Consider the following 56,292-nt stretch of genomic DNA (forward strand, 5'->3'; position numbering starts at 1 on the left):
TGCGGGCCAGCATTTCGGCGACATGTCGGTTGTCGGCAAGCGTGACGAGTTGCTCGATATCGCTCTCGCGCGGCGCGCGCATGACCAGCCGCTCGGTGGCCAGCACCGGGCAATCGATCGCGTAACTTTCGTCTTCGGTATCTTCCGCTTCGGCAACCATTTTAGTCCTCCAGGGCAAGAAAAATGAAAAAGGAGAGAGGGCAAGCCCATCTCTCCTGATCCTTTTCCTGGCCTGGCCAGACACCGGTTCCCGAGATGGGCGCCGGTGTTATGGTGCGGAACCGGCTACTCCGCTGCTTTGGTAATCGGGTTCACCGATACGTAGGTTCGGCCGTTGGCTTTCTTGTTGAAGGTGACCGCGCCGGCTTCGAGCGCAAAAAGGGTGTGGTCCGTGCCCATGCCGACATTGGTGCCCGGATGCCAGGTCGTGCCGCGTTGACGGATGATGATGTTGCCGGCGATGACGGCTTCGCCGCCGAACTTCTTCACGCCGAGACGCTTGGAGTGCGAATCGCGACCGTTGCGCGACGAACCGCCAGCTTTCTTGTGTGCCATTTGACTAACTCCGATGCGCCCTGAGGCGCTTGAATGGTCTTATGAACGCGTTCGCGTTCCGTTTCAAGTGCGCACCGGCGACGTTTGTCGCCGAGCCATCTTACTTCTTCGCCAGTTCCTTGGCCTGCTCGCGCCAGTCCTTGATCTGGTCGGCGCTGAACGGCATGTGCTCGTCGATCTTGGCGACATCCTTGTCGGTGAGCTTGGCGAGCTGCGCGAAGGTGACGATGCCCTGCTCGGCGAGATCCTTGGCCGCGACCGGGCCGATGCCCTTGATCACGGTCAGGTCGTCCGGCTCGCCCTTCGGCGCCTTGAACAGCGGCGCGGCCTTTGCCTCTTCGCCGGCGGCAGCCTCGGTCTTGGCTTCCTTCTTGGCCTTGGGCTCCTTCGGAGCCGTCTCGGCCTTCGCCTCGGCGGCGACTTCAGCCTTTGCCTCGGCCTTGGCTTCCGGCTTGGCGGCGGCCTTCTTCGACGGCTTGGCGCCACCCAGCAGGATCTCGGCGATCCGGACGGTGGTCAGAAGCTGGCGATGGCCGATCTTGCGGCGCGAATTCTGGCGGCGGCGCTTCTTGAAGGCGATGACGGTGCGGTTCTTGCCCTGCTCGACGACTTCCGCCGTGACCAGAGCGCCATCGACGAACGGTGCGCCGAAGGTGACATTCTCGCCCTCGCCATGCGCGAGCACATTGCCGATCTCGACGATATCGCCGACCTTGGCTTCGAGTTTCTCGATCTTCAGGAGATCGTTGGCGGCGACGCGATACTGCTTGCCGCCCGTTTTGATGACTGCGAACATTTTTTGCCTTTCGCTGTTCGGTCGGCCTCGATGAACCGCCTCGGGCGGTTCGGCCGTCTTTTTGTCAGTCTGCGGGTTCAAAAAACAAGCGGCGCGGAAGAGCTTCCACGCCGAATGCGGGCTGTCCCTAACCGAAGGTTGCGCCGGAGTCAAGGCAAGCGGCCTTGTCTTTGGAGAGGCTGCGAGCGGTTGCCGGCAAATATCGATCCGTCACGTCGCCGTCGCTTTTCGCGGAAGCCGGAAATCGGTCGAATAGGGCCTTGTAACCGGAGCGGTCAGCCGTTATCTAGTGCGCCGCGCCGGCAACGGCCGACCATGACCTCGCGGAGAGGTGGCAGAGTGGTCGAATGCACCGCACTCGAAATGCGGCATACTCGCAAGGGTATCGGGGGTTCGAATCCCTCCCTCTCCGCCATCCTGCTTCGCTCTCCGAGCTTCGCAGGATAAACATGATCCTTCGCCGGGATCGCTCGACTTAAAACGCCTCAGGTCCCAGACTGCGCGTCTCGATCGAACCATACTTCGGCCGTGAAGCAGCACACAGTCGCGTGACAAAAATCCGGCCATGGTCGATAGTCATATGATCTCAGGGGATCATCCTGCGGAGGGCCGTTTGACATGCGCTCTGGGTGGAACCCAACAGTGTCCGGCCGCTCTGGCGGCTTCATAACGTGTGGCAGCGTGGCCGGGCCAGCCATAGCGGCTGTCCTTGCAATTGCGTTTTCCCTTTCGCCTTCGCATGCGGAAGCTGCAAAGCATCGCCTGCCGAGCGACTACAAATGGGGCCGTTGCCTGCTTGTCGTGGAGGGCCAGACCCGCATATCCGGAAGATGCTCCTATCAAATCGAGAAGGGTGGCGATTTCAACATCCAGGGGCCCAAGCAGGTTTTTGCCGGCATCGACTATCCCGATCCGCATAGCGGGGCCGGTGAAATGTCCAAGGATTACTGGGCCGTTGTCTATAAGGACGGTGATTCCTGGGCAGGCTATTCGAACTCGGAGATCGACGAGACCCACGGCGGCGAAAGGTGGGAAGACCTTCGCCGCGAAGGCGCGTGCTACGTCGGGAAGGACGTCAAGATATGCCTTTGGCATTGACAGGGCAGAGCCCCGGGCCTTTGCCTCGCATTGGGCTGAGCCGGCGATCCGCCATCAACCCGCCACATCCGCCTCGCGGATGAAGTCGCGCAGAATTTCCATGTCCCAGGACAGCGGACGGTCGTCGCTGTAATGCGCGACGCGCTGGCGGATGGCGCGATAGATCGCATCGGTGCCCGGCGCCCGCGCGGCCTTGCCGGCCAGGAAATCATGCGCCTGCGCGGCGGCCATGAGTTCGATCGCCAGGATGTATTCGGCATTGTCGATCACGGCCAGCAGCTTGTTGGCAGCCACGGTCGGGTGGGCGAGGAAATCCTCCTGCAAGCCGGATGTGACGCCGCCATCCGTCGCCGCCGGCGCGGCAAGGCGCCGGTTGACGTTGCTGAGCGACGTGGCGGTGTACTGGGCGATCATGAAACCCGAATTGCAGCCGCCTTCGGCAGCTAGAAAGGCCGGCAGGTTGTTGACCAGCGGATTGACCAGGCGGTCGATGCGGCGTTCGCTCATGGCCGCGACCTGCGCGAGCGCAATCGTCAGGCCGTCGGCGATCTGCCCGAGCGCGGCCGCGACCGGATGCGCCTGCGAAAACACCTGAGGCTCCTCTGGCGTACCCGCCACCGCGGGATTGTCGGTGACCGAAGCCAGTTCGCGGTCAACCAGAAGAGCTGAACGCTCCAGCACCTCGCGCGCCGCGCCATGTACATGCGGCACCGCGCGCAGGCTGAGCGCGTCCTGCGTGCGGCTGCCCTGCGCGGCCGCGATCAGGCCACTGCCGTCGAGCAGGCGCCGCAGTGCGGCACCCACCGCCTGAATGCCGGGCGACGGCTTCATGGCCAGCACCGTTGCGTCGAAGGCCGCCATCTGCCCGCCGGCGGCTTCCAGCGTCAGCGCCGCCGCGGCATCGGCCCAATTGAGCAGACGCTCGGCGCGAACCAGCGCGATGCTTGTCAGGCCGGTGGCGCATGCCGTGCCGTTGACGAGGCTCAAGCCTTCCTTGGCGCCCAGCACCAGCGGCTCGAGGCCGATCTCGGCCAGCGCCTGACGGCCGCTCATCCTGCGCCCGGCAACAGTCGCCCTGCCCTCACCGATAAGCACCAGCGCGATATGGGCGTTGTGCGTCAGATATCCGGCCGACCCGCGGGACGGAACATCCGGAACGCAACCGCGCTCGAGGAAGGTGAGCAGGTTGCGCACGATCTGAGGCCGCACGCCCGAATGGCCATGCGCGAAATTCGCCACCTGCACCGCAATGACGGCGCGGATGCCGCGCTCGGGCACCGGTTCGCCGACGCCGCAGGCGTGACTGAGAATGATGTTGCGCGACAGCTTTTCCTGCAGTGCCGGCGCCACCACCTGGCTCGCCAGCGCGCCGACCCCGGTATTCACGCCATAGGCTCGAATGCCCTTTTCGACGAGGCTTGTCACGATGCGGCTCGCGTGCGCGATGCGATCCCAGGCGGCGTCGGTCAGCGCCAGGTTTTCGCCGTCGCCGACGCGCACGATGTCGCGCCAGCTTGCGGCATTGTCGAAGATTATTGTCATTCGCAGATCCCAACATGCGCAGGGTCTCCACACCCCGCGGCGTCTCGCTTAAAGCGTCCCGATCGCGCCTTCTGTCGGAATTTCGCCGTGGACGGCGCCAGAACGGCGGAAATTTGGCGTAACCCGATTACCCACCACCGTGGCGGTTCGCGGGCGGACAAGAATTGCCGGCAAAGGCCTTGAGGATCGGTCGTAGCCGCGTTTGGCGACGACGGTGGAATTTGAGCGTGTCTACCCCAGCGGCGTCAGTCGTTCGATGAAGCGGCCCTTGCCGGCATGGCGCTCGCGAATGGATTGAAGTCGGACGCGGAATGCCTCGACACTGCCCTGTCGTTCGGCAAGCGCCTGGAGTTGGCCAGATAGAGATGAAGATCGAACCAGCGTTCCATGAACTCGTCCGGATCGCCTTTGAAGTCTCCCCACTCGTAGAAATTGGTGAAGCTGGTGGCGGTGATGCGCGCCCGTGTCGAGAAATTGCGCAACACGCGGCGGTCCGCCTGACTGAGCGGCCGGTCGATCGCCTGGAACTCGTAATACTGATATTCGCTCATTGTCGCTCTCAGGGTTGACACAAGGTGCGGCTAGACGATCGATAGCACACCGCAGGAACGGCCCTCCATCGAGGCGAGTGATGAAAAAAGAAGAGCTGGAAAAACTCCTCAGCACTGACAGCGAAGACTTCGAGCTGTATCCGATAAACCGCTACCTGCATGCCCTGGCGACCGAGCGGCGGATGCCGGATATTGCAATCGGCGTTTGCACCATCAGGATCGAGGAAGCTGCCCCTGCGTTGCGGGCGATTCTCGCAAGGGCCGCCGATGGGGAGGTGCTGTCGTTGGACGACGAAAGGCTTCTTTTCCGGGGCTTGCATATTCTGGGTGGCGCGCGCGACACCGAGGCCTGTCAATCCTTGCTGCGCCTGCTCCGTCGTCCAGGCCGTGAGGTCGACGATCTACTCGGCGACGCCCTCACGGAAACGCTGCCGCGCATCTTCGCGGGCATGTTCGACGGCGACGCCCAAGCTCTCTTCAACACCATCGGCGACCGCGAGGTCGATGAATTCACGCGCGACGTGCTGATGAGCGCCGCTGCCTTTCTCACTTGGGAAGGGCGTATCGAGCGGGACCGGATGCGGCTCTTTCTCGAACGGTTCCATGCCGAGAAGATGGCCGACGACGAGGAGCAGGTCTGGGTTGCCTGGCTCGAGGCGATCGCCATGCTGGGATGGCGCGATCTCACGCCGTTGGTCGATAGCGCATGGAATGAAGGGCGCGTTCCAGCGGACATGCTGGAGCGACGCGATTTCGAGGAGGACCTTCGAGCAGCCGAAGAGGCGCCGGACGACATCGAACGATTCAAGAGCAACAATCTCGGCTACATCGACGATGTGATTGAAACGCTGGATTGGTTCCGCCATTGGGAAAGCGACGATGGCAATGAGGAGGAAGACTGGCAGTCGTCCTCGCCGTTGCCGTGGACGAGCCCGGAGGAACCGGTGATAAACCCCTTGCGGCACGTCGGTCGCAACGATCCATGTCCTTGTGGCAGCGGCAAGAAATTCAAGAAATGCTGCCTCACAGACCTGGAATAATGGCGCGCGGAATGAGGCCCCTCCCTTAGCTCGACCCGCTCGCCCCATGGGCCGCGATCGCGCTCAGGAAAATCTCGCCGAACTCCTTGAGCTTGGCGGCGCCGACGCCGTTCACTTCGGCAAAGTCGTCGAGGTCTTGCGGGCGGCGCTCGGCCATGTCGATCAGGGTGCGGTCGGAAAACACCACATAGGCCGGCACCTGGCGCTCCTTGGCGAGCCGCAGCCGCAACGTCTTGAGCGTCGCCAGAAGCGATGCATCGACGCCCTCACCCTCCATGGCGGAGCCCTGCGCGGCGCGCTTCCTGCCGCGCGCGAGACGATCCCGGCCCTCGACACGATATTCGAACGCAACCTCGCCACGGCCGAGCGAGCGGCCGCTTTCCGAGATGGCGAGACCGCCATGGCCGTCGGGATCCGGCACCAGGAAGCCGCCGGCGACGAGTTGCCGGACGAGCGACAGCCAGACCGGCTTCCTGTGCACGATGCCGGCCTTGAAGCTGGTAAGCTTCTGATGGCCCCTGGCCAGCACCTTTTCGGTTTCATGGCCGAGCAGGATGTCGATGACATGGGCGGCGCCGAAGCGCTCGCCGCTCTGCGCGACGGCCGAAAGGATGATGCGCGCCTCGGCGCTGCCATCGGCGCGCGGTGCCTGGTCGAGGCAGTTGTCGCAATTGCCGCAGGCCTGCGCCTCCTCGCCGAAATAGCCGAGCAGCACCTGGCGCCGGCACTGCGCCGTCTCGCAATAGCCGATCAGCGTGTCGAGCCGGCGATGCGCCCGCCTTTTGTGCTCGGGTGCGGTATCCTCGTCGTCGATGAACATCCGGCGCGTACGGATGTCGCCGGCACCGTAGAGCATATGCGCTTCCGCCGACCGGCCGTCGCGTCCGGCGCGGCCGATCTCCTGGTAATACGCCTCCAGGCTGCCGGGCAGGTCGGTGTGGAAGACATAGGCGACATCGGGCTTGTCGATGCCCATGCCGAAAGCGATGGTCGCCACCATGACGACACCCGACAGGCTCATGAACGCGTTCTGGTTGGCCTCGCGCGCCTCCTTGCTCATGCCGGCATGATAGGCGAGCGCGTGCACGCCGTTCTTCTCCAGGAAGGCCGCCATTTCCTCCGTCTTGCGGCGCGACAGGCAATAGATGATGCCACTCTTGCCCTGGTGACGCTCGATGAAACGCAGCAGCTGGCGCTTGCTGTCCTGCTTGGGCTCTATCGCCAGCTTGATGTTGGGCCGGTCGAAGCCCAGCACCAGGGTTTCGGCGCGCCCGGCGAACAGCCGCGCTTCGATGTCGGCCCGCGTGGCCTCGTCCGCCGTCGCCGTCAGCGCGATGATGGGGACTTGCGGAAACAACCCGCGCAACCGCGACAGGTCCTCATATTCGCGTCGGAAGGCCGGGCCCCATTGCGAGATGCAATGCGCCTCGTCGATGGCGATCAGGCCGACATCGAGCCGCGACAAGGCTTCGAGCATCCGCTCCGTCATCAGCCGCTCCGGCGCCATGTAGAGCAGCCGCGTCTGCCCGGACGCGACGCGGCGCCAGGCCGCGACATTGGCGTCGCGGTCGAGCGAGGAATTGATCGTGTCGGCGGCCACGCCGGCAAGACGCAAGGCGGCGACCTGGTCCTGCATGAGCGCCACCAGCGGCGAGACCACGATGGTGAGCCCACCCTTGACCAGCGCCGGAACCTGATAGCAGAGCGACTTGCCGGCACCCGTCGGCATGACCGCCAGCACATGGCGCCCGGCGAGCAACGCCTCGATCACGCTCGCCTGCCCGGGGCGGAAATCGTCGAAGCCGAACACATCCTTCAGGACGCGCCGCTTGTGATCCTCGGCCCGCAGGCCGGCTGCCTGTGCCGGCATCAGGCAGGCACCTGACGGATAGTGGTTTTCGGGAGGATATGAAGACCGGTCAATGATTCACCATGTGATGCTTTGAAGTAGCGCAGCCGTCATCCGGCCACAACCGCGCTTTGCGGAATGCTCTCGCCTCGCGCCGATGTCGTCATCGAAAAGCCGTCGCTGGCACACCGGCTGGAGAGTTCCAGGTGCTATGGTTCCATGCAGCCCGCTGCTGGTGGCGGGCGCGCTCCGAAGGAACCCTCGCATGATCGACCCCGCCACGCTCGTCACCTACATTGCGGTGGTGCTCGGCTTCGTCTTCATCCCGGGGCCGGCCACACTGCTCACGGTCGCTCGGGCGACGAGCTCGGGCACGAAGGTCGGCATTGCCACCGGCGCAGGCGTCGCCGCGGGCGACGTGATCCATACCATCATGGCCATCATCGGCATCTCGGCCATCATCGCCGCCTCGGCGATGCTGTTCAGCATCGTCAAATATATCGGCGCGGCCTATCTCGTTTACCTCGGCATCCGCGCCATTGTCGAAAAGGCGCCGGCCGACCTGGCAGGCAGGACGCTGCCCATTTCCGCGGGCCGAGCCTTCCGGCAGGCGATCCTGACCGAAGTGCTCAATCCGAAGACGGCTCTGTTCTTCCTGGCCTTCCTGCCGCAATTCGTGCACCCGCAAGAGGGTTTCGTGGCGCTGCAGCTGATGACGCTCGGCATCATCTTTGTCCTGCTCGGGCTCTTCAGCACCGTCGTCTTCGCCGTCAGCGCGGGCGGCCTGGGTTCCTTCCTGCGCCGCAATCCGGCGGTGCTGAAATGGCAGGGCAAGGTGGTCGGCGGCATCTATTGCGCGCTCGGCATACGCCTGGCGCTGCAGCAGCGCTGAGACGTTTCAGCTAGTGCAATTCACCGTTTCCCGGAACCCGGCGAAATGCCCTAAAGGAAATCGGCCCGGCAAGGCGCAAAACTGTCGACCAGCCGCCCTGCCTCCAGCGCCTTGACGCCATGCACGAGATTGGCCGGCACGATGAAGCCGCTTCCCGTTTCGAGGACCTCCGATCGACCGTCGATGGTGACCTCGAAGCGGCCCTCGGCGACATAGCTTGCCTGGACATGCCGATGCGAATGCAGCGCGCCGACGCCGCCCTTGTCGAAGGCGAACTCGACCATCATCAATTCATCGGTGTGCACCAGCACCCGCCGCCTGTTGCCGTCCGGCGTCGGCTCCCAGGCTTTTTCGCCCGCATGGGAAAAGATATCGCTCATTGCAGTAACTTTCGTTCGACATTGGCAGGAAACGGTCATCGCGCCAGCCAGCCGCCATCGACCGGCACCACCGCGCCATGCATATAGTCCGACGCCGGCGCCAGCAGGAACACGGCCGCGTCGCCTATATCCGTGGGCTGGCCCCAGCGCCCGGCCGGGATGCGCCCGAGGATGGCGGCGCTGCGATCGGGGTCGGCACGCAAGGCTTCGGTGTTGTTGGTCTCGATATAGCCCGGCGCGATGCCGTTGACGTTGATGCCTTTTGCCGCCCATTCGCAGGCAAGCAGCCTTGTGAGGCCGAGCACGCCGTGCTTCGAGGCCGTGTAGGAGGCGACACGGATGCCGCCCTGGAAGCTCAGCACCGAGCCTATGTTGACGATCTTGCCGCGCCGTCCCGGCTCCGCCAGCACCCGCCTTGCGAAACCCTGGCAGAGGCGAAAGACCGTCTTAAGATTGACGTCCATCACCTCGTCCCAGTCGGCTTCGCTGAGCTCGACCGCATCGGCGCGCCGGATGATGCCGGCATTGTTGACGAGCCCGTCGAGCGGGCCGCTCTCGTCCCAGACCCGGTCGAGCATGGCGGCTGCCTCGGCGGGATCGCCGAGATCGGCCTTGACCACCTCGAAGCCACCTCCCTCCGCCGCGACCTTCCCAGCCGTGTCATCCATGGCCGAACGACCGACGCCGACGACCAGGCCGCCGGCGCGCGCGACCGACACGGCGATACCTTGCCCGATGCCGGTGTTGGCGCCGGTGACCAGGATGCGCTTGCCCGCGAGGCTGAAGGCGGAAAGATCGTTCAAGCTCGCCCTGCCCTTCGCCCGCTGCCGATCCAGGGATCGGCCGTTCCGCGCATGTGGCGGCGCCCCTTCACAGGCGATAGGCCTTCTTGGCAAGCGCGTAGGCCAACTCCCCGGCCAGTTCATGCGCCTCGTCCTCGCGCAGCCGATGCTCGCCCACCAGCCGCGCCAGGAAGGCGCAGTCGACGCGGCGGGCGACGTCGTGGCGCGCCGGAATCGAGGGAAAGGCCCGCGTGTCGTCGTTGAAGCCGACGGTGTTGTAGAAACCGGCCGTCTCCGTGGTCATCTCACGGAAGCGGCGCATGCCTTCCGGGCTGTCGTGGAACCACCAGGCCGGACCGAGCCTGAGCGCCGGATAGACGCCGGCGAGCGGCGCCAGCTCGCGCGCATAGCTCGCCTCATCCAGCGTGAAGAGGATAACGGTGAGGTCGCGCTCCAGCCCAACGCAGTCGAGCAGCGGCTTCAGCGCCGTCACATAGTCGGTGCGGGTCGGGATATCGAAGCCCTTGTCGCGGCCGAACCGCTGGAAGACCGCAGGCGAATGATTGCGCCAGGAGCCCGGATGAATCTGCATCACCAGGCCGTCGTCGCGGCTCATCTTGGCCATCTCGGTCAGCATCTGGGCGCGAAACAGCCGCCGTTCGCGCTCGTCGCCGGAGCCGTGCCGGATGCGGTTGAACAGCTCCTGCGCCGCCGCGTCGGAGAGATTGGCGGTCTCGGCGGTCGGATGGCCGTGATCGGATGAGGTCGCCCCGAATTCCTTGAAATAGGCGCGGCGCTTGCGATGCGCATCGAGATAACCGGCCCATGCGCCGGTGTCGCATCCGGTGATCTCTCCCAGCCGATCCAGATTGGCCGAGAACCCTTCGAAGTCGGGATCGACCACGGCGTCCGGACGGTAAGTGGTGACGACGCGACCCTTCCAGCCGCTGTCCCCGATCATCCGGTGCCATTTGAGGTCGTCGAGCGCGCCTTCGGTCGTCGCGATCACCTCGATGTTGAAACGCTCGAACAGCGCCCGCGGACGATAGTCGTCGCGCTGCAGCAGCGCGGCGATCGTGTCGTAGGCGCGGTCGGCGCTGGCGACGGTCAGCGGTTCGCCGATGCCGAACAGATGCGCGAGCACATGGTCGAGCCAAAGCCGCGTCGGCGTGCCACGGAAGAGGTAGTAATGCTCGGCGAAGCGCCGCCAGATCGCGCGGCCGTCGGTCTCGACGGGCGAACCGTCCAGCGTCGCCACGCCGAGCTCCTCCAGCGGCACGCCCTGGCTGAACAGCATGCGGAAAATGTAATGGTCCGGCACGATGAGCAGTTGTGCGGGATCCGGAAACGGCTCGTTGAGCGCGTACCAGCGCGGGTCGGTGTGACCATGCGGGCTGACGATGGGCAGGTCTTTCACGCCGGCATAAAGGGCACGGGCCAATGCGCGCGAATTCGCCTCGGGCGGAAACAGCAGATCGGGATCGGTCGGCGCGATCATCGAAAAGGCGGCTCCTCCAATGCACGTCGCCGGAGGTGCGCGGCGGTTCGAGCAACGACCTGCATCAGCAAAAAGACCTGAAGCGCCTCGCCGAGGTCCGTTTCAGCGCGACGCGCTTTAGGGTCGGTATCGGTACGGTCGGCCAACGATGATGTCAACGCGGTAGGCAAGCCGCCGCCTCTTGCGGTCGTCCAGCCGCCGCCTCTTGCGGTCGTCCAGCCGCCGCCTCTTGCGGTCGGCAGGCCTCGGCCTTCTTGCGGCGGTGGGGAACAGGTGATACGCCGCGTGTGCTCCACCGCAAGGGACATCGACATGCCGCTCCACCGAAGCCCCTCAGCCGTTTTGGTGCCATGACCCGCGGCCGCCTTTCCGACAGCGCGCTGCCGTCCTTGCCAAGCGAGGTTTTAGTCCCGGCCTATGATCGGGCCAGCATCACCCCCGGCATCGTGCATCTTGGCGTCGGCGCCTTTCACCGTGCCCATCAGGCCGCCTATGTCGATGCCTGCCTGGCAGACGGCGAGAGCGATTGGGGCATCACCGGCGTCTCGCTGCGCAGCCCCGACACGCGCGATGCGCTCGCGCCGCAGGACGGGCTATACACGCTGGCGATCAGGGACAGCGCCGGCGAGCAGCTTGAGGTCGTCGGCTCGATCCTGTCCTTGCTCGTCGCTCCGGAGAACCCTGACGCGGTGCTCGCCGCGCTGACCGACCCGCGTACCCGCATCGTTACGCTGACCATCACCGAAAAAGCCTATCTCAGGGCGGCCGACGGCACGCTCGACGGCGCGCACCCCGATATCGTCCACGATCTCGCCAACCCCGGATCGCCGAAGACGGCGCATGGATTTCTCGCCGAGGCGCTGGCGCGCAGGCGGGCGGCCGGCACGCCGGCCTTCACCGTGCTCTGCTGCGACAACCTGCCGGCCAACGGCGCCACGCTGCACCGGCTGCTGATCGAATTCGCCAAGCTGCGCGCCTCGCGTGGCAACGCGGACGGTCGGCCATTAGCCGGCTATATCGCCGACGAAGTGGCCTTCCCGTCGAGCATGGTCGACCGCATCGTTCCGGCGACGACGGACGCGGACCGGACGCGTATTGCGCAGCAACTGAGCCTTGAGGACGCCTGGCCGGTGATGACCGAGCCGTTCCGGCAATGGGTGATCGAGGACCGCTTCCCCGCAGGACGCCCGGCCTGGGAGAAGTTCGGCGTCACCATGGTCGAGGATGTCGGCCCGTTCGAGGACATGAAGCTGAGGCTGCTCAACGGCGCGCATTCGGGCATCGCCTATCTCGGCCTGCTCAGCGGCCACGCCACAGTCGACCGCGCCTTTGCCGATCCGTCGATCCGGCAGTTCGTGGACTTGCTGTGGGCCGAGGCCATTCCGACGCTGCCGCAGGATGCCGGGCTCGATCCGATCCCCTACATGGCTGAGCTTGCCGACCGCTTTTCCAACACCGCGCTCGCCCACCGCACCGCGCAGATCGCCAATGACGGCAGCCAGAAACTGCCGCAGCGCATCATCGCCTCCGCTCTTGCGAGGCTGGAAGCCGGGCTGCTTCCCGAACATTTGTCGCTGGTTGTCGCGGCCTGGATCGCCGCCGGCGCCGCGCGCGGCAAGACTTTGCCCGAGGGCCACTTCACCGATCCGCTCGATGCCGCCCTGGCCGACCTGTTCGGCCGCAACCTGTCGACAGCAGAGATAGCGGCGGCCGTGTTCGATCTCGCGGGCTTTGCCAAGGGCCATCCGGAACGCCGGAAATTGATCGAGCTTGTCGCCACCCATCTCGTCCATTTCAAGCAAGGCGGTCCGAAGCTGGCCTTTGCCGCCCTCGGCATCGGCAACGAGCCGCCCAGGCCGGCTGAGTAGCTAGTTCCTTAACACAGAAGTTTCGACCGGTTGGCTATGTGTGCGTTGGCACATTCCATGCCTTGGCGATTGGCCGGGACACCTATCGCGGTCGTCATCCACGGGCGGAGCAAGGAGCGTAGCGACGCGCGCAGACCCGAGGATCCATGCCGTGACTTGGAAGCGTTGCGGCGGTCCAGAATTCTGCACCGTTGCACACCTCGGTCCAGGTAACGGCATGGATTCCAGGGGCTGCGCGCGTCGCTTCGCTCCTTGCTCCGCCCTGGAATGACGAGGTTCAGGAGCCTCCAGTTCGTCACCAGCGTTTGCGCTGAATGCTCCGAGCGGACGTTGATAGCCTTGCCCGACAAGCCTGCAATCTTCAAAATCACTGTGTTGAGGAACTAGTCGCGCGAACCGTTCACGACCTGGCGCGCGGCATAGTCGACCGCGTTCGAATTCCAGAACAGGCGCACCGCTTTGCCGACCACGTTTGCGTAGGGGACCGTGCCCACGGTGAAGCGGCTGTCGGGCAGGCGGACTGTCCCCCAAACGAAAAAGCGGGGCAAGGCCCCGCTTTCAATATCACGCCCGAGACGGCTCGACTTGCCGCCTTAAGCAAACGTCAGGCTGGCAGCAGCGCGCCTTCCAGCGTGGTGAGCTGGCTGAGGAACTGCTCGGCGCGGCTGCGCGCCACGTCGTCCTTGGCGTCGGCGGCGTCTTCCTTGGCGTCCTGGATGCGACGGGCAAGGTCAGCACGGTCGATGTCGTTCACATGCACTGCCGATTCGGCAAGCAGCGTGCAGCCCGACGGCAGGATGTCGGCGAAACCGCCGAACACGACAAAGCGGTCTTCCTTGCCGGACGCGGCCTTGATCGTGACGACGCCGGGCTTGATCGTCGTCATGACCGGCGCGTGCTGCGCCATCACCGTCATTTCGCCTTCGGCGCCCGGGATGACGACGGACTCGACCTGCTCGGAAACGAGCAGCCGCTCCGGCGAGACCAGTTCGAACTTGAAAGCTTCAGCCATGATCAAATTAGTGAGTAGGGAATAGTGAGTAGGGAGTAGGGCTAGGACATCTGTCCTGATCACCCAGCTGCTATTCACTACTGACTACTGACTACTCCCTATTGCCTCAATTACGCTGCTTCAGCCGCCAGGCGCTGCGCCTTCTCGACCGCTTCGTCGATGCCGCCGACCATGTAGAAGGCGGCTTCCGGCAGGTGATCATAGTCACCGGCGCAGAGGCCCTTGAAGCCCTTGATGGTGTCGGCGAGGTCGACCAGCTTGCCCGGCGCGCCCGTGAACACTTCGGCGACGAAGAACGGCTGCGACAGGAAGCGCTCGATCTTGCGGGCGCGGGCCACCGTCTGCTTGTCCTCTTCCGACAGCTCGTCCATGCCAAGGATGGCGATGATGTCCTGCAGCGACTTGTAGCGCTGCAGGATCGACTGCACCTGGCGGGCGACCTGGTAGTGCTCTTCGCCGACGACCATCGGGTCGAGCATGCGCGAGGTGGAATCCAGCGGATCGACGGCCGGATAGATGCCCTTTTCCGAGATCGCGCGGTTCAGCACGGTCGTGGCGTCGAGGTGGGCGAACGAGGTTGCCGGCGCCGGATCGGTCAAGTCGTCGGCCGGAACGTAGATGGCCTGCACCGAGGTGATCGAACCCTTGGTCGTGGTCGTGATGCGTTCCTGCAGCGCGCCCATGTCGGTGGCCAGCGTCGGCTGGTAACCCACGGCGGAAGGAATACGGCCGAGCAGCGCCGACACTTCCGAGCCCGCCTGCGTGAAGCGGAAGATGTTATCGACGAAGAACAGCACGTCCTGGCCCTGGTCGCGGAAATATTCGGCGACCGTCAGGCCGGTCAGACCGACGCGGGCGCGCGCGCCCGGCGGCTCGTTCATCTGGCCGTAGACCAGCGCGGCCTTCGAGCCGGCGCCGCCACCCTTCTTGTTGACGCCCGATTCGATGAACTCGTGATAGAGGTCGTTGCCCTCGCGGGTGCGCTCGCCGACGCCGGCGAACACCGAGAAGCCGCCGTGAGCCTTGGCGACGTTGTTGATCAGCTCCTGGATCAGCACGGTCTTGCCGACGCCGGCGCCGCCGAACAGGCCGATCTTGCCGCCACGGGCGTAAGGCGCGAGCAGGTCGAGAACCTTGATGCCGGTGACCAGGATCTGCGCTTCAGTCGACTGATCGACATAGGCCGGAGCGGGCTGGTGGATGGCGCGCATCTCGACGCCGTCGACCGGGCCTTCCTCGTCGACCGGCTCGCCGATGACGTTGATGATGCGGCCGAGCATGCCCGGACCGACCGGAACCGAGATCGGCGCGCCGGTGTCGTAGACATTCTGGCCGCGGACCAGGCCTTCGGTCGAGTCCATGGCGATGCAGCGCACGGTGTTCTCGCCGAGATGCTGGGCGACCTCGAGCACCAGGCGGTTGCCGACATTTTCGGTTTCAAGCGCGTTCAGAATGGCGGGCAGATGATCTTCGAACTGCACGTCGACGACGGCGCCGATGACCTGGCGGACCTTGCCGGCGGCGCCGACCCGCTTCGTCACTACGCTCGCCGCCTTGGCCGGAGCGGCTGCCTTCTTCGCCGGAACGGCGGCCTTTTCGGCTGCTTCCGGGGCCTTCGCCGCCTTGGGGGCCGGTGCCGCCTTGGCGGCGGTCTTCGGGGTAGCTGCTTTCGCCATCGTCTTTGCCCTTTTCGTCTATCCGTTGTTCACGCTGGCCGCCGGGTATCCCGCGCGGCGCGTGATTAGAGCGCCTCGGCGCCCGAAATGATCTCGATCAGTTCCTTGGTGATCTGCGCCTGCCGCTGGCGGTTGTAGGTGATCGACAGCTTGTTGATCATATCGCCGGCGTTGCGCGTCGCATTGTCCATGGCGCTCATCTTGGCGCCCATCTCGCCCGCCGCGTTTTCCAGCAGCGCGCGGAAGACCTGCACGGCGATGTTGCGCGGGATGAGGTCGGAGAGGATCTCGCCCGGCTCCGGCTCGTATTCATAGACGGCGCCGCCGCCATTGCCTGCTTCGGCGGTGGCCGAAGCCTGCGCCGCCGGGATGATCTGCTGCGCCGTCGGGATCTGGCTGATCACCGACTTGAACTGCGAATAGAACAGCGTGCAGATGTCGAAGCCGCCCTCGTTGAAGAGGTGGATGACCTTGCGCGCGATCGCATCGGCATTGACGAAGCCGAGCGTCTTGACCTCGCGCAGGTCGACGCGCTCGAGGATCATCGAGGCGTAGTCGCGGCGCAGGATGTCGTAGCCCTTCTTGCCGACACAGATGATCTTCACCTGCTTGCCGTCGGCGAGAAGCCGGCGGATGTGGTCGCGGGCAAGGCGCGCGATCTGCGAATTGAAGCCGCCGCACAGGCCGCGCTCGGCGGTGCAGACGATGAGCAGATGCACATCGTCCCTGCCGGTGCCCGTCATCAGCGCCGGGGCATCGCCGCCGCCGCCGATCGCCTGGGTGATGTTGGCCAGAACCGCGCCCATGCGCTCGGAATAGGGACGCGCCGCTTCCGCCGCCTCCTGCGCGCGACGCAGCTTCGCCGCGGCGACCATCTGCATCGCCTTGGTGATCTTCTGCGTCGCCTTGACCGAGGCGATACGGTTACGAAGGTCTTTTAATGAAGGCATGCTTCAAACCTGATCCCGTGCGTCCGGCTTGTTGTTAGGCGAAGGTCTTGGCGAAGGCGTCGATCTCCGCCTTGAGCTTGGCGCGCAGGTCGTCCGACAACGCCTTCTCCTTGCGGATAGCGTCGAGCACATCCTTGCCGGCCGAGCGCATGTGGCTGAGCAGGCCATGCTCGAACTTGCCGACCTGGTTCAGCGGCAGCTTGTCGAGATAGCCGTTGACACCGGCGAAGATCACCGAGACCTGTTCCTCGACCTTGAGCGGCGAGAATTGCGGCTGCTTGAGCAGCTCGGTCAGGCGCGAACCGCGATTGAGCAGACGCTGCGTTGCCGCGTCGAGATCGGAGCCGAACTGCGCGAAGGCCGCCATTTCGCGATACTGCGCGAGCTCGCCCTTGATGGAGCCGGCGACCTGCTTCATCGCCTTGATCTGCGCCGAGGAGCCGACGCGCGACACCGACAGGCCGACGTTCACCGCCGGACGGATGCCCTGGAAGAACAGGTTGGTCTCGAGGAAGATCTGGCCGTCGGTGATCGAGATCACGTTGGTCGGGATGTAGGCCGACACGTCGTTCGCCTGCGTCTCGATGATCGGCAGCGCGGTCAGCGAACCGTTGCCGTTGTCGTCGTTGAGCTTGGCGGCCCGCTCGAGCAGGCGCGAGTGCAGGTAGAAGACGTCGCCCGGATAGGCTTCGCGGCCCGGCGGGCGGCGCAGCAGGAGCGACATCTGGCGGTAGGCGACGGCCTGCTTCGACAGATCGTCATAGCTGATCAGCGCATGCATGCCGTTGTCGCGGAAATATTCGCCCATGGTGCAGGCGGTGAACGGCGCCAGGAACTGCATCGGCGCCGGATCGGACGCGGTGGCGGCCACGATGATCGAATATTCGAGCGCGCCGCGCTCTTCCAGCACCTTGACGAACTGCGCGACGGTCGAGCGCTTCTGGCCGACGGCGACGTAGACGCAGTAGAGCTTTTCCTTCTCGGGGCCGTTGTCGTGCACCGACTTCTGGTTCAGCATCGTGTCGAGGATGATGGCGGTCTTGCCGGTCTGGCGGTCGCCGATGACCAGTTCGCGCTGGCCGCGGCCGACCGGGATCAGCGCGTCGATGGCCTTGAGGCCGGTCGACATCGGCTCATGCACCGACTTGCGCGGAATGATGCCGGGCGCCTTGACGTCGACACGCTTGCGTTCGGTTGCCTTGATCGGACCCTTGCCGTCGATCGGGTTGCCCAGCGCGTCGACGACGCGGCCGAGCAGGCCCATGCCGACAGGCGCGTCGACGATGGCGCCGGTACGCTTGACGGTGTCGCCTTCCTTGATGTCGCGGTCGGCACCGAAGATGACGACGCCGACATTGTCGGCTTCGAGGTTCAGCGCCATGCCGCGGATGCCGCCCGGGAACTCGACCATCTCGCCGGCCTGGACATTGTCGAGGCCGTAGACGCGGGCGATGCCGTCACCGACGGACAGAACCTGGCCGACTTCGGAGACCTCGGCCTCCTTGCCGAAATTCTTGATCTGGTCTTTCAGAATTGCGGAAATTTCCGCGGCGCGGATGTCCATCAGCCGACCTCTTTCAGTGCAAGCTTGAGCGAATTGAGTTTGGTTTTGAGCGACGTATCGATCTGGCGCGAGCCCATCTTGACGATCAGCCCGCCGAGCAGCGACGGGTCGACGGTCATGGCGATGGCCACGTCCTTGCCGGCGATGCCCTTGAGCGTCGCCTTGAGTTCAGTCTGCTGCGCGGCCGTCAGCGCATGCGCCGAGGTGACTTCGGCCGAGGCCTCGCCGCGATGGTCGGCGGCGATCTGGCGGAACGCCTTGATCATGCCGGGCACCGCGAACAGGCGGCGGTTCTTGGCCACGACGCGCAGGAAATTGCCGACCAGGCCGGTGATCTTGGCCTTGTCGGCGATGGCGGCGATGGCCCTAGCCTGGTCCTCGCTGGAGAACACCGGGCTGTTGATCAGCCGCGAGAGATCGTCGCTGCCATTGAGCAGCGCCTCGAAGCTGGTGAGGTCGGCCTCGACCTTGGCGACTGAATTGTCCTGCAGCGCGAGCTCGAACAGCGAGCCTGCATAGCGTTCTGCGACAGCTGAGATTGGCGATGACGATTGGGCCACGGACCGTCTTTTCTCTTGTCTGACAGGCCGCAGATTGTTGGCGCGAGCAAAAACTCTGGCTAAATCTTTGACCTTATTACAAATTTTCAAGCACGGAGATGCGGCTTCCGCTATCCCCTGCCGAAAGTCGATTGCCGTCTAGCACAGGCTTTTTAAGACCGCAATGCATCGCCCGGCATGGTTTTCAGGCACTTTTGTCGCATCAGGCGGCGAAGGCCAACCTTAAGCGCAGGATTAATGCATGTCGCCCAAAAGTGTGTAGCGGTTTTGGGAGAACGACATGCATCGAAACAAGGAGCTAAAGCGCGTCGCTTGAATCCGTTTCAAGGCGGCGCGCTTTAGTCTCGAATTCAGGGCACGAAGCCGAAGGCAAAGGCCAGCGGCAGCGCCGCCAGCGCCAATTCAACCACGATGGAAGCCCAGTTGAAAGGGGTGTTGGCGCCGTCCGACATCATCGACAGGAGCCGGCCGAAGGCGGTGAACAGCCAGGAGAAGCCCAGCGCCATGTAGAGCAGCGGCTGTGCCAACAGGATGCAGCACAGGCTGACGCCGAGATAGAAGCCCGACATGCGGCCGCGTCCCTCGGCGATCGCCGCCGCTTTCTCCGGCCTTGGCTGCAGGCGCAGCACACGAAACGCAAGTCCCGGCGCCAGGAACAGGAACAGGCCGAGGGCCAGGGTCACGATGGCGCTCGACCAGGCCAGCCATTCACCCTGGCTCGCGGGCCACGGAAACGCAAAGTCCATATAATCCCCTCATATTTCTTGTTCTGAAACACCGGCATTCTAGCGAGGGAAAAACAGCGCGCCAGAGGACGGCGAGCACATTAGGAACCGCGCATCAGGCAAGCGCGAAGTCGACCGCGGCCTCGGCATGGATGCGCGTCGTGTCGAACACCGGAACGTCGAAATCGCCCTGGCCGATCAGCATGGTGATCTCGGTGCAGCCCATGATGACCCCGTCCACCCGGTCGGTGCGCCGCATCCGGCCGACTTCGTCGAGATAGGCGGATTTCGATTCGCCTTTGACGATGCCCTGGCAGAGCTCGTCATAGATCACCTTGTGCACCATGTCGCGCCCCGGCTGGTCCGGCACCACCGGCTGCAGCCCGTATTTGTCGGCAAGCCGACCCTTGTAGAAATCCTGCTCCATGGTGAAGCGCGTCGCGAGCAGCGCCGGCCGCTTCACGCCTGCATCGACGACGGCATGCCCAGTTGCGTCGGCGATGTGGATGAGCGGGATAGAGATAGCCGCCTGCACCGCGTCAGCCAGCTTGTGCATGGTGTTGGTGCAGATCACCAGGCCTTCGGCACCACCCGCCGCCAGTTGGCGTGCAGCCTCCACGAGAAGGGCACCGGCGCCTTCCCAGTCGCCCGCATGCTGCCGTTCGGCGATCTCGGCGAAATCGAACGACCACAGGAGGAGCTTGGCCGAATGTAGCCCGCCCAGGCGATCACGCACGATCTCGTTGAGCAGGCGGTAATAGATCGCCGTCGATTCCCAGCTCATGCCGCCGATGAGGCCGAGGGTTTTCATCTGGACTTGTTCCTTTCCTATGCAATCTCTATATTGTGACCACATGAGACTACAACGGAGATCGCCTTGAAAACCGTCCAGCTTCGGGAGGCTAAGGCAGGGCTTTCGGCACTTGTCGAGGCCGCGGGGAATGGTGAGCCTACTACCATCACCAGGCATGGCAAGGCGATTGCCATGGTTGTTCCGATTGATGAGGGGCGAAAGCTTTATCCGCAGGGCAGCCAAAAAGCCTTCGTCGACTTCCTGCTTCAGTACCCTGGCGGTATCGAATTTGAGCGAAACGAATCGCCGTCACGGGACGTCGACTTTTGAGCGGCTATCTGCTCGATACGTCCTTCCTGTCAGCCTTTGCGCCTGATCGCCCTCCGCTTCCCTCACACGTACTGACCTGGGTAGACGAACAGCGGGAGCGTGGCTCCTGGCACCTGTCGTCCATCGTCGTCTTGGAGTTGGAAAAAGGGATCGCGAAATTGAAGCGATCCGGTGCAAGTTCGAAGGCGTCGCGTATCGGGGTCTGGTTCGAACGGCTAATGACGGAATTCGACCAACGCATTCTGCCGGTGGACGTCGCAATCGCCCGAGACGCCGGGAAATTGGAAGATGCCGCAATCGCCAAAGGCTTCAATCCCGGTTTGGCGGACGTCGTGATCGCCTCGACTGCCCGTTTGAATAACATGTCCGTCCTAACGGCCAATGTGCGGCATTTTGCAATTCTCGATGTACCCCATCTGAATCCCTTCACCGAAATTGATCTGAGAGAGTAATCCCGCAAACTCACAAAAAGCTCTGCGGGTCGATGTCGACCTGCACCCTGACCGAGCCGCGCAGCTTCGGCCCCTCCGCCAGCATGGCGCGGATGAAGCCTTGCATGTCGGCGCGCCGCTCGCCCTGGATCAGCAGGCGGAAGCGGTGACGACCTCCGATCAAAGACAAGGGCGCCTCGGCAGGTCCAAGCACGAAGAGGTCGGAGGCAGTGGGCGCGGCACGCCTCAAGGCCCTCGCATGGCTCTCCGCCTCGCCTCGGGTCGCGGCGCTGACGATGATGCCGGCGAGCCTGCCGAAAGGCGGCAGCGCCGCGCGTTCGCGCTCGGCGATCTCGCGCTCGTAAAAGGCCTCCGAATCGCCCGACACGATCGCCCGCATCACCGGATGGTCCGGCTGGTAGGTCTGCAGCAGGCCGAGGCTCTTCTTGCCGGTGCGGCCGGCGCGCCCCGTCACCTGGCTGAGCAGTTGGAAAGTGCGCTCGGCGGCGCGCGGATCGCCATTGGCCAATCCCAGATCCGCGTCGACCACCCCGACCAGCGTCATGCCGGGAAAATTGTGACCCTTGGCGACGAGCTGCGTGCCGATGACGATGTCGGCCTCGCCATTGGCGACGGCCTCGAGCTCGAGCCGAAGCCGGCGCACGCCGCCCAGAAGGTCCGAGGACAGCACGATGGTGCGGGCATCGGGGAAATGCCCGACCACTTCCTCGGCGATGCGCTCGACGCCGGGACCGCAGGCCACCAGATGGTCCAGCGTACCGCATTCCGGACAGGCCTCCGGCCTCCGTTCATTGTGGCCGCAATGATGGCAGACGAGCTGGCCGCGAAAGCGATGCTCGACCAGCCAGGCCGAGCAGACCGGGCAGCCGAAGCGATGGCCGCAGACGCGGCAGAGCGTCAGCGGCGCATAGCCGCGCCGGTTGAGGAAGAGCAGCGACTGCTCTTGTCTCTCCAGCGTATGCCGCATCTGTTCCAGGAGGACCGGCGAAAGGAAGCCGCCGCGCGCCGGCGGCGAACGCCGCATGTCGATCGACTTGAGGTCGGGGAGCGCCGCCTCGGCGAAGCGCGACGACAACACGGCCCGGTCGTACCGGCCCTGGCTGGCGTTGACCCGGCTTTCCACCGAAGGCGTCGCCGAGGCGAGCACGACGGGGAAAGCACCGATATGGCCGCGCACAACCGCCATGTCGCGCGCATTGTAAAAGACGCGATCTTCCTGCTTGTAGGCGGGATCGTGCTCCTCGTCGACGACGATCAGGCCGAGTTCCTTGAACGGCAGGAACAGCGCCGAGCGCGCGCCGGCGACGACGCGCACGCCGCCTTCGGCCACCTGCCGCCAGACGCGTTCGCGCATCCGGGGCGGCAGGTCCGAGTGCCACTCCCCCGGCTTGGCGCCGAACCGGTCCTGGAAGCGTTCGAGGAAGGCATGCGTCAGCGCGATTTCCGGCAACAGGATCAGCACCTGCCTGCCCTTGTCGAGCGCCGCCGCCACCGCTTCGAAATAGACTTCCGTCTTGCCCGATCCGGTGACGCCGTCTAGCAGGGTGACGTTGAAGGCATCGGCGGCGACAGCGGCGCGAAGCTTCTGCGCCGCCGCTTTCTGGTCCGGCATCAAATCCGGCACGGCATGGCCGGGATCGGGCGCCGCCACCACCGGTCGCGGCGGGATCATCACCGTCTCGAACACGCCCTGCGCCCGCAATCCGTCGATGACGGTCGAGGACACACCCGCCGCATGCGCGAGCCCCGAGCGCGTCCAGGCGAGGCCGCCCTCCGCGGTTTCCAGCACCCGCCGCCGCGCGTCGGTCAATCGGTCCGGCTCGGCCAGCGTGCGCTGCAGCCCTTCGATCCACGGCTCCGGGTCGAAAGCCTCGGGGGCCCTGAGCAGCATGCGCGCCACCATGCCGGGCGCCGACAATGTGTATTGCGCGATCCAGTCGACGAAGCGGCGCATCGCCTTGTCGATCGGCGGGCAGTCGAACACCTCCTCGATCGGCCGCAGCTTCTTCGCATCGACGGTTTCGACGGCGCCGTCCCAGACGATGCCAGCGACCTGGCGCGGCCCAAGCGGCACGCGCACGATCGAGCCCGGCACCACGCGCATGCCCGGCGGCACGGCATAGGTGTAGGGCCGTTCGGCAGGCATCGGCACCAGCACCGGCGCGGCTGCGACAAAGGGCGAATCTTCCATCATCAGGCGTGACCTTGCCCTGACTTTGGTCTAGATCAAAGAGGACCCTCGCATATGCCTGGCGACCGCCGGGCGATCCCCAAGGAGACAGCCATGAAGTTTTTTGTCGACACCGCTGACATCAAGGAAATCAAGGAGCTCAACGATCTTGGGCTGCTGGACGGCGTCACCACCAACCCGTCGCTGATCCTCAAATCGGGCGGCAAGATCGCCGACGTCACCAAGCAGATCTGCGACATCGTCGAAGGCCCGGTCTCGGCCGAGGTCGTGGCGACAGAGTTCAAGGACATGATGGCCGAGGCCGAGGTTCTGGCCAAGATCGCGCCGAATGTCTGCATCAAGGTGCCGCTGACGCTGGACGGGCTGAAGGCCTGCAAGACGATCCGCACTCAGATGAACCGCATGGTCAACGTAACGCTCTGCTTCTCGGCCAACCAGGCGCTGCTCGCCGCCAAGGCCGGCGCCTCGTTCATTTCGCCCTTCGTCGGCCGCATCGACGACACCGGTTCCGACGGCATGGAGCTGATCTCGGAAATCCGCACCATCTACGACAATTACGATTTCAAGACCGAGATCCTGACCGCCTCGGTGCGCACGGTGAACCACGTCAAGCAGGCCGCGCTGATCGGCGCCGATGTCGTGACCGCGCCGCCGGCGACGCTGAAGGCGCTGGTCAATCACCCGCTGACCGACAAGGGCCTCGCCGCCTTCCTTGCCGACTGGGCCAAGACCGGCCAGAAGATCGGCTGACGCCGGTCTTCCCGCCAGAACAAAAAAGGCCGGGCAACCGGCCTTTTTTAATTTTGAAAATAGAAGCGTCGCTCAGGCTTTTTTGCCGTGCTTGGCCAAATCCTGCGCGATCGACAGTCGCAGCAGATCGGCAAGCTCCCGCGCGGCGCGGTTCTCGGCGTCGATCTGCGCCCGGTAGGCCGCGAATTCCTGGCGCGGCCGGTCGAAGGACGACGGAATGGAGCGCTTGCCGACGGCAATCACCGTGTTGGTCGCGGTATCGCGCAGCACGTAGTTGGCGGTCAGCGTGACCGTGCCCGCCGTCGGCTCATCTTCCTGGGTCTGCACCTGCACGATTGCCGCCGATTCGACCAGCTCGGTGACGCCGAGATCGAGCACGTAGGCCGGCGAGGCCGGCTCACCCGAGCCTTGCCCGAAGGCGAAGATCAGATGGTTGCGCACCTGCTGCGCGTAGCGGGTGTTGACCGGCTTGATCGAGATCGAGGCGAGCTCGGCGGACGCGCTGAGCGTCGATCCGGGCGACAGCGGCTGGTTGGAATAGAGCGGCCGCACGGTGCAGGCCGAGACCAGCGCCAGCGCGGCGACCATGCCGCAGACCGCCAAGCGGCCGCGCAGGCGGGCCGCTTCTGACTTCACCGGATCAGGCAACGACATTGACGATCCTCTGCGGGACGATGATCACCTTGCGCGGAGCCTTACCTTCCAGTGCTTTTTGCACGAAGTCGAGAGCCAGAACCGCTTTTTCGACGGCACCTTGATCCGCGTCGCGGGCAATTGTCAAATCCCCGCGCTTCTTGCCGTTGACCTGCACCGGCAGCACGATCTCGTTGTCGACGACCAAAGCCGGATCGTAGACCGGCCAGGGCCGCTCGGCGACCATCTCGGCGCCGCCGAGCGCCTGCCAGCATTCCTCCGCCAGATGCGGCATGACCGGCGCGATGATGTGCACCAGGATTTCCACCGCCTCGCGGCAGGCGCTTTTCAGCGCGGCGTCCGCCTTGGCTTCGGCAACGTCGGCGAGCGGCGTCGCCAGCACGTTGGCAAGCTCGTAGATGCGGGCGATCGCCCGGTTGAAGCCGAGCTTCTCGATGTCCTCGCCGACCGCCTTCAGGATCTTGTGCGCGGCCTTGGAAACGGTCCCCGCATCGCCATCCTTCGCCGCCGCGGGCTTCACGCCTTCCAGCTGCTCGGTCGCGATCTGCACCAGGCGCCAGATGCGCTGCACGAAGCGGTGCGCGCCGGCGGCGCCATCGTCGGTCCATTCGACGTCGCGCTCCGGCGGTGAGTCCGACAGCATGAACCAGCGCGCCGTGTCGGCGCCGTAGCCGTCGGTGATCTCTTCCGGGCTCACCGTGTTCTTCTTCGACTTCGACATCTTCTCGAGCGCGCCGATCGTCGCCTCCTCGCCGGTGGCGATCTCCACGGCGCGGCGCTTGCCGCCGGCGTCCTCGATCCTGACCTCAGGCGGCGACAGCCAGCGGCCGTTGGTCGAAGGACCGCCGACCCGGTAGGTCTCGTGCACCACCATGCCTTGCGTGAACAGGCCCTTGAACGGCTCGGCCAGATTGAGGTGACCGGTCTCGCGCATGGCGCGGGTGAAGAAGCGCGAATAGAGCAGATGCAGGATCGCGTGTTCGATGCCGCCGATATACTGGTCGACCGCCAGCCATTCGTCGGCCGCTTTCGGCTCGGTCGGCTCGTTCGCCCAGGGCGCGGTGAAGCGCGCGAAATACCAGGACGAATCGACGAAGGTGTCCATCGTGTCGGTCTCGCGCCGCGCATCGCGGCCGCATTGCGGGCACTTGACATGCCGCCATGTCGGATGCCGGTCGAGCGGGTTGCCCGGACGGTCGAACTCGATGTCGTCGGGCAGCTTCACCGGCAGGTCGGCCTTCGGCACCGGCACCACGCCGCAGGCCTCGCAATGGATCATCGGGATCGGGCAGCCCCAGTAGCGCTGGCGCGAGATGCCCCAGTCGCGCAGGCGGAAATTTACCTTGCGCTCCGCCATCGGCCGGCCGCCGATACTTTTCTGCTCCAGCAGCTTCGCAACTTCGTTGAAAGCCTTCTCGGGCTTCATGCCGTCGAGGAAGCGCGAGTTGATCATCACGCCGTCGTCGACATAGGCCTCCTCGATGATCTGGAAGGTCTTGGCGTCGGCGTCTTCCGGCATCACCACCGGGATCACCGGCAGGCCGTATTTGTTGGCGAAGTCGAGATCGCGCTGGTCGCCAGACGGGCAGCCAAAAATGGCGCCGGTGCCGTATTCCATCAGCACGAAATTGGCGACATAGATCGGCAGCGTCCAGTTCTCGTCGAACGGATGGACGACGCGGATGCCGGTGTCGAAACCCTTCTTCTCGGCCGTCTCGAGCGCCGCCACCGAGGTGCCCATATGGCGGACCTCCTCGATGAACTTCGCCAGCTCGACATTGCTCTCGGCGGCTTTTCTCGCCAGCGGATGGTCGGCTGCGACCGCCATGAAGGAGGCGCCGAAGATGGTGTCGGGCCGGGTGGTGTAGACTTCCAGCTCATGCGTATCGCCAACCGGCTTTGCCAGCGGCCAGCGGATCAGCAGCCCTTCCGAGCGGCCGATCCAGTTGTGCTGCATCAGCTTGACCTTTTCCGGCCATTCGTCGAGGCGGTTGAGCGAGTCCAGCAGGTCCTGCGCGAAGTCGGTGATCTTGAAGAACCACTGCGTCAGCTCGCGCTGCTCGACCAGCGCGCCCGAGCGCCAGCCGCGGCCGTCGATGACCTGCTCGTTGGCAAGCACCGTCATGTCCTCCGGGTCCCAATTGACCTTGGAGGACTTGCGCGTCACCAGCCCCTTCTCGACGAAGTCGAGGAACAGCATCTGCTGGCGGTGGTAGTAGTCGACGTCGCAGGTAGCGAACTCGCGCGCCCAGTCGAGCGACAGCCCCATCATCTTGAGCTGCTCGCGCATCACCGCGATGTTTTCATAGGTCCAGTCCTTGGGATGGACCTTGTTCTGCATGGCGGCGTTTTCGGCCGGCATGCCGAAAGCGTCCCAGCCCATCGGATGCAGCACGTTGAAACCCTTGGCGCGCTTGTAGCGCGCCACCACGTCGCCCATCGTGTAGTTGCGGGTGTGGCCGATATGGATCTTGCCCGACGGATAGGGGAACATCTCGAGCACGTAATATTTCGGCTTCGGGTCGTCGTTGCGGGCCTCGAACAGCTTCTTTTCGGCCCAGGCCTTCTGCCATTTGGGCTCGGAGGTGCGCGGATTGTAACGTTCGGTTGCCATCGGATGTTTTTCACTTAAAAGCAGGGGCGCGGTGCTGGACCAAGGCGTGTTGATATTCAGGTCAGGCCGAGCCGAAAATGGCGGGTTCCGAGAACCGGAGCGGAGCGTACTTAAGGTACGTGAGCACCGGAAGCGCAGGAAACCGGCATTTGCAGGCCGGCATCACCTGAATATCAACACGCCTAGGCCGGCAGCCGAGACTATGTCGTCGCGGTGTTCACCATGGATTGCCGGACCCGTCAACTGCGGCGAGCCGGCGCCGGCGTTAAAACCATAGGCAGGATAGTGGCATGACGAGCGCCGTAGAGCAGCTTCACGCCGTCAAGGCGAAGATCGCGGGCGCCGAACGCGAGGCGAAGCGCGAGCCCGGCGCCGTCACGCTGGTGGCGGTATCGAAGACCTTCGCTGCCGAGGACATCCGCCCCGTCATCGAGGCGGGCCAGCGCGTCTTCGGCGAGAACCGCGTACAGGAAGCGCAGGGCAAATGGCCGGCGCTGCGAGCGGCATTCGCCGATCTGGAGTTGCACCTGATCGGCCCGCTGCAGTCCAACAAGGCCAAGGAAGCGGTGGCACTTTTCGATGTCATCGAGACGGTCGACCGCGAAAAGATAGCCGCCGAACTTGCCAAGGAGATGACCCGGCAGGGCCGGACACCCAAGCTTTACGTGCAGGTCAACACCGGCTCCGAGCTGCAGAAGGCCGGCATCGAGCCGCGCGAGGCGGTCGCTTTCGTCAAGCGCTGCCGCGATGGTTATGGTCTCGCCATCGAAGGCCTGATGTGCATTCCGCCGGCCGATGAGAACCCTGGCCCGCATTTCGCGCTGCTGGAAAAGCTCGCCCGCGAAGCCGGCGTCGCAAAGCTTTCGATGGGCATGTCCGGCGACTACGAGACCGCCATCGCCTTCGGCGCGACCAGCGTAAGGGTCGGCTCGGCGATCTTCGGCAGCCGGTAGCGAAGGGCGGCATGCTCGCTCACCTCGATTGATAATGAGGGATATCCGCATTATATCTAGCCAAGCTAGCTAGGAGCGATGCATGAACTGGCATCTTCAGGACGCGAAGAACAATTTTTCAAAGGTGGTACAGCGCGCGAGGACGGAGGGGCCCCAAACGGTGACACTTCGCGGCGAACGGGCTGCGGTCGTGCTGTCCGTGGAGGACTATGATCGCCTTGCCGGGAAGAAGAAATCGCTCGCCGAATATCTTTTGGCCGGCCCGGGCTGGGACGATGAGTTTGACAAGGAAATCACCCGTCGCTCGGCTACGATGATCCGGGATATTGATCTTTGATGTACCTGCTCGACACGAACGTGGTTTCGGACGTGCAAAGGCGGCTGCCCAAACCAACCGCCTGGCTCGCTTCGGTTGATCCGACCTCGATCAGTCTCAGTGTTATCACCATTGGTGAGATCGAACGTGGAATCGTCAAGCGACGCAACACCGATCCCGACAGGGCAGCGCGGCTTGATGTCTGGCTGCGGGAACTGCGCCGAGACAATGCGGACCGCATCCTCGCGATCACGGAAGAGGTCGCCCTCGCATGGGGCCGCATTACGGCGGGACGTACGCGAGGGAGCGCCGACACCCTCATCGCGGCAACCGCCCTCGTGCACGACCTGATACTCGTCACACGAAATGTCGCCGACTTCGAAGGCGTGGGCGTGACAGTCGTCAATCCCTGGGAAGTCTGACCGTTCCAAATCCGCTGATGGGCAACTTCACGCCAAGTTGACCACTACGCTTGCGCCCGGGCTTGAAACGAAACGGTCCGTTCCTATTTGCCTCTTGTCATTCGATCCTGTCATTCAATCCTGTTCTCGGGGAAGCTCACCATGCGCTACAACCAGCTTGGCAACACCGGCCTGTTCGTTTCCGAACTCTGCCTCGGCACCATGACCTTCGGCGCCGCCGGCCAGAACGCCCAATGGGGGCTGATCGCCAGCCTCGACCAGAAGGGCGTTAACGAAATCGTCGGCCGCTCGATTGCCGCCGGCGTCAATTTCTTCGATACGGCCGACGTCTATTCCGTCGGCCAGTCCGAGCAGTTGCTGGGCCAATCGCTCAAGGACCTCGGTGTCAAAAGGTCCGACGTCATCATCGCCACCAAGGTGCATGGCACCATGGGCAACGGGCCCAATGAGCGTGGCTCGTCGCGCGGCCACATCATGGACTCGGTCGACGGCAGCCTGGAGCGGCTGCAGCTCGACCATATCGACCTTTACCAGTTGCACGGCACCGACACGGTGACGCCGATCGAAGAAACGCTGCGGGCGCTCGACGATCTCGTCGCCAGCGGCAAGGTGCGTTATGTCGGCGTCTCCAACTGGCAGGCCTGGCGCATCGCCAAGGCGCTTGGCATTGCCGAGCGCAAGGGCTTTGCCCGCTTCGAGACCATCCAGTCCTATTACTCCATCGCCGGCCGCGATCTCGAACGCGAGATCGTGCCGCTGATCAACGAGGAAAAGCTAGGCCTGATGGTCTGGTCGCCAATGGCCGGCGGGCTGCTCTCCGGCAAATACGGGCCCGGCGCACCGGGCAATGGCGAAGGCCGCCGTGCCTCCTTCAACTTCCCGCCGGTCAACGAGGACCGCGCCTGGGCGGCCGTCGCCGTCATGCGCGAGGTGGCGAAGAAGCACGACGTCAGCGTCGCCACGGTGGCGCTGGGTTATGTGCTGGCCAAGCCCTTCGTCATGAGCGTCATCATCGGCGCCAGCCGCATGGACCAGCTCGAACAGAATCTCGCCGCGACCGGCTTGAAGCTCGACGCCGATGATCTCGCCAGGCTCGACGAGGTCAGCGCGCTGCCCGCCGAATATCCCGGCTGGATGCTGGAGCGGCAAGGCGCCGGGCGCCGACCGGCGCCGTTCGTGCCGAAGACGTAATTCCTTTCACTTTGAGCAGACAGGTCAGAGCCGCGTGCCCTTGGACACGCGGCTCTTTCCTTATTCAGAGACGAACGGTCTCCGCCAGAAAGTCGAGGAAAGCACGCACCCGCGCCGGCAGATGCTTGCCCTGGCCGACATAGACGGCATGCGTCGGCTCTTCGTCGCCGGGGTTGAACGCCTCCAGCAGTTGCACGAGCCGCCCGGCGGCGATATCGGGCTCGACATGCCAGCGCGCCAGCCTTGCGATGCCTGCTCCCGCCAACGTCGTCAGCCGCATTGCTTCGCCGTCGCTGACCGTCGAATTCCCGGCGATCGGAACCATGACCGGCGCGCCTTTTGCATCGACGAATGGCAGGCCGTCTATATGCCGCACGAAGCCGAAGGCGAGCAGATTGTGGCTGGCCAAATCGGCCGGCGTTTGCGGCGTGCCGCGCGCTTCGAGATAGGCCGGTGCCGCGACCACCACCATCCGGCTCTGGCCGAGCTTGCGCGCCACCAGCCGTGACTCGCGCAGCGGGCCGGCGCGGATGGCGACATCGGCGCGCTCCTCCATCAGATCGATGACGCTGTCGGTCAGCACCGCCTCGACGATAATCTCAGGATAGCGCTCCAGGAAACGCGGCAGCAATTCCATCAGCCGGTGCTGGCCGAACGGCACATAGCAATTGACCCTCAGCCTGCCACGCGGCGCTGCCCCTGCCGCCGCTTCGCGCTCGGCCGCATCGAGATCGGCGAGGATGCGCAGGCCGCTGTCATGGAAGGCCGCGCCCTCCGGCGTCAGCTGCAGCTTGCGCGTCGAGCGGCTGATCAGCCGCGCGCCAAGCCGCGCCTCCAGCCTTGCGATCAGCTTGCTCACCGCTGACGGCGTCATGCGCAACGCCCGCGCCGCGGCGGAAAAACTGCCCGCCTGAACGACGCGGACGAACACCTCGATCTCGCCGGAGCGGTTAATGTCGGGTCTCGCCATTCGTGAATCTATTTCACAGAAAATATGCCTGATGCAAGGCTGGTTCACAGCTTGGCGGATCACGATCTTCCGGTCGATGCATGATCCCGAAAAGTGGGGAACCGGTTTTCGGCAAAGATCATGTTCCAACAAAAGGGGCGCGGGGACTGCGTCCACTCAGATCAACCGGACCACCGCCATGCCTCTTGCTCTTTATGCCCTTACCGCCGGCGCCTTCGGCATCGGCGTCACCGAATTCGTCATCATGGGCCTGCTGCTCGACGTCAGCGCCGATCTCGGCGTTTCGATCTCGGCGGCGGGCCTGCTCATTTCCGGCTATGCGCTGGGCGTCGTCGTCGGCGCGCCGCTGCTCGGCGCCTTGACCGGCCGCCTGCCGCGCAAGTCCTTGCTGCTTGCGCTCATGGTGGTCTTCACCGTCGGCAACCTCGCCTGCGCGCTGGCGCCCGACTACTGGACGCTGATGGCGGCGCGTGTGCTGACCGCCTTCGCCCACGCCTCCTTCTTCGGCGTCGGTTCCGTCGTCGCCACCAGCCTGGTCGCCCCGAACAGGAAGGCCTCGGCGATCGCGCTGATGTTCACCGGCCTCACCGTCGCCAACATCCTCGGCGTCCCCTTCGGCACCTGGCTCGGCCAGGCCTATGGCTGGCGTTCGAGCTTCCTGGCCGTCACGCTGGTCGGCGTCGTCGCCTTTGCCGTGATCGCGTTGCTGGTGCCGCGCGACGAGCCGGCCGCCACGGACGAGGAGGAAAGCTCCGAAGGCACGCTGGCCGTGCTCGCCCGCCGGCCGGTGCTGCTCGGCCTGTTGACCACGGTGCTGAGCTGGGTCGGCGTCTTTGCCGCCTTCACCTATCTGGCGCCGATCCTCACCCGCGTCACCGGCTTTTCCGAAGCCTCGGTGTCCCCGATCCTGCTTGTCTTCGGCGGCGGACTGGTCGCGGGCAACCTGCTTGGCGGACGCCTTGCCGACCGGCACCTGGTGCCGACGGTCGTCGGAACGCTGGTCGCGCTGTCGGCGGTGCTGTTCGTCATGACCGTGGCGATCCATCAGCCGATCGCGGCGATCGTCGCCGTCGGCCTGCTCGGTGCTGCCGCCTTCGCCACCGTCGCGCCGCTGCAGATGTGGGTGCTGGAGAAGGCCGAGGGCGCCGGCCAGGGCCTGGCGTCCTCCTTCAACATTGCCGCCTTCAATCTCGGCAACGCCATCGGCGCCTGGCTTGGCGGCTTCGTCATCGACCACGGCCCCGGCCTCGGCGCCGTCCCCCTCGTTGCCGGCCTGGTGCCGCTCGCCGCGCTCGGCGTGGTGCTTCTGGCGCTGCGCCTCGAACGCGGCCGCGCGATCGGCAAGCCGGTCACGGCGCAGTGCTGAGCGCTGATTCCTTCATCCAATCAGGAGAAAAAACATGGACTATCGACCTCTCGGCGCCTCGGGCCTGAAAGTGCCCGCCCTTTCCTTCGGCGCCGGAACCTTCGGCGGCTCCGGCCCGCTCTTCAGCCATTGGGGCAACAGCGACGCCAAGGAGGCGCGCCGGCTGGTCGACATCTGCCTGGAGGCGGGCGTCAACCTCTTCGACACAGCCGATGTCTATTCCAACGGCGCTTCGGAGGAAGTGCTTGGCGAGGCGATCAAAGGCCGCCGCGACGCGGTGCTGGTCTCGACCAAGACGTCCCTGCCGATGGGCGACGGCCCGGCCGACTGGGGCTCGTCGCGCTCGCGCCTGATCCGCTCCGTCGACGCGGCGCTGAAGCGCCTCGGCACCGACTATATCGATCTCTTACAGCTTCACGCTTTCGATGCCTCGACGCCGATCGAGGAGGTGCTGTCGGCGCTGGACGACCTCGTGCGCTCCGGCAAGCTGCGCTATGTCGGCGTCTCCAATTTCTCCGGCTGGCAGGTGATGAAGTCGCTCGGCCTGGCCGACAGGCACGGCTACCCGCGCTATGTCGCACATCAGGTCTATTATTCGCTGGTCGGCCGCGACTATGAATGGGAGCTGATGCCGCTCGGCCTCGACCAGGGCGTCGGCGCGCTGGTGTGGAGCCCGCTCGGCTGGGGCCGGCTGACCGGCAAGATCCGCCGCGGACAGCCCTTGCCGGAAAAGAGCCGGCTGCACGACACCGCCGATTTCGGCCCGCCGGTCGAGGACGAGCAGCTTTTCAAGGTGGTCGATGCGCTGGAAGCGGTCGCCGCCGAGACCGGCAAGACCGTGCCGCAGGTCGCCATCAACTGGCTCCTCCAGCGGCCGACCGTGTCGTCGGTGATCATCGGCGCGCGCAACGAGGAGCAGTTGCGGCAGAATCTCGGCGCCGTCGGTTGGGCGCTGACGCCTGAGCAGATCAAGGCGCTCGATGAAGCGAGTGCTGCGACGGCGCCCTACCCGTACTTCCCCTATCGGCGTCAGGAAGGTTTCGCCCGGCTGAACCCGCCGGCGGTGTGAGTGTGTTGCGACCGTCCCTATCGGTGCGGTCGCGAACGTATGCGATTAGCCGCGGCTCCTGAACTTCGTCATCCTCGGGTCTGCGCTCCGCTTCGCGTCGCTCCGCCCGTGGATGACGAAGTGATGGGCGTTTCCGCCAAACGTTCGACGTCCGGAGAGCCCTGCGACGCCTCAGTGCACCAGAAACTCCCCGTCCACCTTGCGCCACTCATTCGGCGCGATCAGCTTGTGATGCGTGTAGGTGACCGAATGCAGCGGGCCGTCGAGCCTAGTCTTCCAGAACTCGATGAAGCGGATCAGGACCGGGAACTTCGGCGCTATGTCGTAATCCTGCCAGACGAAGCTTTGCAGCAGGTGCGGGTGGTCCGGGTAGTGATAAAGGATCTTGGCCGTGGTCAGCCCGTATCCCCTGAGCATCAGGTCCATTTCGGAATTGTCGCGCATTGCGTTTCCTTGGTTGATTCTCCTTCCTCCCAACGCCGAATTGTGCGCACGGTTGCTTAACTGTCTATGGATTTTTTCGCCGTCCTTCAAAATTTTTCTCGTTAAAACAGGCAGTTAGCAGCCGCACAGCGAGACTGCTAATAGCGCGTAGGGTTGCCCCTGCGTCATCCCGCCGCGCGAATCCAACGTCTAATATTGCCGTCACGGCGGAACTGTTAATAATGCCCGCGAATTCGCGGCCGCTTCGCCGCGATACCGCCGGCGACCCAAGCCGGCGGAATGGTTCGGGAGGAAAGCTGAAAAATGTCCGATGTGCATGTCCACCGCGTCCAGCCGGCGTGGAAGAAGAACGCGTTGATCGACAACGATACTTATCTCAAATGGTATGCCGACAGCGTGAAGTCACCGGACAAGTTCTGGGGCAAGCACGGCAAGCGCATCGACTGGTTCAAGCCTTTCACCAAGGTCAAGAACACCTCCTTCAACGGCAAGGTCTCGATCAAGTGGTTCGAGGACGGGCTGACCAACGTCTCCTACAACTGCATCGACCGGCATCTGAAGAAGCGCGGCGACCAGACCGCGATCATCTGGGAAGGGGACAACCCTTACGACGACAAGAAGATCACCTACAACGAGCTCCACGCGCATGTCTGCCGGCTCGCCAATGTGATGAAGAAGCACGGCGTCAAGAAAGGCGACCGCGTCACCATCTACATGCCGATGATCCCGGAGGCCGCCTACGCGATGCTGGCCTGCACGCGCATCGGCGCCATCCATTCGATCGTCTTCGGCGGCTTTTCGCCGGATGCGCTGGCCGGTCGCATCGTCGATTGCGAATCGACCTTCGTCATCACCGCCGATGAAGGCCTGCGCGGCGGCAAGCCGATCCCGCTGAAGGACAACACCGACAAGGCCATCGACATCGCGGCCAGGCAGCATGTGATGGTCGACAAGGTCGTCGTGGTCCGCCGCACCGGCGGCAAGGTCGGCTGGGCGCCGGGCCGCGACGTCTGGTACCACGACGAGATCGCCACGGTGAAGGCCGACTGCAAGCCGGAGAAGATGAAAGCGGAAGACCCGCTTTTCATCCTCTACACCTCTGGTTCGACCGGCAAGCCGAAGGGCGTGCTGCATACCACGGCCGGCTATCTCGTCTATGCCTCGATGACGCACCAATATGTCTTCGACTACCATGACGGCGACATCTACTGGTGCACGGCCGATGTCGGCTGGGTCACCGGCCACAGCTACATCGTCTACGGGCCCTTGGCCAACGGCGCCACGACGCTGATGTTCGAGGGCGTGCCGAACTATCCCTCGCAGTCGCGCTTCTGGGATGTCATCGACAAGCACAAGGTCAACATCTTCTACACCGCGCCGACGGCGCTGCGCGCGCTGATGGGCGCCGGTGATTCCCATGTGAAGAAGACGTCGCGCAAGTCGCTGCGCGTGCTGGGTTCGGTCGGCGAACCGATCAATCCGGAAGCCTGGGAGTGGTATTACAACGTCGTCGGCAACGCCAAGGTGCCGATCGTCGACACCTGGTGGCAGACCGAGACCGGCGGCATCATGATCACGCCGCTGCCGGGCGCCACCGACCTCAAGGCCGGCTCCGCCACGCGGCCCTTCTTCGGCGTCCAGCCTGAGCTGGTCGACGGCGAAGGCAAGGTGCTGGACGGCGCCACCGACGGCAATCTCTGCATCACCGATTCCTGGCCGGGCCAGATGCGCACCGTCTATGGCGACCACGACCGCTTCGTGCAGACCTATTTCTCGACCTACAAGGGCAAGTACTTCACCGGCGACGGCTGCCGCCGCGACGCCGACGGCTATTACTGGATCACCGGCCGCGTCGACGACGTCATCAACGTCTCCGGCCACCGCATGGGAACGGCAGAGGTCGAATCGGCGCTGGTCAGCCACGACAAGGTCTCCGAGGCTGCCGTCGTCGGCTACCCGCATGACATCAAGGGCCAGGGCATCTACTGTTACGTGACGCTGATGGCCGGCGCCACGTCGAGCGAGGAGCTGCGCAAGGAACTCGTCGCGCATGTGCGCAAGGAGATCGGCGCCATCGCCACGCCCGACAAGATCCAGTTCGCGCCGGGCCTGCCCAAGACCCGCTCGGGCAAGATCATGCGCCGCATCCTGCGCAAGATCGCCGAGGATGATTTCGGCGCGCTCGGCGACACCTCGACGCTGGCCGATCCGGCCGTGGTCGACGACCTCGTCGCCAACCGGCAGAACAAGAAGGGCTGATGACCGGCGAGCTCGGCACCGTCAGCCAGCTCTGGCGCTATCCGGCGAGCTCGCTCGCCGGCGAGCGGCTGGATGTCATTTCCGTCGGGCTGAAGACCGTTGAGGGCGACCGGCTGTTCGGCCTGGTCGATGCCGACGGCGAGATCGCCAGGCCCGACCGCGAGGCGAGATGGCACAAGGTGCCGCTGATCCGCACCCGGCTGAGCGAAGCCCTGCCGAGCAAGGAATGGCGGCTCGACGTGGCCGTGCCCGGCGGCGACTGGCTGCCGGCGCCCGATCCTCGAAGCGACCGCGCCATATCCGCCTTTCTCGGCTTCGACGCCGCGATCCGGCCGTTCGGCGCGCCGAACGCCACGCCCTTCTATGCCGGCCCGCTGACCGAGGCCCGCTACACCAAGGCGCCGATCCACCTGCTCACCACCGCCTCGCTCGCCAGGCTGAAGGCACTGCATCCCGAGGGCACGCCCGATCCGCGCCGCTTCCGCCCCAACATCGTCGTCGACATGGACCCGGTCGAAGGCGCCTTTCCGGAGACGGAATGGATCGGCAGGAAACTGGCCGTCGGCGAATTGCTGCTCACCGTCTCCGAGCCTTGCCGCCGCTGCGGCTTCACCATCATCGCCCAGGACGGTTTCGACACCGATCCCGGCATCCTGCGCAACCTGGTGCGCCACAACGCCCACAATCTCGGCGTCTACTGCACCGTCGACCGGCCCGCGCGGATCGAAGTCGGCGCGCCGATGCGCTTGATGGATTGAAGCCGGCCGGACCTACCGATAAAGATCCGCCCGTGTCGGCGGTAGGCCGCTCGGGCCGCGGGCTCGCCTCGTGGCGACGGTCTGGAAAATCTGCGCCGAGGCGCGCTCGAAGGTGATCGAGCAGCCGGTCAGGTAGAGCAGCCAGAGCCGCGCCTTGGCCTCTCCCACCTCGGCGATCGCCTCGTCGAACCGCGCATGCAGGCGCTCCGCCCACAGCCTGCAGGTGCGGGCATAGTGCTCGCGCAGGTTCTCCACGTCGTAGACGAGGAATCCATGCGCCTCGAGATTGCCGAGCGTCATGCCGATCGTGTCGAGTTCGCCTCCGGGGAAGATGTATTTGATCAGCGCCTTGTATTCCGGCCCCTTGCGCAGCGTCTTCCTGATGTCGCCCTTGCTGCGCCTGGTGATGGCGTGGTGGAGATATATGCCGCCGGGCTTCAGCAAGCGGTGGACAGCCGAGAAGTAGGTGGCGTGGTTGGCGAGCCCCAGATGCTCGAACATGCCGATCGACGAGATCTTGTCGAATGTGCCCGACAGCTCGGCATAGGACTTTATCTCGATTGTGATGCGATCCTCCAGCCCCTCGGCGCGAATGCGCTCGCGGGCAAGGTCGGTCTGGGCTTGCGACAGCGAGACGCCGTGGCCGACGACGCCGTAATTCTTCGCCGCGTGAATGAGCATGGCGCCCCAGCCGCAACCGATGTCGAGCAGCCTTTCGCCCGGTTTTAGTCTCAGCTTGCGGCAGATGTGGTCGAGCTTGTCGACCTGCGCCTGGTCGATGCCGTTGGCGAAATCCCTGAAATAGCCGCAGCTGTAGACCATGCGCTCGTCGAGGAAGAGCCGGTAGAAATCATTCGAAATGTCATAATGATGCCGGATCGCCTCCTTGTTCGAGCCGCTGACGAAAGGCTTGCGGCCGGAAAGATCGCTGCGCGCCGTCATCTGCTTGCGCGAAAACAACACCATTGGCAGGTCGCGCAGGATTGCCAGCTTGGGCAGGGATTTGAGCTTCGTCTTGAGCTTGCCTTGCGACGGCAGGGCATAGAGATCGAACAGCGTCCCTTCTTCGATATCGACCGTCTTGGAAATCCACATCTCCACCAGGGTCGAGAAGGTCGGCCGCCGGACCAGCTGCCAGACAATGTCCTGGTCGTTGATGGCGAGCACCGGACCGCCAGGAGGCCCGATCCGCTCGCCGGTCCATAGCCTGACCGCAAAACCCGGCTTCAGCGTTTCGACAACCTTGCGTACGATCCGCGCGGCTCTGTCGGCGGCGTCCATTCCACCTCCCGTTATATAGCCTCCGCCCCATTCCCAGGCCGCACTGTCGTCCACCGGCCTGTGGACCGCAATCCCGATCTGTTGCGCAAAAGCACCGCAAGAGCAGGTTTCCCGGCTCGAAGCACGGCCATTCCGCCGCGTCATCTTGTCTTTCGTCGCGACACACCCCATCATCTGGATGTGTTCAACGAACTGAAAGGAGGTGATCCGATGTCGAGTGATTTCGTTTCCTATAACGTGAGCTCAGCGGATTGCACTTCCGGGAAGCAGTCTTCCCGTTAAGGCGCGAGACGCGCGGCAGGTAGCCCGAAGGGGCTGCCGCCAGGAGCCGCGTCATGGACGGAAACACGGAAGGCCGCCGGCTTCGTCAAGAAGCGGCGGCCTTTTCCTTTTGCGCTAAAGCATGTCTCCCGAAAGTGGGAACCGGTTTCGGGATAAAGACATGCGTAAAATCAAAAACCTAAAGCGCATGGAGCGAATCTGAAAGATCGCGACGCGCTTTAGCGCTGCAGGTCAGCGGTTTGGCCGCTATCTGGTCACCGTCAGCTTGTCGATGTTGCGCACGATATCCTGAAACGCCTGGTCGAGTTCGGCGCCATTGGCCGCCTGGTAGAAATGCTTGGCATTGCCGGTATCCGGGCTGGCGCAGGATTGCAGTGTCGACTTGGCGTTCTTCTCGGTAAGCGCGAAGCCGATGGTGAAGATCTCGATGCCCTGGTCGCGCATCGCCGCGCAGAGTGTCGTCGCAGCGGTTCGTGTCTGAACCTTGCCGGCGTCGTTATAGACCTGATCCGGGCCGCTGGCGTCGAAATAGGACAGGTTGAATTCGCCATCGGTCATCAGGATTACATATTTGGCGACCTTCTTCGGATCCATCTTGGCCGGCCGTTGCGAGGCGTTCATGACGCTGCCCCAGTTTTCCGAGAGCAAGTACCAAGCCCACTGGACGCCGATATGGCCGGCGGTGCCGCCCGAGGCCTCAAGGTCCTTGATAACATTGTTCAGAGCCGAAGCGTCTGTGGTCAGCGGCTGTATTGTCGCGACGGGACACGCTCGCGTGCGGCTGTCCCTGGCGAAATCCGACAGATACAGGTCGCGGTTGACCATGCTGACATCCGGGCCCGCATCCGAATACTGATAAGGGCCCTTGCGCTCGGTGGCGCAATTGTCCGGTCGCGTCGACGTGGAGACATATTTCGGGTCGCCATTGCCCGGCGCCAGCTTGCGGTCGCTGGCCTTGGTCTCGACAAAGACCGTGCTTGCGGCAAGCGATCCGGCATTGACCGAATTGGCGTAAGGGACGATCGCCACCCGCACCCGTGGCCGGGAGGCGTTCTGGCCGTCGAGGAACGAATCGACCGCGTTGCTAGCCGCTATCCTCAGGTCCTTGATCTTCTGGCCCGCCATGGAACCGGTGACGTCGAGCATCATCGCCACCTCGACCGTCTTGTCCGAATAGAGCGCGGTGGTCGAGGACTTAACCCGTTGCATGTCGCCGATGCTGAAGACCGGGAAGTAGAGGCTGACATCGGTGTGCACATCCGCCCTTACCGTGTTGGCTGTCCTGTCGACGGTGAGCTTGTCGAGCACGACCTGATTGGCCTGCAGGATGCCGGCCGCGCTGTTGGCGTCGAGGAATGCCTGCACCGTCTTGTTGGCGTCGGCCTCGGTGATGACGCCGAGGGTGAGATCCCGGGCCGTCGAGGTCACAGCGGCGTCGACGACGCCCTGCAAGCTCGACCTCGCATTGTAGAGCTGCGAGATATTGACCGCGAATCCCACCCCCAGCGCGAGGACCGATGCGGCAGCCCCGAACAGAACCGCGAAATTGCCTTGGCGATTGCGGGCAAAGCCGTCCACCCCACGAACGACGCCTCTGAACTGCCGCATCCCTTCCGCCTCCACTGCTTGCGGCACCGTGCCGCTCGACCGAGGCATTGCAGGATTTCGGCCAGACGCGGCCGGCAGCAGCGAGAAGACGCTTAACGGGAGGTTAATCCATTGTTTTTGCTGGCTTTCGGCAAATCCGAAGGTGAACGGAAAGTAAAGAAAAATGCGCTGACCAAGCGACGTTCATGAAGCGCTTACCATGGTGCCGGCGGCTGTTGCACCCGTTCCCGCTTCGGCACAAACGGGCTGTGCCGAAGCGGGTCAGCGGCAGCCATGAAACGGGTGCGGCGCAGGGCTGTTGAGATTCAGGCCAGGCCGGCATCGCCTGAATGTCAAAAGAGCATCTGCGCGCTGACCGTCCGATCGACGCCATGATGCGGAGGATTGAAGCGGTTGCCTTCCTGCTCGTAGGTCCAGACCTTGAACAGGGTGAGCCGGTGCGGACCGAAACTGTGCAGCAGCGGCACGTCGGTGGCGTCGCGGCCGCGCGCGATGACGACGCGGCCGATGCGCGGCCGGTTGTGGCGCGGATCGAACGTGTACCATTTGCCGTCGAGGAAGACTTCCATCCAGGCCGAGAAGTCCATCGGCGCCGGATCGGCCGGCACGCCGATATCGCCGAGATAGCCGTTCACGTAGCGCGCCGGAATGTTGATGCAGCGGCAAAGCGCGATCGCCAGATGCGCGAAATCGCGGCAGACGCCGACGCGCTCCTCATGCGCCTGGGCCGCCGTGCGCGTGGCGCGCGCATAGCCGTAGCCGAAGGAGAGCCGGCTGTTGACATAGTCGACGATTGCCTGGACGCGCGCCCAGCCGGGCGGCAGATGGCCGAAAAGCTGCCAGGCGATGTCGCTGAGGTGGTCGGTCTCGCAGTAGCGGCTGCCGAGCAGATAGACCAGCACATCGTCGGGCAATTCCGCCACCGGCGTTTCATGCGCCAGCGCATTGACTGCGTCGGTCTCGCCGCTGTCCTCGATCGCCGCGTCGTAGAGGATGCGGAAGCTTCCGGCGGGCGCCGTGAAGCGGCGGCAGATATTGCCGTGGCGGTCGCGATAGGTCCGGGTCGGCACCGAGGGCGAGGTCAGGACCCGCGTCTGCCGCTTGATGTCGGCATGCCGGTCAGGATGGATGTCGAGAAGCGAGATGATCGGCGTCACCGCCGCGCATTCGATGGCGATTTCATAGCCGAGCCGGATCAGCATCGGATGCCCCCTTGGTGATTTTGGAAAGACAGCCTGTTCAACGCCGCGAGCCGGAGCTGGTTCCAGTGCCCGAGTCGAAATGCCGGCGTCTCGCCTTCTCAGGCGGTGCTGCCCGGTCTAAACTGTGTTCTGCGTCTCGCACCTCCCCGAAAACGATTCTCCAGGACATCCGATGTTTGCAGGCTCAAAATTCGCCGCCTTCCTGTTCGACATGGACGGCACGGTGCTGAACTCGATCGCCGCCGCGGAACGGGTGTGGACGACATGGGCAAACCGGCATGGCCTCGATGTGGCGGCCTTCCTGCCCACGATCCATGGCAGGCGCGCGAGAGAGACGATCGCCGCGCTGAAGCTTCCGGGTGTCGATCCGCTGGCGGAGGCGGATTTGCTGCTCAAGGCCGAGGCGGACGATCTCGAAGGCATCGTCCCGATCTCCGGCGCCGTTGCGTTTTTGCAATCGCTGCCGCCGGAGCGCTGGGCGATCGTCACTTCGGCGCCGCGCGAGCTGGCGCTTCTGCGCATCGAGGCGGCCGGCATTCCGGCTCCCGCCGTGATGGTGACCGCCGAGGACGTGACCCATGGCAAGCCGGCGCCGGACTGCTTCCTTCTGGCGGCAAGGCGTCTCGACGTCGAGGCGCGCGACTGCCTGGTCTTCGAGGACGCGCCGGCGGGCATCGCGGCAGGCGAGGCTTCCGGCGCATCGGTGATGGTGATCAGCGCCACGCATGTCCACCCGATGGTCACGCCGCACCCGGCAATCCGCTCCTATGACGAGATCGGCATTGCGACGGACGACAGTGGTTTCATCGTTCTGTCGCCCACCCAGGCGGCGGCCTAAGGATGTGTTGAGATTCAGGTCAGGCCGAGTCGAGAACGACGGATTCCGAGAACCGGCCTACGCCGGCCGTAGCCTTTCATAGAACGTAAACACGTATGAGGGCTTCGGCCGGCGAAGGCCGGAGCGGAGCGTACTTAAAGTACGTGAGCACCGGAAGCGCAGGAAGCCGCCGTTCGCAGGCCGGCCTCACCTGAATGTCAGCACGTCCGGCTAGAAGTCGCTGGTCAGGCCCTTTACCTCCCAGTCGCCATAGCGGCCGGGTTCCTTGCCGCCGCGGCCGCCGATCTCTTTCGGCAATTGCGCTTCCGCCGCTCGATACTTTTGACGACGGGCTTCGGCTTCTGCCAGCGCGCGCTGCGCTTCCGGCGTCAGCGCCTTTTGCGGCTTTTCGCCCGCGTCCGCGGCTTCGGTTTTGCCTGGCTCTTCGATCATGCGATAAGTCCTTGCCGATTGAAACGGGAGCGGCCGTTTCCCATCATATAGCCATGAAACCGAGAGGATCGACTCCTATTCGCCTCGACTACAGACGGATGAAACGATGAACACGCTTCGCACCGCCATGCTTCTTGCCGCGATGACGGCGCTGTTCATGGGCGTCGGCTATCTGATCGGCGGCTCGGGCGGCATGGTCATCGCGCTTCTGATCGCCGCCGGCACCAATCTGTTCAGCTATTGGAACGCCGACAAGATGGTGCTGTCGATGAACCGCGCCGTCGAGGTCGACGAGAAGAACGCGCCCGAATATTACACGATCGTCCAGGCGCTGGCCAAGCAGGCCGGCCTGCCGATGCCGAAGACCTATCTGATCGACAACCCGCAGCCCAACGCCTTCGCCACCGGCCGTAATCCCGAAAATGCCGCGGTGGCAGCGTCCACGGGTCTGCTCCAGCGCCTCTCCCATGAAGAGGTCGCGGCGGTGATGGCGCACGAGCTTGCGCATGTGCAGCATCGCGACACGCTGACCATGACGATCGTGGCAACGCTCGCCGGCGCCGTCTCGATGCTCGGCAATTTCGCCTTCTTCCTCGGCGGCAGCCGGGAGAACAACAATCCGTTCGGCTTTGTTGGCGTGCTTGTGGCGATCATCGTTGCGCCCTTCGCCGCGATGATCGTGCAGATGGCGGTGAGCCGCACGCGCGAATACGAGGCCGACCGGCGCGGCGCCGAGATCTGCGGCAATCCGCTGTGGCTGGCCTCGGCACTCAACAAGATCGCGCGCGGAGCCGAGCAGATTCCCAATGAGGATGCCGAGCGCAACCCGGCTATGGCGCATCTTTTCATCATCAACCCGCTTCATGGCGAGCGCATGGACAATCTGTTCTCGACCCATCCGAGCACCGAGAACCGCATCGCCGCCCTGCAGGACATGGCGCGCGCGATGGGTGGCGTATCGCCGGCCGCTCGACGCCAGGCTTCGCCGCCGCCCATCCAGCCCGACGAGCCATCGGCGGGGCCATGGGGTAAGCGGGTAGAACCGACCCCGGAGGCCAAGCCGGCGCCGCCGAAAGCCAATCCCTGGGGCCGCAACCCGACCGGACCGCGCAATGTCCGGTCGAAAGGCCCCTGGTCGTGACAGGAAAAGGCGATATCTCGCTGACGCAAATGCGTGATCTATGCGCTATCCACTGGAACCCTATCGGCATGCCGATGGCGAACCTGGTGAGATCGAGCGAACTACGATCCCGGCCGCTTCCAGAGGACGAATATGATACCTATCTGCTCCATGTCATCCGGCTCGTGAGAGATGGCGCCACGCCATCGCAAATTGTGGACTATCTGAGCACCGCGGAAAAAGAGTACATGGGGCTAACCTCTCCCCGAGGGAGCAAGGATATTTTCGTCAACGCCGTGTTCGAACTAGCCGAGCAAATACCCACGAAATGAAGCCCGTAAAAAGCCAGGCTTTCGAAGTAGCCGGCCTTGCCGCGCGCAAGGCGGCGGCGCGCCTGCTTGCCGCCGTCATCGATGCCCGCACGCCGCTTGACGGGTTGACCGACAATGAGCATGGCCACCCGCAATACAAGGCGCTGGACGGCCGCGACCGCGCGCTGGTGCGCGCCATCCTGGTCACGGCGCTGCGCCATCGCATGACCATTGCCGGGCTGCTGTCGAAGCGGCTGGAAAAGCCGCTGCCGACCAACGCCACGGCGCTCTCGCACATCCTCAACGTCGCCGCCGCGCAGATCCTGTTCCTCGACGTTCCCGACAGCGCCGCCGTCGACCTTGCCGTCACCCACGCCAAGTCCGATCCGCGCACGACGCGTTTCTCCGGCCTCGTCAACGGCGTGCTGCGTTCGCTGGCGCGCGCCAAGGAGGCAGAACTTGCCCCGGCGCTTGCCGCGATCAGCGAGGCGTCGCAATGGTTCTCCGAGCGGCTGACCGCCGCCTACGGAGCCGACAAGGCGCGCGCCATCCTCGCCGCGCATCGCCACGAGGCGCCGGTCGACTTCACCGTCAAGGCCGATCCGGCGCTGTGGGCCGAGCGCCTTGGCGGCATCGTGCTGGCCACCGGCACGGTGCGTGTCGAAAAACTCTCCGCCAACGTCATCGACCTGCCCGGTTTCGCCGACGGCGCCTGGTGGGTGCAGGATGCCGCGGCAAGCCTGCCGGCGCGACTGTTCGGCGACATCCGTGGACAGCGCGTCGCCGACCTGTGCGCCGCGCCCGGCGGCAAGACGGCGCAGCTTATCCTGGCCGGCGCTGAAGTCACCGCCGTCGACACCTCGAAGAACCGGCTGGCGCGGCTGAAGCAGAATCTCGAGCGCCTCGGCCTGACCGCCGATCTCGCCCAGACCGACCTCCTGGATTACCGGCCGGCGCAATTGTTCGACGCCGTCCTGCTCGACGCGCCCTGCTCCTCGACCGGCACGGTGCGCCGCCATCCCGACGTGCCCTGGACCAAGACCATGGCCGATGTCGAAAAGCTCGCCGACCTCCAGCGCCGGCTGCTTGCCCACGCCGTCGGCCTCGTCAGGCCCGGCGGCCGCATCGTCTTTTCCAACTGCTCGCTCGACCCGATCGAAGGCGAGGAGCTCTATCGCGATTTCCTCGCCGGGAACCCCGGCGTGGCCGCCGATCCGATCCGTCCCGGCGAATTTGCCGGTATAGACCCATTCTTCACGCCCGAAGGCACGCTGCGCACCACGCCCGCCGACCTGATGCTCGGGTCGCCCGCAATTTCCGGCCTCGACGGTTTCTTCGCGGCGCGGATGAGACGGGCCGGTTAGCGCGTTATTTCATTGAAACGCCCTGACTTTTTTAGGGACGGCACGGGCAAAGCGGCGTGAAGCGGTTCACTTCGGCGAAATCCGCCTTCGCATAAGTTCTTGAATCGCATAAGCTTGTGCTCGGGTTATGGGGACATCAGGAGGGCTATTGGCACTTGTTGCCGGCAGCACGACACGTCTATGGACGCTTGTCGCGAAGGAGTTCTGGCGCAAGACGCGCCGGCGTTTGCGCGCCGGCCCGGTCTATCGCTGGCGCTATTCCGGACGCACGCCCGAACGTGTCCTGATCGCCCCTCCGGATCTGCGGCTCGCCGATCCGCAGATCGCGCTGGAGATCTATTACGGCCGCTACCCGCTGTCCGGCCACCTGGTCGAGACCGGCGGCACGTCGCCCTTCCAGCTCGACGTACCCAATCGCGGCTGGCAGAAATCGCTGCATGGCTTCCGCTGGCTGCGCCACATGCGCGCCACCGGCACCGAGCTTGCCGCCGCCAACGCCAGAGCCCTTGTGACCGACTGGATCGCCATGCACGGCAACCAGATCTCCGGCATCGCCTGGGAGCCGGGAACGACGGCCAAGCGGGTGATCGCCTGGCTGCAGCATTCCTCGGTGGTGTTGCAAGGCGCCGAATTCCCTTTCTATCGCGCCTTCCTGAAATCGCTTGCCGTGCAGATCCGCTATCTCCGCTCGATGGCGCGCGAGATGCCGGATGGCGAGGCCCGGCTGCGCGCCCGCATCGCGCTTGCCTTCGCCGCGCTGTCCTTGCCGGCGCCGGCCTCGGCGCTGCGAGCGGCGACACGCAACCTCGCCGAGGAGCTCGACCATCAGATCCTGCCCGATGGCGGCCATATCTCACGCAAGCCGATGGCGGTGCTGGAACTGCTGGCCGACCTTCTGCCGCTGCGCCAGACCTATGCCAACCAGGCCGAGGCGCCGCCGGCGGCCCTGATCGGCGCCATCGACCGCATGCTGCCGGCGCTGCGCTTCTTTCGCCACCAGGACGGCAGCCTCGCCCGCTTCAACGGCATGGGCGCCACCATCCACGATCGCATCGCCACCATCATGCGCCATGACGACACGGCGGGCGCGCCGCTGCTGCATGCGCCGCATTCCGGCTACGAGCGCCTGTCGATGGGCGGCGTGACGGTGATCGCCGACACCGGCCTGCCGCCGCCGGTCGACGTCTCCAACGCCGCGCACGCCGGCTGCCTCGCCTTCGAGCTCTCCTCCGGGCGCCAGCACTTCATCGTCAATGCCGGCATCGACACCTACGGCGCCCCGGAATTTCGGCCGCTGGCGCGCGCCACCGCCGCGCATTCGACCGCCACCCTCAACGACACGTCGTCGGCGCGCTTCAGCCACTCGCTGCGCGTCAGCGACCTGCTGGGATCGCCGCTGATCGGCGGCCCGCAGCATGTGCCCTGCAAGCGCCTCGACCAGAAGGGCGTGCACGGCTTCGTCGCCCGCCACGACGGCTATGCCCAGCAATTCGGTTTCCTGCATGAGCGCGAGCTGAAGCTTGGCACAAACGGCAACGTGCTGGCCGGCCGCGACCGTTTCCTGCGCCCGGGCAATGCCGCGATCCGCAACAACGGCCGCGACTTCGTCACGGTGCGCTTCCACGTCCACCCCGACGTCAACCTGCTGCAGGACAACCACGACCGCCTGACGCTTGCCGCCGCGCAGGGCGACACCTGGGTCTTCACCTGCGCCGAAGTGGTGCCGGAGGTCGAGGAATCGATCTATTTCGCCGGACTGAGCGGCCCGCGCCGCAGCCGGCAGATCGTGCTCTCCTTCAAGGCCTCGGAGATTGCCGAGGTCCACTGGCAGCTGACCCGCACCGGTATCGCCGGCTATCCCGAGAACAACTGATCTGTAGGCCGTCAGCCAGGAATCCCGAAGGCATCGTATGTAGCGAGCGACGGCGGTCCGGCGAACGCAAAACGGATCTTGTCGACCATAGCCGCTGCCTGACCGCTTTGATCGTAGCGTTCGGCGTCCTCGGCCGTGCCCCAGATAGTGATGGCCATGAAGGAATCCCGTGCCTGATGCTGCTGCAGCAGCACAGCGCTGATATTGCCTGGCGCGGCGCGAATGGCGGGGATCGCTTCCGTCTCGTAGATGGAGCGCAACGCCTCAACCCGCTCCGGTAACGCTTTGAATTGGCCGACACGCACGAATGCCATGGCTGTTTCCTCCAGTGATGAGCGAGCCTAATCCCGCAAACGATGGAACGCCCTTCGGCGAAACTTCACTTTTTCGGGAAGCTGGCATGCAATCGCAAAGAACGCGCGGCGCTTGATTTCCAAGCCTCATATGCTACGGCCCGCGAACGCTCTCCAACCAGCCGTGAAAGGCCTCCGCATGGCCGTGCCCACAAAAAACATTCCGGCGCCTGATCTCGTTCCGGTGCGCCGGGCGCTGCTTTCCGTCTTCGACAAGACCGGCCTGATCGATTTCGCCAAGGCGCTCGCCGCCGCCGGCGTCGAGCTGGTTTCGACGGGCGGCACGGCCAAGGCCATCGCCGAGGCGGGCCTGGCGGTCCGCGACGTTTCCGAGCTCACCGGCTTTCCCGAGATCATGGATGGGCGGGTCAAGACCTTGCATCCTTCGGTGCATGGCGCGCTGCTCGGCATCCGCGACGATGCGGAGCACGCCAAGGCCATGCGCGACCACCGCATCGAACCGATCGACCTCGTCGTCTCCAACCTCTACCCGTTCGAGGAAGTCCGCCGCTCCGGCGCCGGCTATGCCTCGATCGTCGAGAACATCGATATCGGCGGGCCGGCGATGATCCGCGCCTCGGCCAAGAACCACGCCTATGTCGCCATCGTCACCGACCCATCCGATTATGCGTCCGTCGTCAACGCGCTGGAGATGAATCTCGGCTCGCTGTCGCTCGACTTCCGCAAGATGCTGGCGGCCAAGGCCTTTGCCCGCACCGCCACCTATGACGCGGCGATCTCGGGCTGGTTCGCCGAGGCGCTGCAGATCGAGCACCCGACCTGGCGTGCCTTCGGCGGCCGGCTCGACCAGGTGATGCGCTATGGCGAGAACCCGCATCAGGGCGCCGGGTTCTACCTGTCGGGCGACAAGCGGCCGGGGGTGGCGACAGCAAGGCAATTGCAGGGCAAGCAGCTCTCCTACAACAACATCAACGACACCGACGCCGCCTTCGAGCTGGTCGGCGAGTTCGATCCCGCCCGCTCGGCGGCGATCGCCATCATCAAGCACGCCAACCCATGCGGCGTCGCCGAAGGCCCGTCGCTGAAGGCTGCCTACGCCAAGGCGCTGGCCTGCGACCCGGTCTCGGCCTTCGGCGGCATCGTCGCCATGAACCGCATCCTCGATGCCGAGGCGGCGGAGGAAATCGTCAAGACCTTCACCGAGGTGATCATCGCGCCCGACGCCACCGACGAGGCGGCCGCGATCGTCGCGGCGAAGAAGAATTTGCGCCTGCTGGTCACCGGCGGCCTGCCCGACCCGCGCGCCGCCGGCACGACAGCGAAATCCGTCGCCGGCGGGCTGCTTGTCCAAAGCCGCGACAATGCCGTGGTCGACGACCTCGAGCTGAAGGTCGTGACGAAGCGCGCGCCGACGCCGGCTGAACTGGCCGATCTCAAATTCGCCTTCCGCGTCGCCAAGCACGTCAAGTCGAACGCCATCGTCTATGCGAAGGACGGAGCGACGGTCGGCATCGGCGCCGGTCAGATGAGCCGCGTCGATTCCTCGCGCATCGCCGCCCGCAAGGCGCTGGACGCGGCCGAAGCCGCCGGCCTCGCCGAGCCGCTGACCAAGGGCTCGGTCGTCGCCTCGGACGCCTTCTTCCCCTTCGCCGACGGCCTGCTCTCGGCAATCGAGGCCGGCGCCACCGCCGTCATCCAGCCCGGCGGCTCGATGCGCGACGAGGACGTCATCGCCGCCGCCGACGAGCACGGCATTGCCATGGTGTTCACCGGGGTAAGGCATTTCCGGCATTAGCACCCTTTTCCTTCTCCCCTTGTGGGAGAAGGTGGATCGGCGCGTAGCGCCGAGACGGATGAGGGGTGTTCCAGCGGAGTGAGGCGTCGGCTTTCCCTGGAGCACCCCTCATCCGTCGCCTTCGGCGACACCTTTCTCCCGCAAGGGGAGAAGGTGAGATCGCGCTACCGCTTGTCCGCCGGATAGGGCGTCCCCGCCAGGATCGCCATGCCGATGCCGAGGAAGAGGATGATCGCCGCCATGCCGAGCCGGGGCGAATCGCTCATGGTGGTGATGGTCGCCACCATGAACGGTGCCAGGAAGCTGGTCGCCCGACCTGCCAGCGCATAGATGCCGAAATAGCGGCCGGACTCGGCGGCGGTCACGCTGCGCGCCATGTAGGAACGCGACGAGGCCTGCACCGGGCCGAACGCCAGACCGATCAACAGGCCGTAGAGGATATAGGCTTTCTCTGCCGCGGTGCCGAACAGGCCGCCGGAATCGGCGGTGGAGAGCGGGATCAGGCCGAGCAGCGTGAAGCCCGGGCCGGTCGAGACGACGCCGATCGTGGCGACCGACAGCATCACCAGCGCGATCATCACCACGTGCTTGGAGCCGAGCGCGGTATCGAGCCGCGCCGCGATCCAGCAGCCGAAGATGGCGACGACGTTGAGGATGATGCCGAACAGGCCGATCTCGGTGATCGACCACTGGAACATGCCGGCCGCGAACGTGCCGCCAAGCGCCAGCAGCGCGTTGACGCCATCCTGATAGATCATGCGCGCCAGCAGGAAGCGCAGGATGCCGCTGCGCTGGCGCACCTCGGCAAGCGTCGACTTGAGTTCGGACAGGCCCTCGCGCACCGCCGGGCCGATCGGGATCCCTTTGATGGCGTCCGGCGTAAAGAAGAACATCGGCAGGATGAACAGGAAATACCAGCCGGCCGACATCGGCCCGGTGAAGCGCGCATCCTCGCCGAGTTTCGGATCGAGCCCGAAGAGCGGGTCGAGCCCGATGAGCGTCTTGCCGGTTTCGAGATTGCCGGCCAGGAACAGCACCACGAAGATCAGCGCGATCATGCCGCCGAGATAGCCAAGACCCCAGGCCATGTTGGAGATCCGGCCGATCTCGTCCTTCGGCACCAGCCGCGGCATCATGGAATCATTGAACACGGTGGAGAATTCCGCCGCGATCGAAGCCAGCGAGAACAACAGCACGACCAGGAAGAGGTTCGAGCCTGGCGCGGCGAACCACAAAAGCGTGAGGCTCACGATCTTGATCGTGGCGAAGAAGGCGATCCACGGCTTGCGCGGCCCGGTCTGGTCGGCGATCGAGCCGAGCACCGGCGACAGCACCGCGATGATCAGGCCCGCGGCGGCGATGCCGTAGCCCCAGGCCGCCTGTCCGGCGGTCGGATCGCTCGCCATGCGCGAGACGAAATAGGGCCCGAAGATGAAGGTGGTGACGACGGTGAAGAAAGGCTGCGCCGCCCAGTCGAAGAACATCCAGCCCCAGATGCCGCGCCCCGATGCCCGCTGCACTGTCTCTACTGCCGCCATGCTGATTCCCCTGGCATCGCTCGCGTCGGGCGCCATGTCTGCATGTTTTCAGGCAGCGATGCAAATGAACAAGCGCGGGTTCCTCGCCCCACGAAGTGGGGAGAGGTGGCTCGGCGAAGCCGAGACGGAGAGGGGAATGCGTCGGCCTATGACAGGTTGATCATCAAAGAAGGGCTCCGCTCTACGAAGCCCCTCTCCGCCTCGCTGCGCTCGGCACCTCTCCCCGCTCTGCGGGGCGAGGAACCAAGCCTGCCGAAGCTTCACATCCCCGTCAGGTCGCTCATCAGGCCGGACGCCACTGACAGCCGCGACACGGTGATGTCGCCGCCTTCGGTCAGCGCCTGCAGCCGCTCGCGGATGCGTGCGACGCGTTCGCCGCCCGCCTCCAGCCAGGCCGCGACCGGGTCGGCCGCCGTGCCGTGCGCGGTGAGCGCCGCCACCGCGATGCCGCGGCGCGCCACGCCGATCGTGTCGGTGGCGCGCGACAGCGCCAGCTGATCGTAATAGTCGGACGGCATGATCGAGCGCGCCGCTTCCTCGACGCGCGGGATGCGGAAGGCGTCGCTGACGGCGAAGAAGGCCTTGGCAGCGCTGACGATGTCGGCATTGGCCGTGCGCGCGGTGAGCGCGACATCCGGGATCAGCTCGGCCACTTCGGTCAGAGCGAGCTGCCCGGCGAGCTTCTCCGGCGCGCCGCCCTTGAACAGGCCGTGGCGCCGGTCCTCGACGCGCTCGCGCGAGAAGGCCGGCAGCAGTGAGGTAAGCTTCGGCTCCAGCGCCTTGCGGGCTTCCTGCAATTCGGCGATGCGCTGGCCAAGCGGCACGGAACCCGCTTCGTTTTTCAGGTACCAGCCGCTGGTCACGAAGATAAGCCGGCTGATCGCCTGGTAGAGATCGAGCTGGATCTGGCCGTCGATCTGGTTGTCGAGCGCGTCGATCTCCTTGTAGAGCGCCGGCAGCGCAAAGCCGTCGCGGACCACCGCGAAGGTGCGCACGACATCGGCCGCCGTGCGGCCGGTAGCTTCCTGCAGTCGGTTGACGAAGGACGGACCGCCGCGATTGACGAGGTCGTTGGCGACGACCCGCGCGATGATCTCGCGCCGCAGCCGGTGGTCGCGGATCTCGCCGGCGAACTTCTTCGCCATGCGTTCCGGGAAATAGCCCATCAGGTCGCGGTCGAAATGCTGCTCGTCCGGCACGTCGCTGGCGACGATGTCGGAGAACAGCACGATCTTGGCATAGGCGAGCAGCACGCCGAGCTCGGCCCTGGTCAGCGGCTCGCCGCGCGCCTCGCGTTCGGCAAGCACCGCCGGCGAAGGCAGCGTCTCGACCGCGCGGTCGAGCAGGCCGCGCGATTCCAGCGCCGTCATGAAACGCGCCTGGTGCGCGATGTCGGCAAGTCCGCGCTTGCGCGCCAGCGACAGCGCCAGCGTCTGCTGGTAGTTGTTGGAGAGCACCAGCGCGCCCACCTCGTCGGTCATCTCGGCGAGCAGCTTGTTGCGCGCAGGCCTGGTCAGCGAGCCTTTGCGCATGGCCGAGGCCAGCGCGATCTTGATGTTGACCTCGACGTCGGAGCAGTTGACGCCGCCCGAATTGTCGATGGCGTCCGAATTGCAGCGGCCGCCATTCAGGCCGAACTCGATGCGCGCCCGCTGCGTGACGCCGAGATTGGCGCCCTCGCCGATCACTTTCGCTCGAACATCGAGCGCGGTGACGCGTATTGCATCGTTGGCGCGGTCGCCGACATCCTGGTTGCTTTCGCCTGAGGCCCGCACATAAGTGCCGATGCCGCCGAACCACAAAAGGTCGACCGGCGCCTTGAGGATGGCGCTCATGATCTCGACCGGCGTTGCCGTGGTCTTGGACAAGCCGATGGCGGCAGCCGCCGCCTGCGGCAGCGTGATCGATTTCTGGTTGCGCGAGACGATGACGCCGCCTTGCGACAGCTTCGACTTGTCATAGTCCTGCCAGGACGAGCGCGGCAGCGCGAACATGCGCACCCGCTCGGCCATCGAGGCGGCCATGTCCGGATCGGGATCGATGAAGATGTCGCGATGGTCGAAGGCGGCGATCAGCCTGGTCTGCGGCGAGAGCAGCATGCCGTTGCCGAACACGTCGCCCGACATGTCGCCGACGCCGACCACGGTGAAGGGCGAGGTCTGGATGTCGCGGTTGATCTCGCGGAAATGCCGTTTCACCGCTTCCCAGGCGCCCTTGGCGGTGATGCCCATCTTCTTGTGGTCGTAGCCGGCCGAGCCGCCGCTGGCGAAGGCATCGTCCAGCCAGAAATGGTGCTTCTCGGAAATGGCGTTGGCGGTGTCGGAGAAGGTCGCCGTGCCCTTGTCGGCGGCGACGACGAAATACGGATCGTCAGGATCGCGCCGCACCACGCCGGCCGGCGGGATGACGCCGTCGACGCCGATATTGTCGGTGATCGAGAGCAGGCTGGAGACGAAGTTCTTGTAGGCCGAGGTGCCGGCCTCGAAGATGGCGTCTCGGCTGCCGCCAGCCGGCAGGCGCTTCGGGAAGAAGCCGCCCTTGGCGCCGACCGGCACGATGACCGCGTTCTTGACCTGCTGCGCCTTGACCAGTCCCAGCACCTCGGTGCGGTAGTCCTGGGCGCGGTCCGACCAGCGCAGGCCGCCGCGCGCCACCGGGCCGAAGCGCAGATGCACGCCCTCGACCTCCGAGCCATAGACGAAGATCTCGCGCCATGGCCGCGGCGCCGGCAGCCCCTCGACCGCCTGCGAATCCAGCTTGATCGCCAGGGACTGCCCCTTCGCTTTCGTATCGGCTACGAAATGATTGGTGCGCAGCGAGGCTTCGATGAGGTTGAGGTAGCGGCGGATGATGGTGTCGTCATCGATATTGGGCACCTCTTCCAGCGCGTCCTTGATCTTGGCCTTGAGGTGCTTGGCCGCGACCGTGCCGTCGCCTTCCGCCGACGGGCCGAGACGGGCGACGAACAGCGCGTGCAGGCCGCGCGCGATCTCCGGATAGCGGTTGAGGGCTGCGGCGATGAAATCCTGGCTCTGCGGGATGCCGGCCTGCTGCAAATAGCGGCCATAGGCGCGCAGGATGGCGATCTCGCCCGACCACAGGCCGGCGGTCTGGGCCAGGCCGTTATAGCCGTCATTGTCGACATCGCCGCGCCAGACCGACAGGAACGCGTCCTCGAACAGCGCGCCGCCATCGGTAAGCTCGATCGGCTTGCCGTAGCTGTTCTCCAGCTCCATGTCGTGGATAAACACCGTGCCGGCTGGATCGTTGCCGACCTCGAAGGTGCGCTCGCTGATGACGCGGAAGCCGATATTCTCCAGCACCGGCACGCGCCGCGACAGCGCCACCGGGCTGCCATGGTGATAGATCTTCAACGCCGCCTGCTCCGGCTTCTTGTCGGCATGGCGGTAATAGTCGATGGCGATCGGATTTTCGGCGCTGATCTTTGCGATGCGCCCGGCATCGGCCAGCGCCACGGCGGCCGAGAAGGTATCGCGATAGCTTTCGGGGAACCGCGCCGCGATCGCCTTCAGCGCCGGATCGCTGCCGGCCGCTTCCGCGGCTTCGGACAGTGCGTCCTCCCAGGTGCGCACGATGTCGCGGATCGCCGCTTCGATCGTCGACTGCTCGACCTTCGGCGTCTTGCCGCCGGAACGGCCGATGATGAAGTGCACGCGCGCCAGACCGCCTTCCGGGAAGGCCGGGTAATAGGCCGACAGCCGGCCCTCGAACACGGTCTTGAGATAGGCGCCGACCTTCTCGCGCACGACGCTGTCATAGCGGTCGCGCGGCACGAAGACGATGATGGAAACGAACCGATCGAACTGATCCACGCGCACCAGCGCCCTGATCCGCGGCCGCTCGACCAGCCCGAGAATGGCATGGGCGTGCTTTCTGAGGACCGGCACCGGAACCTGGAAGAGTTCGTCGCGCGGATAGCTTTCCAGCACGTTGATCAGGGCCTTGCCCGAATGGTCGTTCGGATTGAAGCCGGACTTGGCAATGATCGTTTCGGCCTTCGAGCGCAGATACGGTATCTTCATCACCGAGCGCGTGTAGGCGGTCGAGGTGAACAGACCGACGATGCGCAGTTCGCCCGCGAGCGCGCCTTTCGACGTGTAGGTCTTGATGCCGACATAGTCGAGATAGATGCGGCGGTGCACCAGGGACTTGGCGTTGGCCTTGGTGACGATCAGCGGCTCCGGTCCATGCAGGAAGGCGCGGATCTCCGGCGTCGTCGTCACCGCCTCGGTGCCACGCCTCAGCACCAGCACGTCGGGATCGGACAGGATGCCGAGGCCGGGCTTTTCGGCGCGCTCCAGCGAGCCGCTTTCCTCGCCGCCGACATATTTGAACTCGCGCATGCCGAGGAAGGTGAAATTGTCGTCGCGCAGCCATTCGAGGAAGGCGATCGCCTCGGCGACGCTCTTCTTGTCGAGCGGCACTGCCGAATAGCGGAATTCGGAAATCGCCTGGTCGAGCCGGGCGAGCATCCGCTTCCAGTCGACGACGGCGGCGCGGACCTGGGAAAGCACCTTGCGCAAACGCTCGGCAAGGCTCTTCGCCTGCTCGGCGTTCAGCCTTGGAATGTGGACATGGACGACGCTCAGCCTGTCGTCATCGTCCTTGCCGCCATCGCCAAGGACCTCGACGACGCCGGCCTTGCCGTGGCGCACGGTGACGATCGGATGGGTGACCAGCGTCGGCTCGCTGCTGGTTTCGGCGATCTCGCCGAGGATGGAATCGAACAGGAACGGCATGTTGTCGTTGACGACGGTGATGACCGTGACCGGCCGGCCGTCGCAGGCAACGCCCGAATCCGCCTCGACGGCAACGACGCTTTCGCCCTTCCTGTGGCTGGCGACCGCTTGGGCGGCGAGCTCGCCGGCGCGTTCGAGGTCGGCCACGTCATAGGCCGCGATGTCCTCGGCGGGCGCCCGTGCAAGCAGATAGTCGGCAAGCCTTGTGGGTTTCTCCTCCGCTTTCGCGGCGGCGGTGACTTTCTTCTTCGGCTTGGATTTCACGCTGGCCATGACGCTTATTCCCTCCCGTCGTATGCTTTTGCGACTATGGTAGCCAGATGAGCGCCGTTTGGCGACAAAGGTTTGACGACGCTTTAAAAAATTCGAACCGACGCCATCGTCCTCGCGAGGAGAGACCATATGACCGGCAAAATAATCGCGCTCGACCTTGTCCAGGCGGAGCTCAGCGACGCGACCAAGGCCTATTTCGCCAAATGCGAGGAGAAGCTCGGCCTCGTGCCCAATGTGCTCACCGCCTACGCCTTCGACGAAAAGAAGCTGCGCGCCTTTACCGATATGTACAACGATCTGATGCTGGGAGAGTCCGGCCTGTCGAAGCTGGAGCGCGAGATGATCGCCGTGGTCGTTTCCTCGATCAACCACTGCTTCTATTGCCTGACCGCGCATGGCGCGGCGGTGCGTCAGCTGTCGGGCGAGCCGGC

Annotated in this window: 50 protein-coding genes, 1 tRNA gene and 1 pseudogene (2 of these 52 only partly in view); 23 read left to right on the forward strand and 29 right to left on the reverse strand. The window is 64.8% G+C overall.

Annotated elements, in window-relative coordinates; genetic code table 11:
• The 3 genes from WDX12_RS07250 to WDX12_RS07260 all read right to left on the reverse strand — a co-directional run.
• Positions 1 to 160, reverse strand: partial view of a GNAT family N-acetyltransferase gene (locus WDX12_RS07250; RefSeq protein WP_434724397.1) — the 5' portion only. Its footprint begins 428 nt before the window's first position; 160 of the gene's 588 nt are visible here — the first part of the coding sequence; the start codon lies at positions 158 to 160; its stop codon lies off the left edge, out of view.
• Positions 161 to 285: 125 nt separating this feature from the next.
• Entirely contained in the window at positions 286 to 555 is a 270-nt protein-coding gene (rpmA, locus tag WDX12_RS07255; protein ID WP_140801833.1) for a 50S ribosomal protein L27, read from the reverse strand.
• Positions 556 to 655: 100 nt separating this feature from the next.
• The gene (locus WDX12_RS07260; protein ID WP_434724398.1) at positions 656 to 1,351 is read right to left on the reverse strand and encodes a 50S ribosomal protein L21; all 696 of its coding nucleotides are present in this window, start codon (positions 1,349 to 1,351) and stop codon (positions 656 to 658) included.
• Positions 1,352 to 1,676: 325 nt separating this feature from the next.
• Here WDX12_RS07260 and WDX12_RS07265 point away from each other — a divergent pair.
• A tRNA-Ser gene (locus WDX12_RS07265) sits at positions 1,677 to 1,766 on the forward strand.
• A gap of 227 nt (positions 1,767 to 1,993) precedes the next feature.
• Positions 1,994 to 2,449 (forward strand): hypothetical protein, encoded by a 456-nt coding sequence (locus WDX12_RS07270; RefSeq protein ID WP_434724399.1) that lies wholly within the window; start codon positions 1,994 to 1,996, stop codon positions 2,447 to 2,449.
• A gap of 54 nt (positions 2,450 to 2,503) precedes the next feature.
• Here WDX12_RS07270 and WDX12_RS07275 read toward each other — a convergent pair whose 3' ends face one another.
• Positions 2,504 to 3,991 (reverse strand): HAL/PAL/TAL family ammonia-lyase, encoded by a 1,488-nt coding sequence (locus WDX12_RS07275; RefSeq protein ID WP_434724400.1) that lies wholly within the window; start codon positions 3,989 to 3,991, stop codon positions 2,504 to 2,506.
• 350 nt (positions 3,992 to 4,341) lie between these two features.
• Positions 4,342 to 4,542, reverse strand: a pseudogene (locus tag WDX12_RS07280) (hypothetical protein); the annotation flags it as partial.
• Between the two features lie 80 nt (positions 4,543 to 4,622).
• Between WDX12_RS07280 and WDX12_RS07285 the strand changes: the two are divergent.
• Positions 4,623 to 5,582, forward strand: a complete 960-nt coding sequence (locus WDX12_RS07285) for a DUF1186 domain-containing protein (RefSeq protein WP_434724401.1) — start codon at positions 4,623 to 4,625, stop codon at positions 5,580 to 5,582.
• A gap of 25 nt (positions 5,583 to 5,607) precedes the next feature.
• Here WDX12_RS07285 and recQ read toward each other — a convergent pair whose 3' ends face one another.
• A complete protein-coding gene (gene recQ, locus WDX12_RS07290; RefSeq protein ID WP_434724402.1) occupies positions 5,608 to 7,452 on the reverse strand; it encodes a DNA helicase RecQ in 1,845 nt (614 codons plus the stop codon).
• Positions 7,453 to 7,696: 244 nt separating this feature from the next.
• Between recQ and WDX12_RS07295 the strand changes: the two genes are divergently transcribed.
• Entirely contained in the window at positions 7,697 to 8,323 is a 627-nt protein-coding gene (locus WDX12_RS07295; protein ID WP_320297591.1) for a LysE family translocator, read from the forward strand.
• A 50-nt stretch (positions 8,324 to 8,373) separates the two neighbouring features.
• On the opposite strand, the gene WDX12_RS07300 is transcribed toward WDX12_RS07295, so the two are convergent.
• The 3 genes from WDX12_RS07300 to uxaC form a co-directional block, all read right to left on the reverse strand.
• Complete coding sequence (locus WDX12_RS07300) at positions 8,374 to 8,703, reverse strand: cupin domain-containing protein (protein ID WP_434724403.1); 330 nt, start codon at positions 8,701 to 8,703, stop codon at positions 8,374 to 8,376.
• Between the two features lie 35 nt (positions 8,704 to 8,738).
• Positions 8,739 to 9,506, reverse strand: a complete 768-nt coding sequence (gene kduD / locus WDX12_RS07305) for a 2-dehydro-3-deoxy-D-gluconate 5-dehydrogenase KduD (RefSeq protein ID WP_434724404.1) — start codon at positions 9,504 to 9,506, stop codon at positions 8,739 to 8,741.
• Between the two features lie 67 nt (positions 9,507 to 9,573).
• Positions 9,574 to 10,983: a glucuronate isomerase gene (uxaC, locus tag WDX12_RS07310; protein WP_434724405.1), complete on the reverse strand. Its 1,410-nt coding sequence runs from the start codon at positions 10,981 to 10,983 to the stop codon at positions 9,574 to 9,576.
• Between the two features lie 350 nt (positions 10,984 to 11,333).
• Between uxaC and WDX12_RS07315 the strand changes: the two genes are divergently transcribed.
• On the forward strand, positions 11,334 to 12,851 hold the full coding sequence (locus WDX12_RS07315; protein ID WP_434724406.1) for a mannitol dehydrogenase family protein: 1,518 nt from the start codon (positions 11,334 to 11,336) through the stop codon (positions 12,849 to 12,851).
• A gap of 383 nt (positions 12,852 to 13,234) precedes the next feature.
• On the opposite strand, the gene WDX12_RS07320 is transcribed toward WDX12_RS07315, so the two are convergent.
• The 8 genes from WDX12_RS07320 to WDX12_RS07355 all read right to left on the reverse strand — a co-directional run bounded on the left by WDX12_RS07320 (position 13,235) and on the right by WDX12_RS07355 (position 20,149).
• Complete coding sequence (locus WDX12_RS07320; protein WP_434724407.1) at positions 13,235 to 13,399, reverse strand: hypothetical protein; 165 nt, start codon at positions 13,397 to 13,399, stop codon at positions 13,235 to 13,237.
• Between the two features lie 56 nt (positions 13,400 to 13,455).
• Entirely contained in the window at positions 13,456 to 13,863 is a 408-nt protein-coding gene (locus WDX12_RS07325) for a F0F1 ATP synthase subunit epsilon (RefSeq protein WP_320297585.1), read from the reverse strand.
• 110 nt (positions 13,864 to 13,973) lie between these two features.
• A complete protein-coding gene (gene atpD / locus WDX12_RS07330) occupies positions 13,974 to 15,539 on the reverse strand; it encodes a F0F1 ATP synthase subunit beta (RefSeq protein WP_434724408.1) in 1,566 nt (521 codons plus the stop codon).
• Positions 15,540 to 15,604: 65 nt separating this feature from the next.
• Positions 15,605 to 16,489, reverse strand: coding sequence for a F0F1 ATP synthase subunit gamma (locus tag WDX12_RS07335; protein ID WP_320297583.1), 885 nt, complete (start codon positions 16,487 to 16,489; stop codon positions 15,605 to 15,607).
• Between the two features lie 34 nt (positions 16,490 to 16,523).
• Entirely contained in the window at positions 16,524 to 18,053 is a 1,530-nt protein-coding gene (gene atpA, locus WDX12_RS07340) for a F0F1 ATP synthase subunit alpha (RefSeq protein ID WP_320297582.1), read from the reverse strand.
• Positions 18,053 to 18,613, reverse strand: a complete 561-nt coding sequence (locus WDX12_RS07345) for a F0F1 ATP synthase subunit delta (protein ID WP_320297581.1) — start codon at positions 18,611 to 18,613, stop codon at positions 18,053 to 18,055. Before WDX12_RS07345 ends, atpA begins: the two co-directional genes overlap by 1 nt.
• A gap of 350 nt (positions 18,614 to 18,963) precedes the next feature.
• Positions 18,964 to 19,359 (reverse strand): DUF4345 family protein, encoded by a 396-nt coding sequence (locus tag WDX12_RS07350; protein ID WP_320297580.1) that lies wholly within the window; start codon positions 19,357 to 19,359, stop codon positions 18,964 to 18,966.
• Positions 19,360 to 19,453: 94 nt separating this feature from the next.
• Positions 19,454 to 20,149 (reverse strand): aspartate/glutamate racemase family protein, encoded by a 696-nt coding sequence (locus WDX12_RS07355; protein ID WP_320297579.1) that lies wholly within the window; start codon positions 20,147 to 20,149, stop codon positions 19,454 to 19,456.
• 66 nt (positions 20,150 to 20,215) lie between these two features.
• Between WDX12_RS07355 and WDX12_RS07360 the strand changes: the two genes are divergently transcribed.
• Positions 20,216 to 20,461, forward strand: coding sequence for a type II toxin-antitoxin system Phd/YefM family antitoxin (locus tag WDX12_RS07360; RefSeq protein ID WP_320297578.1), 246 nt, complete (start codon positions 20,216 to 20,218; stop codon positions 20,459 to 20,461).
• A complete protein-coding gene (locus WDX12_RS07365; RefSeq protein ID WP_434724409.1) occupies positions 20,458 to 20,913 on the forward strand; it encodes a type II toxin-antitoxin system VapC family toxin in 456 nt (151 codons plus the stop codon). The genes WDX12_RS07360 and WDX12_RS07365 overlap by 4 nt, the downstream gene beginning before the upstream one ends.
• Positions 20,914 to 20,923: 10 nt before the next feature.
• Here the strand turns inward: WDX12_RS07365 and WDX12_RS07370 are convergent, their stop codons facing one another.
• Positions 20,924 to 23,107, reverse strand: coding sequence for a primosomal protein N' (locus WDX12_RS07370; RefSeq protein ID WP_434724410.1), 2,184 nt, complete (start codon positions 23,105 to 23,107; stop codon positions 20,924 to 20,926).
• A 90-nt stretch (positions 23,108 to 23,197) separates the two neighbouring features.
• Between WDX12_RS07370 and fsa the strand changes: the two genes are divergently transcribed.
• Complete coding sequence (gene fsa, locus WDX12_RS07375; RefSeq protein ID WP_434724411.1) at positions 23,198 to 23,854, forward strand: fructose-6-phosphate aldolase; 657 nt, start codon at positions 23,198 to 23,200, stop codon at positions 23,852 to 23,854.
• Between the two features lie 72 nt (positions 23,855 to 23,926).
• Here the strand turns inward: fsa and lptE are convergent, their stop codons facing one another.
• Positions 23,927 to 24,508: an LPS assembly lipoprotein LptE gene (gene lptE, locus WDX12_RS07380; RefSeq protein WP_434724412.1), complete on the reverse strand. Its 582-nt coding sequence runs from the start codon at positions 24,506 to 24,508 to the stop codon at positions 23,927 to 23,929.
• A complete protein-coding gene (gene leuS / locus WDX12_RS07385) occupies positions 24,495 to 27,122 on the reverse strand; it encodes a leucine--tRNA ligase (RefSeq protein ID WP_434724413.1) in 2,628 nt (875 codons plus the stop codon). Before leuS ends, lptE begins: the two co-directional genes overlap by 14 nt.
• A gap of 290 nt (positions 27,123 to 27,412) precedes the next feature.
• On the opposite strand from leuS, the gene WDX12_RS07390 reads away from it, so the two are divergent.
• From WDX12_RS07390 to WDX12_RS07405, 4 genes are all read left to right on the forward strand, one after another.
• The gene (locus WDX12_RS07390; RefSeq protein ID WP_434724414.1) at positions 27,413 to 28,075 is read left to right on the forward strand and encodes a YggS family pyridoxal phosphate-dependent enzyme; all 663 of its coding nucleotides are present in this window, start codon (positions 27,413 to 27,415) and stop codon (positions 28,073 to 28,075) included.
• A gap of 82 nt (positions 28,076 to 28,157) precedes the next feature.
• Entirely contained in the window at positions 28,158 to 28,412 is a 255-nt protein-coding gene (locus tag WDX12_RS07395) for a type II toxin-antitoxin system Phd/YefM family antitoxin (protein ID WP_320297571.1), read from the forward strand.
• Positions 28,412 to 28,813, forward strand: a complete 402-nt coding sequence (locus tag WDX12_RS07400; protein WP_434724415.1) for a type II toxin-antitoxin system VapC family toxin — start codon at positions 28,412 to 28,414, stop codon at positions 28,811 to 28,813. The genes WDX12_RS07395 and WDX12_RS07400 overlap by 1 nt, the downstream gene beginning before the upstream one ends.
• 141 nt (positions 28,814 to 28,954) lie before the next feature.
• Positions 28,955 to 30,004, forward strand: coding sequence for an aldo/keto reductase (locus tag WDX12_RS07405; RefSeq protein ID WP_434724416.1), 1,050 nt, complete (start codon positions 28,955 to 28,957; stop codon positions 30,002 to 30,004).
• 64 nt (positions 30,005 to 30,068) lie between these two features.
• Here the strand turns inward: WDX12_RS07405 and WDX12_RS07410 are convergent, their stop codons facing one another.
• Complete coding sequence (locus tag WDX12_RS07410) at positions 30,069 to 30,974, reverse strand: LysR family transcriptional regulator (RefSeq protein WP_434724417.1); 906 nt, start codon at positions 30,972 to 30,974, stop codon at positions 30,069 to 30,071.
• Between the two features lie 178 nt (positions 30,975 to 31,152).
• Here WDX12_RS07410 and WDX12_RS07415 point away from each other — a divergent pair, with 178 nt between their 5' ends.
• Positions 31,153 to 32,340 (forward strand): MFS transporter, encoded by a 1,188-nt coding sequence (locus WDX12_RS07415; protein WP_434724418.1) that lies wholly within the window; start codon positions 31,153 to 31,155, stop codon positions 32,338 to 32,340.
• A gap of 34 nt (positions 32,341 to 32,374) precedes the next feature.
• Positions 32,375 to 33,409, forward strand: a complete 1,035-nt coding sequence (locus WDX12_RS07420) for an aldo/keto reductase (protein WP_434724419.1) — start codon at positions 32,375 to 32,377, stop codon at positions 33,407 to 33,409.
• 171 nt (positions 33,410 to 33,580) lie between these two features.
• Here the strand turns inward: WDX12_RS07420 and WDX12_RS07425 are convergent, their stop codons facing one another.
• The gene (locus WDX12_RS07425; protein ID WP_320297565.1) at positions 33,581 to 33,853 is read right to left on the reverse strand and encodes an usg protein; all 273 of its coding nucleotides are present in this window, start codon (positions 33,851 to 33,853) and stop codon (positions 33,581 to 33,583) included.
• A 303-nt stretch (positions 33,854 to 34,156) separates the two neighbouring features.
• Here WDX12_RS07425 and acs point away from each other — a divergent pair, with 303 nt between their 5' ends.
• Positions 34,157 to 36,112, forward strand: coding sequence for an acetate--CoA ligase (gene acs, locus WDX12_RS07430; protein ID WP_434724420.1), 1,956 nt, complete (start codon positions 34,157 to 34,159; stop codon positions 36,110 to 36,112).
• On the forward strand, positions 36,112 to 36,870 hold the full coding sequence (locus tag WDX12_RS07435; RefSeq protein WP_434724421.1) for an MOSC domain-containing protein: 759 nt from the start codon (positions 36,112 to 36,114) through the stop codon (positions 36,868 to 36,870). Before acs ends, WDX12_RS07435 begins: the two co-directional genes overlap by 1 nt.
• A gap of 12 nt (positions 36,871 to 36,882) precedes the next feature.
• On the opposite strand, the gene WDX12_RS07440 is transcribed toward WDX12_RS07435, so the two are convergent.
• From WDX12_RS07440 to WDX12_RS07450, 3 genes are all read right to left on the reverse strand, one after another.
• On the reverse strand, positions 36,883 to 38,151 hold the full coding sequence (locus tag WDX12_RS07440; RefSeq protein ID WP_434724422.1) for a class I SAM-dependent methyltransferase: 1,269 nt from the start codon (positions 38,149 to 38,151) through the stop codon (positions 36,883 to 36,885).
• Positions 38,152 to 38,679: 528 nt separating this feature from the next.
• The gene (locus tag WDX12_RS07445; RefSeq protein ID WP_434724423.1) at positions 38,680 to 40,041 is read right to left on the reverse strand and encodes a VWA domain-containing protein; all 1,362 of its coding nucleotides are present in this window, start codon (positions 40,039 to 40,041) and stop codon (positions 38,680 to 38,682) included.
• 332 nt (positions 40,042 to 40,373) lie between these two features.
• Positions 40,374 to 41,243, reverse strand: coding sequence for a transglutaminase-like domain-containing protein (locus WDX12_RS07450; RefSeq protein ID WP_434724424.1), 870 nt, complete (start codon positions 41,241 to 41,243; stop codon positions 40,374 to 40,376).
• 172 nt (positions 41,244 to 41,415) lie between these two features.
• On the opposite strand from WDX12_RS07450, the gene WDX12_RS07455 reads away from it, so the two are divergent.
• Positions 41,416 to 42,081 carry an HAD-IA family hydrolase gene (locus WDX12_RS07455; RefSeq protein ID WP_434724425.1) on the forward strand — a complete coding sequence of 222 codons (666 nt, stop codon included), beginning with the start codon at positions 41,416 to 41,418 and terminating at the stop codon, positions 42,079 to 42,081.
• A 210-nt stretch (positions 42,082 to 42,291) separates the two neighbouring features.
• Here WDX12_RS07455 and WDX12_RS07460 read toward each other — a convergent pair whose 3' ends face one another.
• Positions 42,292 to 42,513 carry a DUF1674 domain-containing protein gene (locus tag WDX12_RS07460; protein WP_434724426.1) on the reverse strand — a complete coding sequence of 74 codons (222 nt, stop codon included), beginning with the start codon at positions 42,511 to 42,513 and terminating at the stop codon, positions 42,292 to 42,294.
• A 106-nt stretch (positions 42,514 to 42,619) separates the two neighbouring features.
• Here WDX12_RS07460 and htpX point away from each other — a divergent pair, with 106 nt between their 5' ends.
• From htpX to WDX12_RS07480, 4 genes are all read left to right on the forward strand, one after another.
• Complete coding sequence (htpX, locus tag WDX12_RS07465; protein ID WP_434724427.1) at positions 42,620 to 43,654, forward strand: zinc metalloprotease HtpX; 1,035 nt, start codon at positions 42,620 to 42,622, stop codon at positions 43,652 to 43,654.
• Positions 43,651 to 43,965 (forward strand): hypothetical protein, encoded by a 315-nt coding sequence (locus WDX12_RS07470; RefSeq protein WP_434724428.1) that lies wholly within the window; start codon positions 43,651 to 43,653, stop codon positions 43,963 to 43,965. Before htpX ends, WDX12_RS07470 begins: the two co-directional genes overlap by 4 nt.
• Positions 43,962 to 45,308, forward strand: a complete 1,347-nt coding sequence (locus WDX12_RS07475; protein WP_434724429.1) for an RsmB/NOP family class I SAM-dependent RNA methyltransferase — start codon at positions 43,962 to 43,964, stop codon at positions 45,306 to 45,308. Before WDX12_RS07470 ends, WDX12_RS07475 begins: the two co-directional genes overlap by 4 nt.
• A gap of 127 nt (positions 45,309 to 45,435) precedes the next feature.
• Positions 45,436 to 47,181 carry a heparinase II/III family protein gene (locus tag WDX12_RS07480; protein WP_434724430.1) on the forward strand — a complete coding sequence of 582 codons (1,746 nt, stop codon included), beginning with the start codon at positions 45,436 to 45,438 and terminating at the stop codon, positions 47,179 to 47,181.
• Positions 47,182 to 47,192: 11 nt separating this feature from the next.
• On the opposite strand, the gene WDX12_RS07485 is transcribed toward WDX12_RS07480, so the two are convergent.
• The gene (locus WDX12_RS07485) at positions 47,193 to 47,495 is read right to left on the reverse strand and encodes a putative quinol monooxygenase (RefSeq protein ID WP_434724431.1); all 303 of its coding nucleotides are present in this window, start codon (positions 47,493 to 47,495) and stop codon (positions 47,193 to 47,195) included.
• 178 nt (positions 47,496 to 47,673) lie between these two features.
• On the opposite strand from WDX12_RS07485, the gene purH reads away from it, so the two are divergent.
• Positions 47,674 to 49,290, forward strand: coding sequence for a bifunctional phosphoribosylaminoimidazolecarboxamide formyltransferase/IMP cyclohydrolase (gene purH / locus WDX12_RS07490; RefSeq protein WP_434724432.1), 1,617 nt, complete (start codon positions 47,674 to 47,676; stop codon positions 49,288 to 49,290).
• Positions 49,291 to 49,454: 164 nt separating this feature from the next.
• Here purH and WDX12_RS07495 read toward each other — a convergent pair whose 3' ends face one another.
• Complete coding sequence (locus tag WDX12_RS07495) at positions 49,455 to 50,828, reverse strand: MFS transporter (protein ID WP_434724433.1); 1,374 nt, start codon at positions 50,826 to 50,828, stop codon at positions 49,455 to 49,457.
• 260 nt (positions 50,829 to 51,088) lie between these two features.
• A complete protein-coding gene (locus tag WDX12_RS07500) occupies positions 51,089 to 55,861 on the reverse strand; it encodes an NAD-glutamate dehydrogenase (RefSeq protein ID WP_434724434.1) in 4,773 nt (1,590 codons plus the stop codon).
• Between the two features lie 129 nt (positions 55,862 to 55,990).
• Between WDX12_RS07500 and WDX12_RS07505 the strand changes: the two genes are divergently transcribed.
• Positions 55,991 to 56,292, forward strand: the 5' portion of a protein-coding gene (locus tag WDX12_RS07505; protein ID WP_434724435.1) for a peroxidase-related enzyme. Its footprint extends 262 nt past the window's final position; the window shows 302 of its 564 coding nt (coding positions 1–302); the start codon lies at positions 55,991 to 55,993; its stop codon lies beyond the right edge, outside the window.

It is taken from the genome of Mesorhizobium sp. RIZ17 (assembly GCF_051127865.1).
Taxonomy (GTDB): Bacteria; Pseudomonadota; Alphaproteobacteria; order Rhizobiales; family Rhizobiaceae; genus Mesorhizobium; species Mesorhizobium humile.

Excerpts from the sequence above, each read along its gene's own strand:
- WDX12_RS07355 (WP_320297579.1), bottom strand. The coding sequence starts at position 20,149 with ATGAAAACCCTCGGCCTCATCGGCGGCATGAGCTGGGAATCGACGGCG.
- htpX (WP_434724427.1), top strand. The coding sequence starts at position 42,620 with ATGAACACGCTTCGCACCGCCATGCTTCTTGCCGCGATGACGGCGCTG.
- WDX12_RS07460 (WP_434724426.1), bottom strand. The coding sequence starts at position 42,513 with ATGATCGAAGAGCCAGGCAAAACCGAAGCCGCGGACGCGGGCGAAAAG.
- rpmA (WP_140801833.1), bottom strand. The coding sequence starts at position 555 with ATGGCACACAAGAAAGCTGGCGGTTCGTCGCGCAACGGTCGCGATTCG.
- atpA (WP_320297582.1), bottom strand. The coding sequence starts at position 18,053 with ATGGACATCCGCGCCGCGGAAATTTCCGCAATTCTGAAAGACCAGATC.
- WDX12_RS07450 (WP_434724424.1), bottom strand. The coding sequence starts at position 41,243 with ATGCTGATCCGGCTCGGCTATGAAATCGCCATCGAATGCGCGGCGGTG.
- WDX12_RS07415 (WP_434724418.1), top strand. The coding sequence starts at position 31,153 with ATGCCTCTTGCTCTTTATGCCCTTACCGCCGGCGCCTTCGGCATCGGC.
- WDX12_RS07335 (WP_320297583.1), bottom strand. The coding sequence starts at position 16,489 with ATGCCTTCATTAAAAGACCTTCGTAACCGTATCGCCTCGGTCAAGGCG.
- WDX12_RS07400 (WP_434724415.1), top strand. The coding sequence starts at position 28,412 with ATGTACCTGCTCGACACGAACGTGGTTTCGGACGTGCAAAGGCGGCTG.
- WDX12_RS07420 (WP_434724419.1), top strand. The coding sequence starts at position 32,375 with ATGGACTATCGACCTCTCGGCGCCTCGGGCCTGAAAGTGCCCGCCCTT.
- leuS (WP_434724413.1), bottom strand. The coding sequence starts at position 27,122 with ATGGCAACCGAACGTTACAATCCGCGCACCTCCGAGCCCAAATGGCAG.
- fsa (WP_434724411.1), top strand. The coding sequence starts at position 23,198 with ATGAAGTTTTTTGTCGACACCGCTGACATCAAGGAAATCAAGGAGCTC.
- WDX12_RS07455 (WP_434724425.1), top strand. The coding sequence starts at position 41,416 with ATGTTTGCAGGCTCAAAATTCGCCGCCTTCCTGTTCGACATGGACGGC.
- WDX12_RS07295 (WP_320297591.1), top strand. The coding sequence starts at position 7,697 with ATGATCGACCCCGCCACGCTCGTCACCTACATTGCGGTGGTGCTCGGC.
- WDX12_RS07285 (WP_434724401.1), top strand. The coding sequence starts at position 4,623 with ATGAAAAAAGAAGAGCTGGAAAAACTCCTCAGCACTGACAGCGAAGAC.
- recQ (WP_434724402.1), bottom strand. The coding sequence starts at position 7,452 with ATGCCGGCACAGGCAGCCGGCCTGCGGGCCGAGGATCACAAGCGGCGC.
- WDX12_RS07260 (WP_434724398.1), bottom strand. The coding sequence starts at position 1,351 with ATGTTCGCAGTCATCAAAACGGGCGGCAAGCAGTATCGCGTCGCCGCC.
- acs (WP_434724420.1), top strand. The coding sequence starts at position 34,157 with ATGTCCGATGTGCATGTCCACCGCGTCCAGCCGGCGTGGAAGAAGAAC.
- WDX12_RS07350 (WP_320297580.1), bottom strand. The coding sequence starts at position 19,359 with ATGGACTTTGCGTTTCCGTGGCCCGCGAGCCAGGGTGAATGGCTGGCC.
- WDX12_RS07445 (WP_434724423.1), bottom strand. The coding sequence starts at position 40,041 with ATGCGGCAGTTCAGAGGCGTCGTTCGTGGGGTGGACGGCTTTGCCCGC.
- WDX12_RS07425 (WP_320297565.1), bottom strand. The coding sequence starts at position 33,853 with ATGCGCGACAATTCCGAAATGGACCTGATGCTCAGGGGATACGGGCTG.
- uxaC (WP_434724405.1), bottom strand. The coding sequence starts at position 10,983 with ATGATCGCGCCGACCGATCCCGATCTGCTGTTTCCGCCCGAGGCGAAT.
- WDX12_RS07395 (WP_320297571.1), top strand. The coding sequence starts at position 28,158 with ATGAACTGGCATCTTCAGGACGCGAAGAACAATTTTTCAAAGGTGGTA.
- WDX12_RS07500 (WP_434724434.1), bottom strand. The coding sequence starts at position 55,861 with ATGGCCAGCGTGAAATCCAAGCCGAAGAAGAAAGTCACCGCCGCCGCG.
- WDX12_RS07495 (WP_434724433.1), bottom strand. The coding sequence starts at position 50,828 with ATGGCGGCAGTAGAGACAGTGCAGCGGGCATCGGGGCGCGGCATCTGG.
- WDX12_RS07440 (WP_434724422.1), bottom strand. The coding sequence starts at position 38,151 with ATGGACGCCGCCGACAGAGCCGCGCGGATCGTACGCAAGGTTGTCGAA.
- WDX12_RS07410 (WP_434724417.1), bottom strand. The coding sequence starts at position 30,974 with ATGGCGAGACCCGACATTAACCGCTCCGGCGAGATCGAGGTGTTCGTC.
- purH (WP_434724432.1), top strand. The coding sequence starts at position 47,674 with ATGGCCGTGCCCACAAAAAACATTCCGGCGCCTGATCTCGTTCCGGTG.
- WDX12_RS07390 (WP_434724414.1), top strand. The coding sequence starts at position 27,413 with ATGACGAGCGCCGTAGAGCAGCTTCACGCCGTCAAGGCGAAGATCGCG.
- WDX12_RS07275 (WP_434724400.1), bottom strand. The coding sequence starts at position 3,991 with ATGACAATAATCTTCGACAATGCCGCAAGCTGGCGCGACATCGTGCGC.
- WDX12_RS07485 (WP_434724431.1), bottom strand. The coding sequence starts at position 47,495 with ATGGCATTCGTGCGTGTCGGCCAATTCAAAGCGTTACCGGAGCGGGTT.
- WDX12_RS07435 (WP_434724421.1), top strand. The coding sequence starts at position 36,112 with ATGACCGGCGAGCTCGGCACCGTCAGCCAGCTCTGGCGCTATCCGGCG.
- WDX12_RS07370 (WP_434724410.1), bottom strand. The coding sequence starts at position 23,107 with ATGATGGAAGATTCGCCCTTTGTCGCAGCCGCGCCGGTGCTGGTGCCG.
- atpD (WP_434724408.1), bottom strand. The coding sequence starts at position 15,539 with ATGGCGAAAGCAGCTACCCCGAAGACCGCCGCCAAGGCGGCACCGGCC.
- WDX12_RS07315 (WP_434724406.1), top strand. The coding sequence starts at position 11,334 with ATGACCCGCGGCCGCCTTTCCGACAGCGCGCTGCCGTCCTTGCCAAGC.
- WDX12_RS07300 (WP_434724403.1), bottom strand. The coding sequence starts at position 8,703 with ATGAGCGATATCTTTTCCCATGCGGGCGAAAAAGCCTGGGAGCCGACG.
- lptE (WP_434724412.1), bottom strand. The coding sequence starts at position 24,508 with ATGTCGTTGCCTGATCCGGTGAAGTCAGAAGCGGCCCGCCTGCGCGGC.
- WDX12_RS07405 (WP_434724416.1), top strand. The coding sequence starts at position 28,955 with ATGCGCTACAACCAGCTTGGCAACACCGGCCTGTTCGTTTCCGAACTC.
- WDX12_RS07480 (WP_434724430.1), top strand. The coding sequence starts at position 45,436 with ATGGGGACATCAGGAGGGCTATTGGCACTTGTTGCCGGCAGCACGACA.
- WDX12_RS07325 (WP_320297585.1), bottom strand. The coding sequence starts at position 13,863 with ATGGCTGAAGCTTTCAAGTTCGAACTGGTCTCGCCGGAGCGGCTGCTC.
- WDX12_RS07475 (WP_434724429.1), top strand. The coding sequence starts at position 43,962 with ATGAAGCCCGTAAAAAGCCAGGCTTTCGAAGTAGCCGGCCTTGCCGCG.